Annotated in this window: 55 protein-coding genes and 4 pseudogenes (1 of these 59 running past the window's edge); 20 read left to right on the top strand and 39 right to left on the bottom strand. The window is 37.3% G+C overall.

What is annotated here, in order from left to right; translation table 11 throughout:
• From M3202_RS15470 to M3202_RS15460, 3 genes are all read right to left on the bottom strand, one after another.
• Positions 1-168, bottom strand: the 5' end (the start) of a protein-coding gene (locus M3202_RS15470) for a murein hydrolase activator EnvC family protein (protein ID WP_251224213.1). Its footprint begins 1,080 nt before the window's first position; 168 of the gene's 1,248 nt are visible here — the first part of the coding sequence; it begins with the start codon at positions 166-168; its stop codon lies beyond the left edge, outside the window.
• 219 nt (positions 169-387) lie between these two features.
• On the bottom strand, positions 388-738 hold the full coding sequence (locus M3202_RS15465; RefSeq protein WP_251224212.1) for an AbrB/MazE/SpoVT family DNA-binding domain-containing protein: 351 nt from the start codon (positions 736-738) through the stop codon (positions 388-390).
• Positions 739-952: 214 nt separating this feature from the next.
• Entirely contained in the window at positions 953-1,981 is a 1,029-nt protein-coding gene (locus M3202_RS15460; protein WP_251224211.1) for a flavin-containing monooxygenase, read from the bottom strand.
• A 433-nt stretch (positions 1,982-2,414) separates the two neighbouring features.
• Here M3202_RS15460 and M3202_RS15455 point away from each other — a divergent pair, with 433 nt between their 5' ends.
• From M3202_RS15455 to M3202_RS15445, 3 genes are all read left to right on the top strand, one after another.
• Positions 2,415-3,089 carry an S-layer homology domain-containing protein gene (locus tag M3202_RS15455; RefSeq protein WP_251224210.1) on the top strand — a complete coding sequence of 225 codons (675 nt, stop codon included), beginning with the start codon at positions 2,415-2,417 and terminating at the stop codon, positions 3,087-3,089.
• Positions 3,064-3,819, top strand: a complete 756-nt coding sequence (locus M3202_RS15450; RefSeq protein ID WP_251224209.1) for an N-acetylmuramoyl-L-alanine amidase — start codon at positions 3,064-3,066, stop codon at positions 3,817-3,819. Before M3202_RS15455 ends, M3202_RS15450 begins: the two co-directional genes overlap by 26 nt.
• A gap of 313 nt (positions 3,820-4,132) precedes the next feature.
• Positions 4,133-5,038, top strand: a complete 906-nt coding sequence (locus tag M3202_RS15445; protein WP_251224208.1) for a cation diffusion facilitator family transporter — start codon at positions 4,133-4,135, stop codon at positions 5,036-5,038.
• A gap of 154 nt (positions 5,039-5,192) precedes the next feature.
• Here the strand turns inward: M3202_RS15445 and M3202_RS15440 are convergent, their stop codons facing one another.
• A complete protein-coding gene (locus M3202_RS15440; RefSeq protein ID WP_251224207.1) occupies positions 5,193-7,343 on the bottom strand; it encodes a heavy metal translocating P-type ATPase in 2,151 nt (716 codons plus the stop codon).
• Positions 7,336-7,719 (bottom strand): ArsR/SmtB family transcription factor, encoded by a 384-nt coding sequence (locus tag M3202_RS15435; protein WP_251224206.1) that lies wholly within the window; start codon positions 7,717-7,719, stop codon positions 7,336-7,338. The genes M3202_RS15440 and M3202_RS15435 overlap by 8 nt, the downstream gene beginning before the upstream one ends.
• 241 nt (positions 7,720-7,960) lie before the next feature.
• Between M3202_RS15435 and M3202_RS15430 the strand changes: the two genes are divergently transcribed.
• The 4 genes from M3202_RS15430 to M3202_RS15415 all read left to right on the top strand — a co-directional run bounded on the left by M3202_RS15430 (position 7,961) and on the right by M3202_RS15415 (position 10,530).
• Entirely contained in the window at positions 7,961-9,073 is a 1,113-nt protein-coding gene (locus tag M3202_RS15430; protein WP_251224205.1) for a D-alanyl-D-alanine carboxypeptidase family protein, read from the top strand.
• A gap of 102 nt (positions 9,074-9,175) precedes the next feature.
• Positions 9,176-9,862 carry a DsbA family protein gene (locus M3202_RS15425; RefSeq protein ID WP_251224204.1) on the top strand — a complete coding sequence of 229 codons (687 nt, stop codon included), beginning with the start codon at positions 9,176-9,178 and terminating at the stop codon, positions 9,860-9,862.
• 1 nt (position 9,863) lies between these two features.
• Positions 9,864-10,283: a disulfide oxidoreductase gene (locus M3202_RS15420; protein WP_251224203.1), complete on the top strand. Its 420-nt coding sequence runs from the start codon at positions 9,864-9,866 to the stop codon at positions 10,281-10,283.
• 64 nt (positions 10,284-10,347) lie between these two features.
• Entirely contained in the window at positions 10,348-10,530 is a 183-nt protein-coding gene (locus M3202_RS15415; protein ID WP_251224202.1) for a hypothetical protein, read from the top strand.
• Between the two features lie 138 nt (positions 10,531-10,668).
• Here the strand turns inward: M3202_RS15415 and M3202_RS15410 are convergent.
• A pseudogene (locus tag M3202_RS15410) lies at positions 10,669-11,457 on the bottom strand (IS4 family transposase); the annotation flags it as partial.
• Positions 11,458-11,614: 157 nt separating this feature from the next.
• On the opposite strand from M3202_RS15410, the pseudogene M3202_RS15405 reads away from it, so the two are divergent.
• The 3 genes and pseudogenes from M3202_RS15405 to M3202_RS15395 all read left to right on the top strand — a co-directional run.
• A pseudogene (locus M3202_RS15405) lies at positions 11,615-12,238 on the top strand (cytochrome c oxidase assembly protein); the annotation flags it as partial.
• Positions 12,239-12,278: 40 nt separating this feature from the next.
• The gene (locus M3202_RS15400; protein WP_251224200.1) at positions 12,279-12,839 is read left to right on the top strand and encodes a copper resistance CopC family protein; all 561 of its coding nucleotides are present in this window, start codon (positions 12,279-12,281) and stop codon (positions 12,837-12,839) included.
• A 1-nt stretch (position 12,840) separates the two neighbouring features.
• Positions 12,841-13,935, top strand: a complete 1,095-nt coding sequence (locus M3202_RS15395) for a copper resistance D family protein (RefSeq protein ID WP_251224199.1) — start codon at positions 12,841-12,843, stop codon at positions 13,933-13,935.
• A gap of 226 nt (positions 13,936-14,161) precedes the next feature.
• Here the strand turns inward: M3202_RS15395 and M3202_RS15390 are convergent, their stop codons facing one another.
• From M3202_RS15390 to M3202_RS15370, 5 genes are all read right to left on the bottom strand, one after another.
• Complete coding sequence (locus M3202_RS15390) at positions 14,162-14,371, bottom strand: hypothetical protein (protein ID WP_251224198.1); 210 nt, start codon at positions 14,369-14,371, stop codon at positions 14,162-14,164.
• 37 nt (positions 14,372-14,408) lie between these two features.
• Positions 14,409-14,687: a hypothetical protein gene (locus M3202_RS15385; protein WP_251224197.1), complete on the bottom strand. Its 279-nt coding sequence runs from the start codon at positions 14,685-14,687 to the stop codon at positions 14,409-14,411.
• A gap of 180 nt (positions 14,688-14,867) precedes the next feature.
• Positions 14,868-15,005 (bottom strand): hypothetical protein, encoded by a 138-nt coding sequence (locus tag M3202_RS15380; protein WP_251224196.1) that lies wholly within the window; start codon positions 15,003-15,005, stop codon positions 14,868-14,870.
• A 50-nt stretch (positions 15,006-15,055) separates the two neighbouring features.
• The gene (locus M3202_RS15375) at positions 15,056-16,474 is read right to left on the bottom strand and encodes a sensor histidine kinase (RefSeq protein ID WP_251224195.1); all 1,419 of its coding nucleotides are present in this window, start codon (positions 16,472-16,474) and stop codon (positions 15,056-15,058) included.
• The gene (locus M3202_RS15370; protein WP_251224194.1) at positions 16,471-17,169 is read right to left on the bottom strand and encodes a response regulator transcription factor; all 699 of its coding nucleotides are present in this window, start codon (positions 17,167-17,169) and stop codon (positions 16,471-16,473) included. Before M3202_RS15370 ends, M3202_RS15375 begins: the two co-directional genes overlap by 4 nt.
• Positions 17,170-17,287: 118 nt before the next feature.
• On the opposite strand from M3202_RS15370, the gene M3202_RS15365 reads away from it, so the two are divergent.
• Entirely contained in the window at positions 17,288-17,509 is a 222-nt protein-coding gene (locus M3202_RS15365; protein ID WP_251224193.1) for a metal ABC transporter substrate-binding protein, read from the top strand.
• 664 nt (positions 17,510-18,173) lie between these two features.
• On the opposite strand, the gene M3202_RS15360 is transcribed toward M3202_RS15365, so the two are convergent.
• The 5 genes from M3202_RS15360 to lgt form a co-directional block, all read right to left on the bottom strand.
• Entirely contained in the window at positions 18,174-19,715 is a 1,542-nt protein-coding gene (locus tag M3202_RS15360) for a multicopper oxidase family protein (RefSeq protein WP_251224192.1), read from the bottom strand.
• Positions 19,716-20,025: 310 nt separating this feature from the next.
• Entirely contained in the window at positions 20,026-21,048 is a 1,023-nt protein-coding gene (locus tag M3202_RS15355; protein WP_251224191.1) for a C40 family peptidase, read from the bottom strand.
• A 694-nt stretch (positions 21,049-21,742) separates the two neighbouring features.
• Complete coding sequence (locus M3202_RS15350) at positions 21,743-24,154, bottom strand: heavy metal translocating P-type ATPase (RefSeq protein WP_251224190.1); 2,412 nt, start codon at positions 24,152-24,154, stop codon at positions 21,743-21,745.
• 108 nt (positions 24,155-24,262) lie between these two features.
• The gene (copZ, locus tag M3202_RS15345) at positions 24,263-24,472 is read right to left on the bottom strand and encodes a copper chaperone CopZ (RefSeq protein ID WP_251195735.1); all 210 of its coding nucleotides are present in this window, start codon (positions 24,470-24,472) and stop codon (positions 24,263-24,265) included.
• A 294-nt stretch (positions 24,473-24,766) separates the two neighbouring features.
• On the bottom strand, positions 24,767-25,612 hold the full coding sequence (gene lgt / locus M3202_RS15340) for a prolipoprotein diacylglyceryl transferase (protein WP_251224189.1): 846 nt from the start codon (positions 25,610-25,612) through the stop codon (positions 24,767-24,769).
• 157 nt (positions 25,613-25,769) lie between these two features.
• Between lgt and M3202_RS15335 the strand changes: the two genes are divergently transcribed.
• A complete protein-coding gene (locus M3202_RS15335; protein ID WP_251195739.1) occupies positions 25,770-26,603 on the top strand; it encodes a cupredoxin domain-containing protein in 834 nt (277 codons plus the stop codon).
• 45 nt (positions 26,604-26,648) lie between these two features.
• Here the strand turns inward: M3202_RS15335 and M3202_RS15330 are convergent, their stop codons facing one another.
• The 6 genes from M3202_RS15330 to M3202_RS15305 form a co-directional block, all read right to left on the bottom strand.
• Positions 26,649-27,065, bottom strand: coding sequence for a rhodanese-like domain-containing protein (locus tag M3202_RS15330; protein ID WP_251195740.1), 417 nt, complete (start codon positions 27,063-27,065; stop codon positions 26,649-26,651).
• A gap of 58 nt (positions 27,066-27,123) precedes the next feature.
• Complete coding sequence (gene asnB / locus M3202_RS15325; RefSeq protein ID WP_251224188.1) at positions 27,124-29,037, bottom strand: asparagine synthase (glutamine-hydrolyzing); 1,914 nt, start codon at positions 29,035-29,037, stop codon at positions 27,124-27,126.
• A gap of 629 nt (positions 29,038-29,666) precedes the next feature.
• A complete protein-coding gene (locus M3202_RS15320) occupies positions 29,667-29,999 on the bottom strand; it encodes a four-helix bundle copper-binding protein (RefSeq protein WP_251224187.1) in 333 nt (110 codons plus the stop codon).
• 205 nt (positions 30,000-30,204) lie between these two features.
• The gene (locus M3202_RS15315; protein ID WP_251224186.1) at positions 30,205-31,101 is read right to left on the bottom strand and encodes a F510_1955 family glycosylhydrolase; all 897 of its coding nucleotides are present in this window, start codon (positions 31,099-31,101) and stop codon (positions 30,205-30,207) included.
• 134 nt (positions 31,102-31,235) lie between these two features.
• Positions 31,236-31,874, bottom strand: coding sequence for a YdhK family protein (locus M3202_RS15310; RefSeq protein WP_285890527.1), 639 nt, complete (start codon positions 31,872-31,874; stop codon positions 31,236-31,238).
• A 100-nt stretch (positions 31,875-31,974) separates the two neighbouring features.
• Positions 31,975-32,343: an AbrB/MazE/SpoVT family DNA-binding domain-containing protein gene (locus M3202_RS15305; protein ID WP_251224185.1), complete on the bottom strand. Its 369-nt coding sequence runs from the start codon at positions 32,341-32,343 to the stop codon at positions 31,975-31,977.
• 510 nt (positions 32,344-32,853) lie between these two features.
• Here M3202_RS15305 and M3202_RS15300 point away from each other — a divergent pair.
• The 4 genes from M3202_RS15300 to arsC all read left to right on the top strand — a co-directional run bounded on the left by M3202_RS15300 (position 32,854) and on the right by arsC (position 35,495).
• The gene (locus M3202_RS15300; protein ID WP_285890526.1) at positions 32,854-33,183 is read left to right on the top strand and encodes an ArsR/SmtB family transcription factor; all 330 of its coding nucleotides are present in this window, start codon (positions 32,854-32,856) and stop codon (positions 33,181-33,183) included.
• A 54-nt stretch (positions 33,184-33,237) separates the two neighbouring features.
• A complete protein-coding gene (locus M3202_RS15295) occupies positions 33,238-33,642 on the top strand; it encodes an ArsI/CadI family heavy metal resistance metalloenzyme (RefSeq protein ID WP_251224184.1) in 405 nt (134 codons plus the stop codon).
• A gap of 116 nt (positions 33,643-33,758) precedes the next feature.
• Complete coding sequence (locus M3202_RS15290) at positions 33,759-35,057, top strand: arsenic transporter (protein WP_251224183.1); 1,299 nt, start codon at positions 33,759-33,761, stop codon at positions 35,055-35,057.
• Between the two features lie 21 nt (positions 35,058-35,078).
• On the top strand, positions 35,079-35,495 hold the full coding sequence (gene arsC, locus M3202_RS15285) for an arsenate reductase (thioredoxin) (RefSeq protein ID WP_251224182.1): 417 nt from the start codon (positions 35,079-35,081) through the stop codon (positions 35,493-35,495).
• 154 nt (positions 35,496-35,649) lie between these two features.
• On the opposite strand, the pseudogene chrA reads toward arsC, so the two are convergent.
• The 9 genes and pseudogenes from chrA to M3202_RS15240 all read right to left on the bottom strand — a co-directional run.
• Positions 35,650-36,267, bottom strand: a pseudogene (gene chrA, locus M3202_RS15280) (chromate efflux transporter); the annotation flags it as partial.
• A complete protein-coding gene (locus M3202_RS15275) occupies positions 36,264-36,752 on the bottom strand; it encodes an SAF domain-containing protein (protein ID WP_251224181.1) in 489 nt (162 codons plus the stop codon). The gene M3202_RS15275 and the pseudogene chrA, both read right to left, overlap by 4 nt.
• 307 nt (positions 36,753-37,059) lie before the next feature.
• Positions 37,060-38,244: a replication initiation protein gene (locus M3202_RS15270; protein WP_251224180.1), complete on the bottom strand. Its 1,185-nt coding sequence runs from the start codon at positions 38,242-38,244 to the stop codon at positions 37,060-37,062.
• Positions 38,245-39,251: 1,007 nt separating this feature from the next.
• Positions 39,252-40,466 carry a 3D domain-containing protein gene (locus M3202_RS15265; RefSeq protein WP_251224179.1) on the bottom strand — a complete coding sequence of 405 codons (1,215 nt, stop codon included), beginning with the start codon at positions 40,464-40,466 and terminating at the stop codon, positions 39,252-39,254.
• A complete protein-coding gene (locus M3202_RS22580) occupies positions 40,463-41,518 on the bottom strand; it encodes a GGDEF domain-containing protein (RefSeq protein ID WP_251224178.1) in 1,056 nt (351 codons plus the stop codon). The genes M3202_RS15265 and M3202_RS22580 overlap by 4 nt, the downstream gene beginning before the upstream one ends.
• A 162-nt stretch (positions 41,519-41,680) precedes the next feature.
• Positions 41,681-42,265 (bottom strand): hypothetical protein, encoded by a 585-nt coding sequence (locus M3202_RS15255; protein WP_251224177.1) that lies wholly within the window; start codon positions 42,263-42,265, stop codon positions 41,681-41,683.
• Positions 42,258-42,674 (bottom strand): hypothetical protein, encoded by a 417-nt coding sequence (locus M3202_RS15250; protein WP_251224176.1) that lies wholly within the window; start codon positions 42,672-42,674, stop codon positions 42,258-42,260. Before M3202_RS15250 ends, M3202_RS15255 begins: the two co-directional genes overlap by 8 nt.
• Before the next feature lie 497 nt (positions 42,675-43,171).
• On the bottom strand, positions 43,172-44,017 hold the full coding sequence (locus M3202_RS15245; RefSeq protein WP_251224175.1) for a hypothetical protein: 846 nt from the start codon (positions 44,015-44,017) through the stop codon (positions 43,172-43,174).
• Between the two features lie 20 nt (positions 44,018-44,037).
• Positions 44,038-44,517, bottom strand: coding sequence for a hypothetical protein (locus tag M3202_RS15240; RefSeq protein WP_251224174.1), 480 nt, complete (start codon positions 44,515-44,517; stop codon positions 44,038-44,040).
• A 198-nt stretch (positions 44,518-44,715) separates the two neighbouring features.
• On the opposite strand from M3202_RS15240, the gene M3202_RS15235 reads away from it, so the two are divergent.
• On the top strand, positions 44,716-44,907 hold the full coding sequence (locus M3202_RS15235; protein WP_251224173.1) for a hypothetical protein: 192 nt from the start codon (positions 44,716-44,718) through the stop codon (positions 44,905-44,907).
• Here M3202_RS15235 and M3202_RS15230 read toward each other — a convergent pair.
• The 3 genes from M3202_RS15230 to M3202_RS15220 all read right to left on the bottom strand — a co-directional run bounded on the left by M3202_RS15230 (position 44,899) and on the right by M3202_RS15220 (position 48,769).
• Positions 44,899-45,045 (bottom strand): hypothetical protein, encoded by a 147-nt coding sequence (locus tag M3202_RS15230; protein ID WP_251224172.1) that lies wholly within the window; start codon positions 45,043-45,045, stop codon positions 44,899-44,901. The two genes, M3202_RS15235 and M3202_RS15230, sit on opposite strands and share 9 nt — an antisense overlap.
• Positions 45,046-45,226: 181 nt before the next feature.
• Positions 45,227-48,184 carry a Tn3 family transposase gene (locus tag M3202_RS15225; protein ID WP_012961264.1) on the bottom strand — a complete coding sequence of 986 codons (2,958 nt, stop codon included), beginning with the start codon at positions 48,182-48,184 and terminating at the stop codon, positions 45,227-45,229.
• 30 nt (positions 48,185-48,214) lie between these two features.
• A complete protein-coding gene (locus M3202_RS15220) occupies positions 48,215-48,769 on the bottom strand; it encodes a recombinase family protein (RefSeq protein WP_003322302.1) in 555 nt (184 codons plus the stop codon).
• 471 nt (positions 48,770-49,240) lie between these two features.
• Between M3202_RS15220 and M3202_RS15215 the strand changes: the two genes are divergently transcribed.
• Both M3202_RS15215 and lspA read left to right on the top strand, forming a co-directional pair.
• Entirely contained in the window at positions 49,241-49,903 is a 663-nt protein-coding gene (locus M3202_RS15215) for a CadD family cadmium resistance transporter (protein ID WP_251224171.1), read from the top strand.
• 119 nt (positions 49,904-50,022) lie between these two features.
• A complete protein-coding gene (gene lspA / locus M3202_RS15210; protein ID WP_251224170.1) occupies positions 50,023-50,469 on the top strand; it encodes a signal peptidase II in 447 nt (148 codons plus the stop codon).
• 409 nt (positions 50,470-50,878) lie between these two features.
• Here lspA and M3202_RS15205 read toward each other — a convergent pair.
• The 5 genes and pseudogenes from M3202_RS15205 to M3202_RS15185 all read right to left on the bottom strand — a co-directional run.
• Positions 50,879-51,499: pseudogene (locus M3202_RS15205) on the bottom strand (oxidoreductase dimerization domain-containing protein); the annotation flags it as partial.
• Positions 51,500-51,772: 273 nt separating this feature from the next.
• Positions 51,773-52,390: a CadD family cadmium resistance transporter gene (locus tag M3202_RS15200; protein ID WP_012960945.1), complete on the bottom strand. Its 618-nt coding sequence runs from the start codon at positions 52,388-52,390 to the stop codon at positions 51,773-51,775.
• Between the two features lie 146 nt (positions 52,391-52,536).
• Entirely contained in the window at positions 52,537-53,955 is a 1,419-nt protein-coding gene (gene lpdA, locus M3202_RS15195) for a dihydrolipoyl dehydrogenase (protein WP_012960944.1), read from the bottom strand.
• 223 nt (positions 53,956-54,178) lie between these two features.
• On the bottom strand, positions 54,179-56,581 hold the full coding sequence (locus M3202_RS15190) for a heavy metal translocating P-type ATPase (protein ID WP_251224169.1): 2,403 nt from the start codon (positions 56,579-56,581) through the stop codon (positions 54,179-54,181).
• Positions 56,574-56,939: an ArsR/SmtB family transcription factor gene (locus M3202_RS15185; RefSeq protein WP_191567532.1), complete on the bottom strand. Its 366-nt coding sequence runs from the start codon at positions 56,937-56,939 to the stop codon at positions 56,574-56,576. The genes M3202_RS15190 and M3202_RS15185 overlap by 8 nt, the downstream gene beginning before the upstream one ends.
• Positions 56,940-57,267: 328 nt before the next feature.
• Here M3202_RS15185 and M3202_RS15180 point away from each other — a divergent pair, with 328 nt between their 5' ends.
• Complete coding sequence (locus M3202_RS15180; RefSeq protein ID WP_251224168.1) at positions 57,268-57,516, top strand: GerD family protein; 249 nt, start codon at positions 57,268-57,270, stop codon at positions 57,514-57,516.
• The last annotated feature ends 155 nt before the right edge of the window (positions 57,517-57,671 follow it).

The raw sequence follows: 57,671 nt of genomic DNA, 5'->3' as shown, positions 1-57,671 counted from the left end.
TTCTTCTGTTTGACGAGCTTGCTCTTGATTCGATTTTCTTTCTTCTTGGACATTAGAAATTTTTTCGTTAAGTCCCTCATTTGCAAAAACATGATCGTCAACAGAAGGCCATACAAGTGCACATGCAGTCATAAAGGAAAGAACTGCAAAAAATCTACCTTTCTTCATCCAAATATCCTCCTCATGATCATCAACCAAACGAATAATTACAACTATGATAGAAGCTGCAATCTAGATTCGAAGAAACTTGTAGAATTCTCGACTTATTTTAGCTCTTTTGTCGATTTTCTCACTCATTATATCATCGGTTAGAAAAAGATTAGGGTAATTCTTATTACAGTTTCATTTCAACTCTATTAGCGAGAATGAACATAAAAAAACTCCTAATTAAGGGAGTTTTGCCTTTCTTAACACGATGGCTTGGTTTGAAAGTAAAAAAATTTTAAAAGTATCCCCAGGTTTAATGTGTAAAAACCTTTTTAATTCTTTTGGAATTCGAATAGAGCCTTTTTCACTTACAATCATTTTGTTATCAACTGTTTCTCCACTATTTTTCTGAATGATCAGTTCATTTTGATTCGCTTTTACGCTCACTATAACTTCGTCTCCAAATAGGATCGATAATTCTTCTCGAATTGGCTTTGGGATCGTAATTGATTGACCACTTTTGAATGAACACGCTAACCCTGTATCCACCAATGACTCTTGCTGATTATTTGAATAAAACGGTTCTATCATTTGTTTCACCTCAATGAATACTTATTCATAATTAAAAATTAACAAAGAATTATGGAGAAACGATGGAGAAAAACCTTTTTATTTGTGTACTTTCATGAGACACTGTCAAATGAATTCTAAACAATACTTCAAGGATTTAATTTTTGAATAAATTCGGCCGAGTTTACTTCCTCCACAAAAAACCCGAATTAAGATATAATTCGGGAAATTTACTTTATTTAATATAATTGCTAATAATATACTCAGCATCCTCTCCTACACCATGAATTAGGGCAGAACCTCTTTTTGACTGCCAGCTTAAACCTAAAAAATAAAGTCCTTTTACGTTTGTTACGCCTTGATTTTGAATGGGAACCCCTTGCTGATCAGTCAATTCGTGAATTTGAATCCAATTATAGTTATTTCGATAACCTGTTGCCCAAATAATCACGTCAATCTCTTCTTGTTCGCCATTTGAAAAAAAAGCTGCTTTCCCGTCGACCCCTACTAATCTAGCTGTTATCTTCGCATTTTGTTTAACGAATTTGATATCTTTCCCTATAATTGGATCATTACGTCGTAACCATTTTCCTAGGCTGGAAGTTGCTTTAACTTTTGAAATACCAATACGTTCAAACCACCAAAATAAATTTTTACCATAAATGGTTTTAGGGAGAACTTTTAACCTTTTACTTTTGGCCAGTATGACTTCATGAGTCATACTAAGTTCAGCTGCGATTTGTACTCCCGTGTTACCAGCACCAACTATTAGTACTTTTTCTCCTTGGATCTTTGTGGGGTTTTGATAACTTGATGCGTGAAATTGTTGGATTTTTTTATCGATTTCAGTCATGAATGGAACAAAGGGATTATGAAAAGCCCCAGTGGCAATAATGACTTGTGTAGCTTGAAATCGTTCACCTATATCTGTGTATATGATAAATAATTCTTCTTTTTTTTGTAAGGAAGTTACTTTAATGTTATGTATGACACGTAATGTAAATTGTTTTTTATATTGGAACAAATAATCGGCAATCTCATCTTTATTAGGATATCCATTTGGGTCCCCCTTTAAGGGAAGACCGGGGAGTGAGCTGTAAAATCTCGGTGTGAACAAAACAAGCGAGTCATATCGTTCTCGCCAAGAATCACCTGCTTGATTTTGAGCGTCAAGAATCACATACTTTTTATTGGTTTTCTCTAAGTAGTAACCGGCCGCTAAACCGGCCTGCCCTCCACCAATCACAACCACATCGTATTTCATTGAATGCCTCCTTAGATTTTATCTTTAGTTAAGCGACATTATCATTCCTTTACAACAAAACGTTAGAGACACCGTTTTTAAACATAAACTAATAATCAAATAATGGTTTGATTATTAGTTTATTATTTAATTTAGATTAGGTCAATATTTTATTATATGGTTGCAATGTGGATGCCTAAATTACTCCTCCATCTATAACTCTCAAGACTGGTACTGGATCCTTTACAAGCACGAGAAGCATATAATAATCAGAGAATAGTTTGATTATGGGTACCAAGAGTATCCAACAAATTATAAAATAAGCCAAAATCACCATTAATTCGACTTCGGTATGTGTTACTATTTCCAATAGCACAGCATAAGTCATTAAAGTCAATCTGATTAACATCTGCTTTAATAGACTCATAAAACAAAGATAGAATGGAGTGATACAATGCGCAAGCTGGCCTTACTAACCATTATGTTTACGCTGATTTTTGTTCCATTCTTGCAGAATGGAACACCAATCGCCAGTGCCGAAGCGCCTTTCCCTGATATGCCAGCTTTTGGGGGTAGCGAAATTAATCGGCTTTATCAGGATCAAATTTTACAAGGGAATCCAGATGGCACGTTGCGACCGAATCAACAGGTTACACGAGCTGAAGCGATCACAATGATTGGACGAGCCCTGAAACTTGACGGAACACAACGGTCAACGAAGTTTAGTGATGTCCCGTCCAATCATTATGCTTCAGGTTATATTGCTGAAGGATCGGAACAAGGAATCATTGCAGGTACCACAACCACAACGTTCTCTCCTAGCTCTAATGTGACACGTGCGCAAATGGCTGTTTTCCTTTCACGTGCCTTTGATATTAAAACGACTCGACCAGATGTTGTTTATCGTGATGTGAATGCCAATACGTTTGGAGTGGACCAAATCAATGCCATTACAGCAGGGAGAATTTCAGCTGGTTATCCAAATGGCACATTTGGCCCGAACAATGGCACAACAAGAGCCGAGTTTGCCCTATTTTTGGCTAGAGCGCTTTATCCTGAATTCAAGCTACCAATATCAGCCGGATCAGGATTTACTAGATTCAGTGGCGACGCGTGCAGTCGTCTATAATGCAGCAGATGGATTAAATGTTCGCTCAACACCTAATACGAATAACCCGCCAGTTGGAAGACTTCAAAATGGTGATGTCGTTCAGTACTACGCGACAACAGGAAATTGGGCGATCTTTACGTATAATGGCAAGCCTGCTTATGTGTCATTATCGTATCTCCGCGGTCCATCTGATGGCTCTGGAGCTGTTAGCGGCAAAGTAATCGTCGTTGACCCTGGCCATGGCGGTCGCGATCCCGGCGCAGGGGCTCATGGTGTCAGAGAAAAAGATGTTGTCTTAAATGTTGGCTTGAAGCTGAAGAGAAAACTAGAAGCAGCCGGCGCTACCGTCGTGATGACACGATCATCCGATACCTTTATCGAATTAAGCCAACGAGTGGCGATTGCTAATAATCGTAATGCCGATGCGTTCGTTAGCATTCACGGCAATTCCGCTGGCAGTAGTTCAGCGAGTGGTACAGAAACATACTGGCATGTGAACTACTCTGGCGCTGAAAGTAAGCGTCTAGCAACAGCGATTCAATCAGAGATGATTAAAACGCTGAACACAAGAGATCGTGGAGTTAAAGAAGGGAACTTTCAAGTCATACGTAACACAAAAATGCCAAGTGTTCTCGTTGAACTCGGCTTCCTCACAAATCAAGCCGAAGCCAAGCGACTAGCAACCGATGCCTTTCAGGAATCTGCCGCAGACGCAATTTACCAAGGAACGGTGAACTTTTTCAAGTAATAATAGATAAGAAATTTTCAACTTTTCAAAGTAAAAGACAGCGCAATCCATTAATAAGGATTGCGCTTTTTTAGCCATCACGGATTATAAATGCTAAAAATGGAAAAAGTAATATTTGAAAAAATTTCATTAAAATTTCCTTTTTTAATTTTGGGGTTCTGTTAAATATTTGTACGGAGAGATGTTTTTGCACTTTCAAAATTTAAGAAGGGTTTTAACTCAGCTGTTCTCCTGGCCTTCCTGTCAACCAACACAAACTTGTAAAACTTAATTAAATTGATAAAAACAGTCTCCATGCAAAGGAAGTGGAATAATGTCTCACCATCACAATTATCAAGCCACAGGTCAAGCCAATAAGAAAAACTTAATACTAGCGATGGTCATAATTGGAAGTTGGATGTTTGTTCAGTTCATTGGCGGACTTTGGACCGGTAGCCTTGCTCTCCTAGCTGATGCAGTCCATATGCTTAATGATTTCTCTAATTTGTTAATAAGTTTAATTGCAATCATACTTGCAGCAAAAGCAGCAACAAATAAACGTACATTTGGAAATCATCGTTATGAAATACTTTCATCATTATTTAATAGTATCGCCCTATTAGTCATTGCCGTATTTATTATCCGTGAAGCTATTGCACGGCTAATGAACCCACAAGAAGTGATGGGCGGAGAAATGATGGTTTTTGCAATAATCGGACTCATAGCTAACCTAGCAGCAATGTACGTTCTCATGAGGGGGGACGTTAAAGAGAACCTTAATATGCGAGGCGCCTATCTACACGTACTCGGTGACACATTGGGGTCAGTAGCAGCAATCACCGCCGCTATCATCATTTACTTTTTCAACTGGTATATTGCAGATCCTATTCTTAGTATTGTCATAGCGTTAATGATCTCATTTTCCGCAGTTCGTTTGTTGAAGGATACCGTTCATGTGCTATTAGAGGGCACACCTGTTCATATTAATATTAAAGATATTGAAGAGTCGTTATTAAATATTGAAGGCGTAATCAACGTGCATGATTTGCATGTTTGGACAATCACTTCAGGAATTAACAGTCTCACGTGTCACCTCATTATTAAACCTTCCTATTCGAATTGCCACCATGAAATTTTGTTGGAGGCAAATCAGTTGATCAGAGATAAACTGCACATTGATCATAGTACAATTCAAATCGAAAAAGAAGACATGAGAAAAATAGAACATCCAGATGTATAACAAAGTTACTTGAATTTGAAATGCTCTAAACCATAATTTATTATTTTGCTTTATCAGTTTCCGAACCGGTGAAAATAACTGATACCATCTCTCATATTTATATCCCATCTCAAAAATAATGAGTTAGAGGTTATATCCCCTAACTCCTATCACTCTATTCTTGCTCTTTTACTCGACGTAATCGCATCCCATTTAAAGTAACAAGAAGTGTTGCTCCTAAGTCAGCAAGGATCGCAATCCAAAGCGTTAACCAGCCTGGTACAACAAGCAACAATGCTAATGCTTTAATCCCAAGAGAGAAGCTAATATTTTGTTTAATTATGGCTAGTGCTTTTCTGCTTAGCCTCATTGTGAATGGTAGCTTTCGTAAATCATCCCCCATTAAGGCTACATCAGCCGTCTCTAGTGCCGTATCCGTTCCTGCCCCGCCCATTGCAATTCCAACAGTTGAAGCAGCAAGAGCTGGCGCATCATTCACCCCATCTCCGACCATCGCGACATGACCATATTCCGCTCGTAATTGCTTGATAACATCGAGTTTATCTTGAGGCAGCAACTCAGAACGAACATCGGTTACTCCAACATGGCTTCCAATTGCCGCTGCTGTACTTTGATTATCACCAGTCAGCATAATTGTCTTTTTAATTCCTAACTCATGAAGTTTTTGAATGACGCTTTTACTTGATTCACGAACCTGATCTGCGACTGCTAAAATAGCAATGACCTTGTTCTCTGTTCCAATTCCCATTACTGTTTTTCCTTGCTCTTGTAGCGTAGTAATTTCTTCCTTCATTTGAGGCGATAAATCAAGATGCATGGTGTCTGTAAATAATGCCGGACTGCCAACATAATATGTCGTCCCATTGACATTCCCTTGGATTCCTTTTCCTGTAATTGAAGTAAAGTCATCAACCGAGACTTCTTTATACGTGATTTGTTCTTGTTCTGCCTTCTTTAATACCGCTGACGCAAGTGGGTGTTGGGAGAGGTCCTCTAGCGCTGTAATAATGGCAAACAAGTCTCGTTCTTCTATTTGCTTGTCATATACTTTATAATCCGTTACAACTGGTTCCCCTTTGGTTAATGTTCCTGTTTTATCAAAGGCAATCGCCTTCAAAGCACCTGTTTCTTCTAAATAGACACCACCTTTAACAAGGACGCCATGTTTGGCTGCATTTCCAATTGCAGTGACAATCGCAACCGGAGTTGAGATTACTAAAGCACATGGACAGCCGACAACGAGAACCGCCAGACCTTGATAAATCCACATCTCCCAGCTAGCCTGAAATAACAATGGCGGAACGACCGCAACCAAAGCCGCCAAAACCATGATTGCTGGAGTGTAATATTTGGCAAATTTATCGACAAAGGCTTGTGAAGGAGCACGTTCTCCTTGCGCTTCCTCGACGAGATGAATGATTTTGGCAATCGTCGTATCATCGACATGCTTGGTGACTTCGACTTCCAGTATGCCTTCTTCATTCAATGTTCCAGCGAACACCTCATCCTCTAACCCTTTTTCGACAGGAACGGATTCTCCAGTAATCGCTGCTTGGTTCACAGAAGAATAACCTTTGATGACCATTCCATCCATCGCTATTTTTTGTCCAGGCTTAACAATCATAATATCTCCAACTCGAATGTCATCGACTCGAATCATCATTTCCTGTCCGTCTCGTCGAATCCATGCTTCTTTTGGAGCAATATCCATTAAGGATCGGATCGATTGTCTTGCTTTATCCATTGAAAAGCGTTCCAATGCCTCACTAATGGCAAATAATATGACAACAATCGCACCTTCTGTCCATTCCCCGATGATCGCTGCCCCAATGACCGCAACCGTCATCAATGTTTTCATGTCAAATTGCAGCCGAAGTAAATTCATGAAGCCTACTTTAAAGAGTGAGTAGCCACCCACAATCATCGAAGCAGCAAGGGCGAGAATTGAAACTGTGTTCCCTTCTCCATTCATGACTTGCGAGGTAATCCCAACGGCTAATAAAAGCGTTGATAGGATCACATTGAAATATTTTTTTATAAACGGTTCTTTTTGATCATCATCTTTGTCATAATTTTCTTTATCTGATGTGACCTTCAAGCTTTCAAAGGCTCCTGCCTTTTCCAAATCTTGAATCGACGTTTCTCCATAAACAGTAATCTTCGAAGCGCCAAAGTTTACTTGTGCATCCACTACACCAGACAAGTTCTTAACATTTTTTTCGAATGTTCCTGCACAATTTGCGCATGTGAATCCCTTTACACGGTATACACTCTTTTCATGTACAGACTCTTTTCCGTCATTCATGAGCTCCGACCTCCTTACTATGAATAATCGCTGTGTGAACTAACTCCGTAATATGATCGTCGTCAATTGAATAAAAGACAAGTTTACCCTCTTTACGGCTTTTCGCAATCCCTTGATTACGCAGAAGTCGTAGATGGTGGGAGGCTGTTGCTGTGGTGGAACGAATAATATTAGCGACGTCACAGACACATAATTCGTCTTCTAATGAAAGAGCATAGGCAATTTTTAGCCTTGTTCCATCTGATAATGCCTTAAAGATATCAGCAACAGCTAATAAATTTTCTTCGTCAACACGTTTAGAGACACGGTTAACTTTTTCTTCGTCAAAGCAAAAAACCTCACATGTATCTTGAATTTGTTTCATTGTTCTATTCATCAAAAAAGGACCACCTTTCATTAAAATATTCGTTTGATTATTAGTATATGATTTGATTGTATCATTTGTTACTCACACATTCAAATGATTATTTAAATAATACCTTCTATTTTTATTGATTTTTATAAATTTCTTCAACTTCATCGTTTCTCCACAATCGATCACTATACTATTATTGATTCTTAATCAGGTTCTCCATATTACTTCATTCATACATCAACATTGGAAAGGAGATAGGATATTGAATAAAAAAGTTAAACTTACCTTTTTGTTCGCAGTTCTACTTATTTTTTCACCCTATACTACAGTACTGTCTCACTCTGGAGATGAGCCAATACTATCTAGTGAGGCAGCGATTCTCATAGATGCAAGCTCTGGTCAAATTCTTTATGAAAAAAATTCAAAGATAAGGATGTATCCTGCTAGTATTACAAAAATAGTTACCGGTATTATGGCGATCGAGCAAGGGAATTTAGATGATGTTGTTACAGTGAGTCAGGAGGCAACAGAAGTCCATGGTACAAGTGTCTATTTATTAGAAAATGAAAAGGTGAAGTTAAAACAGTTAGTTCAAGGTCTTTTGATTAATTCTGGGAATGATGCTGGAACAGCCATTGCCGAATATTTTTCTAATAGTGAACGTGATTTTGCAACTTGGATGAATGACTATGTCAAAACTGAAATCGGTGTTAACGACTCTAATTTTACAAACCCTCACGGACTATTCGATGAAAATCATTATACGACCGCGTATGACATGGCACAAATATCGCAATATGCAATGAAAAATAACCTGTTCAAGGACATTGTAGGGACAAAGGAATTAGAGTGGAACGGCGAGGGTTGGCAAACAACACTTTATAACCATCACCGTATGCTGTGGGACTATGAAGGGGTTACAGGAATCAAAAATGGTTTTACTCCTCAATCAGGCTTTACATTGGTCACTTCAGCGACACGGAATAACATCGACTTGATTGCTGTCACCTTAAAAGCCCCCTCCTCTCAACAAGCATATCAAGATACAGGAGCATTACTTGATTATGGATTTGATACATATTCAGTTGAAACGTTATCAAATGACACTTTGTTTGAAGATGAGGCAGGTACGGAATACAAACTAAATGACAACCTATCTTATTTGGTTCCAAAGAATACCGAAGTAACAAAAGAAATTCGAAATGGCTTGTTGGTAATCAAGCAACAGGATGGATCGATTCTTCTTAAGGAGGATCTTAACCAAGTAGTGAAGATAGATGAACAAAAAGAAGTCGCTCAATCATCTGTAAAAGATTTAAGTAAGTCAGATAATAACTGGATTCAGCAGATTTTACAGTTTTTTAATATCTTTTAACACGATCAAATGTGTGTGTAGAGAATGAATGGGTAACCTAGTTAGGCAACCAAATCCAAACTGTCAATCATGAGTCGAATATCAGAAAATGAGGTGTAAAGGATGTCTACAAATACGAACCGATCATCGAAAAAACTTGTATGGGTCACTTTAGCTGTTATTGTGTTAGGTGCTTTTGCTATTTTCATATTGAACCCAAAAAATGAGACGAGCCAAGATATTCAGTTTGACTCCCACCCCGTTACTGAAGGACAACCAACTTTAGGGGACGCAAATGCTCCTGTATCAATCGTTGAATTTGGTGATTACAAGTGTCCAGCGTGTAAAGCATGGGATGAATCGATTTTTCCTCAATTAACAGAGGATTATATTGAGACAGGTGAAGTCAACTATTCTTATATTAATACGCCGTTTCATGGGGAAGAGTCTGGTTTAGCAGCATTGGCAAGTGAGTCCGTTTGGAATCAGAGCCCTGACGACTTTTGGGTGTTTCATAAAGAAATCTTTCGTCAGCAACCTCCAAATCAAAATCACGATGATGCCTGGATAACTCCTGAAAAGTTAATTGACATTGCTAATGAGGTTGATGCCGATATTAATCTTGAGCAATTGGCAAGTGATCTAATGAATCAAACCTATATAGACGATGTGATTGCTGATCAAGAACAAGTTCAAGCATTTAACGTTTCATTAACTCCAAGTATTGTGATTAATGGGACCATGATTGAAGATCCATTTGATTACGAACGAATGAAAGAGTTAATTGAAGAAGCGCTGGAGACACAGTAGGATGGCAAAACGATCGACTCAGAAGGTATTTTTATATTTAGCCTGGCTCATTTCGTTAGTTGCAACACTAGGAAGTTTGTATTTTAGTGAGATTCGTCAATTTGTCCCATGCGAACTTTGCTGGTATCAACGTATAGCCATGTATCCAATAAGTGTTGTATTAGGGATTGCTGTTTATCACGGTGATCTAAAGATAAAAAGATATGTCCTCCCCCTTTCCATCATTGGGGGAAGCATTTCTCTTTATCACTATTTTGTTCAAAAGGTTCCTTCCTTTGCGCCAATTACTCCATGTGCAGAAGGTGTGCCTTGCAGTATGCAGTATATTAACTGGTTTGGCTTCATCACCATTCCTTTTCTTGCGTTAACAGCATTCGTTCTCATTACTATCTTGCTGATATTTGTGAGCGTAAAAAAGTAAATGGCATTAAATGAACTGTTCTAAATGATAGAATTTGCGGCAACTAGGAAGGAGATTTAAGAGTATGTCATCTGTATGGGGTTTCGCTCTATCTTTCATTACGATCTCGATCATCATTTATTATCTCTATTTAACAAGAACGAAAAGCATTGAAGAAACAAAAAAATGGAAGAAAGCCTCTTTTATTTCAGGGGCTATTCTATTTTTAATTGCTCATTCAACTTCACTAGCGTTGCATAAAATTTGACTGAATATTCAGTTTCTGTATTCGTTCTGCTTAGAGCCAAAAAGGTAAATACCCAGTTAAAGGTGGTTCCATCCATTTGGAATATTATTTACAATTAGACATTGGTGACGACGACTGATTCTTTATTAAGGAATGGCTTGAATCAAGCACTCGTAGAAGACGAAAGTAGTTCTCCGTGCGGCTTTGAGTTGTACCAATCAACACCATTTGATCGGACAGAACAGTCGAATTCTCAGCTAGTTTAAAATCGTAAACTTCTCGTATGACTGCGTTTTTACGGAGCCTAGATAGAAAAAAGTAACCATCATCAGTCATGCGATCAAAACGTTCATAGTCTAAATAGCCACGATCAAACACATACATGCATTCCTTGTCGTCTACCATGATTTCTAGTTGGCCACGATCATGTTCCTTTGCCATTGTGAGCACAGCCTTTTCAGGATAGGAAATCCCTTTTTCCATAAACACAAGGCGCAAATGCAGCTTTACACCCGCTTTTGTTTTGCGGAACTCTGCCCATTTATGATTGGTCAAATTGAGTGGCAATGTGCTTGAATCAATGATTTTTAACGGCATAATGAGTTTGGTGTAGTGTGTTTTGGCATGAATTTTTGCGACTAAATCCAGGAAAAGCCTTTGAAATAGATCTGGATTCATGCCATTCAAACGGCGTGAGAGCTGAGAGATACTGATCGAATCAAGGTTGACCCCTTTTTGAAGCTGGTCATCGAAAAGACAATCACTCAGTGCATGAAGACTTTCTACTTCTTCGAGCTGTGCGTAGAGTAATAATTTTAAAAATGATTCCGTCGTAAGTTTTTTCGTATAGAAATCTAATTTCAATGTTTTCACTTGTTCCTCAAATAATTGAAGATTTATTGGTGAAAACCATTGTCCAAATGAAGTTTTTCGTGTAATCTTGTCCATGAGTTGGTCCTTTATTAGTGGATTTGGACGGGTTACCACCTGACTTATCCATTATAAAGGACTTTTTCTTTGCACAAAATAAGATAATTGAACATTTTGAGTATTTATTATAGTGAAAATAAATTAATGCAATACTAGTGATTCAACTTTTGTATCGGAATTGGGGAATTCTCTCTTTTTTGTTCACATGCTTCAACAAACGGTGACCTATTTTATGGTGCCCCCACTTATTCTTCTAGGCCTGACAGATTCATTATTGAAACCTGTCTATAATCAGCGCATTCTTTCCTTTTTTCTTACATTTTTTACGAAGCCAGTAGTTGCGTTATCGTTATTTAATATTTTATTTTCGTTGTATTACTTACCGATGATCTTTGATACAATCATGGTCAGCTCGTTAAACCAAACACTTGCCATGATAATTCTACTCCCTCTTTCCTATGTCATGTGGTGGCCACTTGTATCGCCTGCAAAAAATAATAGTACCTTAAAACCTTTAATGAAAATTATCTATATCGTTGGTATGGGTGCTTTCATGACGCCTTTAGCGGCATTAATTATTTTTTCAAGCAACGTATTATATCGCACATACGAATCGTTGCCTCGCGTGTACGATATTGCCATACTTAACGACCAACAGGCTGGCGGAGTGGCAATGAAGGTCATTCAAATGATTATCTACTGTATTATGATTGCATATGCATTTTCTGAAGCTGTTAAATTGGACAAAAGACAGACTGAGGAGGCGACTGAGCAAGTTTCACCTGATAAATCATTTTAAGGTAATCATATTCAGTTAGATTAAGAAAGGGGTTTTATTGATGAAAAAAATTCTTTTTTTCTTTATTTTAATGATGGTTTTCTATACAAATTCGGCACTTGCCCATACGAGTCTAGACCAATCTTCACCATCTGATGGAGATGTCCTCACCCATTCTCCATCCGATATTTTCTTGGAATTTAATACGCGTATTGAGCAAGGAAGTAAATTTCAACTGTTTACAAGTAATAATGAGGAAGTTGTCATTGAAGATATCGCGATTGATGATAACATTTTGATTGGGATGATTCCAAGTGAACTTCAAAATGGGGTTTATATGGTGAACTGGAACATCATTGGTGCCGATGGTCATCCAATTGAGGGGACTTATTCATTTACGATTGACGGAAATGAAGAATCTTCAGAAATAATGGAACCAGAACAAGAAGTGTCACCACCTATAGAAGATTCTTCTGAAGAGTCTTCTGTGGAAGAAGAGAATAGCCTGGAAGAACCCATTCAGGAATCACAATCCACTTTTCCTGTAACATTGATGATTGTAGCACTTGGAGTTATTGCGATTGGTTCACTATTACTATTATTAAGAAAAGGAAAAAGATAATATGCTCTTCTATTATATCAGTGAAGTTGCTTTATATTTATGCTTTTCACTATTGATGGGAACATTTATCTTCGCCCTCGTTCCAAATCATAAAAAGCCTACTGTTTTTGTGCGAAAAAGGTGGTTGCAGCTTGCATTACTTGGGGTTGTTATCTTCTCTGCAATTCCCGCTTTACGAGTCGTGCTTTTTCTTAACGAAGGTGTAGGACTATCATTAACAATAAACAATGTTCTCACCAATTTTGAAGTCGGAAAAGCTTGGTCATTTATTTTAATTCTATCAATCTTTTATTATTTTTATCTTTCTGTGTTTCCAGTTCAACAAAAAGTGAGCTATGCCATTCTGGCTCTTGTTTTCCTTTTTAGCCTGATTTTGGCTATTGGCTGGTCTAGTCATGCGGCTTCTCTCACGGAATGGACAGGCTTTGTTTCACATACAGTCCATTTAACAGCTGTGAGCATTTGGATCGGGGTACTCTTTATCATCAGTTGGTTTTCGACAAGTACGAAGAATTGGCGTGCTTTCTTAAGTTGGTTCTCACCACTAGCATTAATTTGTTTTGCCTTTACACTCTTGAGTGGACTTATCCTTATGGATTTTGTTGTTGATATTAGAGATTACGCAAATGCATGGATGCTAGATTATGGTCAGGCCCTTCTCTTTAAACATTTATTGATTATTCCTTTGCTTATATTTGCCTGTATCAATGGCGTATGGATCGATCGAAAACTAAGAAAAGATGAAACATTTAATCCAAAGCCGTGGACAAAAGCTGAAAGTTCCCTGCTGCTCTTCATTTTTTCAGCAACGGCTGTTCTTGGGCAACAAGCGCCCCCACACGATATTCCATCAACGCTTCGGACAAATGGCGTTTCTGATTTATTTCAATATTTTTATGGCGGTCAAATAGAGATGTATAACCAGATCCAATTCAGTCTTACAAGCACAAGTTTGGTTTTATTCGTATTATCAATCTTTTTTTTACTGTTACTTCTCTATGCTTTCATGAAAAAGGCACCAGCAATTTTTGCCTTCCTCATGAGTCTGTTTTTTGTTTTATCGGCCTATGTGGGCTTGATGACAAGCATTCAATAAAAGTGGTTAACCATGAAAAATTTCACTATCATTTCCTATCGAACATCCGTGCTTATTACAGGATGTTCGTAGGAAATAAAATAAAACAATTGAAGATCATTATCAACCGGAATAATGAATGCTTAATACTGTGATTAAAAATAGAGACTATCAGAAAAGACAGTAGTATCGATTCAATACAACTCTATTATGTTCACTTTAAATAGATTAGTGAACGTTGAGGTAGCTAATCGTGTTTGATAAGGTGTTGAAACTGTTGTATTGTCTGCAATTGAGCTTGTTTTGTAGCCATCGGAGGCTGCTCCCAGCCCATCTGTTTCATAAATTCGCCGTACTCCCGTTCCAACGTCGCTTGTTGAATTGCCATTTCAAAATGAACATGTTTCACATTGGGGTTTTTCATCATTAAAGCAGACGTGAAGTTATAATTTGCCATGGATTTTGCTGTCATCCTTGCTTCGATTGCAATTAGCTTATCTTCCGAATGTGTTTCCATGTGTTGTTGATGAAAGGTTGAACGTTACTACGCTTTCGTCTAAAGGTGGTAAATGGATCCATTGGTGTTGGTTTGGATCCAGAAGGCTTAACATGACTTTTATGTGAGCTCGCATAATCCTAAACTGCTGAGCAATGACTTGTTGGAGAACCGGGTTTTTCACTTTATGATAATCATGCTCAAGTTTGTGTAAAACCCCTTCGTGTGTTGACAAATGCTCAGCCATTAACCCAACATCAATAGCCGGTAAAATCATAATACTCCCCCATACTCATGGTTTTCATACACCATGTATCATATGAGGGAAATGGTTATTTGCAGCTTGTTTGATCAGAAAAGGCCGTGAAATTTATCATGGCCTATCCCCGATTTGATTACGCAACCATTGAACGATAAGCTAATGCACAACGCTCACATGCTTCCGCACACTTTTTATTTAGTGAGTTGATATTTCACTATTTATAGGATTGATTCGCTCTTCATTCATTTCATCATTCGATTGATTCGTTATAAATACGTTGATGAGAATAAATAATATGACGATCAACAACCAAACCCACCATTTTTTCAACATCGAGAATTCCTCCTTCTTTGTTACGATAGATTCTCTTAAAAGCAACACAATCACAACGTTCTACTCTTTATTTCCAAGTTTCCAAATGAGATAGGCAAACGAATAGTAAATGTCGTACCCACGTGAACCGTACTCTCAATCTGAATATCGCCACCATGACGTTCAATGATTTGCTTTGTAATCGCTAGCCCTAACCCGCTGCCTCCTTGTTTCGAGGACCGAGATTTATCGACGCGATAAAAGCGATCCCAGATATGGGGAAGATCTTCAGTTGGGATTCCCTCTCCATTGTCCTTAATGCTAATGATGATTTCATGTTCCAATTTTTCAATTTTAAGCTCAATTTCCCCACCCGGTTCTGTATGTCGAATGCTATTCGTTAAAAGATTCAATAATGCTCGTTCAAATTGGTCAGGGTCAATGCTGGCCACAATTTCGCATGGTGAGGCCGAAACTAGCATATCGATCCTTTTTTCTTCTGACGAAAGCGTTACTTTATTCGTTACGCCCTTTACGAAATCAACAAGCTCTATTTCTTGAATGTTCATGGGAATCTTTCCTTCTTCCAGCTTCATGAGTTGAAAAAGGTCTTTAACTAGGCTCTCCATTCGATTGGCTTCTTGATAAATAATCGCCGATTGCTCTTTGACTAACGCTGATTCTACTTTCTGCTCTTTTAATAAAGCCGCATACCCTTTGATATAGGTCAAAGGAGTGCGAAGATCATGGGATACGTTTGATAAAAACTGTTGTCTGGTATCCTGATATTCCTTAAGCTGTCTTGCCATGGAAGAGATATCGTTCATCAAATCAGCTAGTTCATCCTTCCCTCTGCCGGAAAGTTGTACATCAAAGTCCCCTTTCGCAATGGCTCTTGTCAGATTTCGAGCTTGAACAAGGGGTGAGGTGATTTTTCTTGAGAAAAAAATGGCCAAGACTCCGGAAAGCAACAGTGTTATGATCCCCATTAATATCGTAATCACTAACAGGTTCTTTCTTGCTTCTTCAAAAATGCCTGTATCCTGGTCAATAAACAGATAGCCAGTCACGTCTCCGTTATCCATCAATGGAACAAAAGACCAAACATGAGCAATATGTTGAGCCATAGTGTCCACAAAGTCTGATCTTCCATTGGGAAAAGATGCAGATTCCATTACCCATTTGCGATAACGATCCAGCCGGTCCTCTGATAGTAGGTGCGTTGCTGCCCATACATTCAACTCTTCATCAAAAATGATAAATGAATTTTCCGCTTCCCTCTGTTCCATAACAATGACATGTTCAAGTGTTTCTGGCTGCATATGTGTCTCAATGACTTCGCGATGGGCGGTAAGGCGATACTCTACATCGTTTTGAAGCTGGTCTTTATAAAACGATTTTGAGAGATAGTAAAAGGAAGTGCCCATGGAAATAATGACGAGAACGGTTGCTAGAAACACAAGCAATGCCAGCTTCGTTGATAACTTCATTTGTTCCGATCCTCTTCAGGTGGGATTCGGTAGCCAACACCCCAGACCGTTTCAACGACCGTTTGCTCCACACCCGCTCGTTTCACTTTTTCACGAACGTTTTTGATATGGGTATCGACGTTCCGGTAATCGCGGTCATCTATATCATCCCATTCTAAGTACAGGAGCTGTTCTCTCGTATACACCCGTCCAGGCTGGGAAAACAAGCGTGAGAAAAGGCGATATTCCTTTTTCGTAAATGCAACGACTTTTTGTTTATACGTAACTGTTTGTTTTTTCTGATCGAGGGTAATACCGTACATGCTTTTCAGGCTCACTTCCTCTGATCGGGGTTGCGCCCGTCGAAGCACCGAGTGGACTCTTGCAACAAGTTCTTTTGGTTCAAACGGTTTTGTAACATAGTCATAGGCACCCAGATTCAGCCCTTCGACGATCTGATCCGTTTCTCCAAGTGCTGACAGAATAATGACTGGAACCGTGATTTCCTTTTGTTTTACTTGCTTTAGAACTTCGAATCCGTCCATCCCCGGCATCATAATATCAAGTAGTATTAGATTAAAGGCTTGCATCTCAAGTAACTGGATGGCTTCCTCTCCAGTAGAAGCCTTTTCCACTTTAAATTCAGCTGACTTGATACAAAGGGAAATTAATGTTTGCATTTTTATCTCATCGTCGACAATCAGTATCTTATTCACCGGATCTTTGCCCCTTTCACGGCTCTTATTCTGTAGGTCTAGTCCTTCCTTATATCATTTTTGCTCTTTTTAATCATACTAGCCAAAAAATATGAAGAAAGCATGAAGTTCTCTATAATTGAAGCACCATATCTGTTTAGAGTTCAAAGGAAATGAAGATGAACATGATGATGCACATGAAAGTGAATCGGAAGAGAAACATTCGAATGAACATGGAGATGAAACCGCTGACGAAAATGAAGATGAGGATGCCGACCCTCATGCATGGCTAGACCCTGTTTTTGCCCTCCAATACGCAGAGAATATTTATAATGCGGCATGTGCCCACGATCGCCAGTAGGAGTGGTCACCCCCCCAGTCGGGCCACAGGGCAGGTTCAACCCCCCAGACCGAATACGATAGGTAAAACAAATAGACTAAAAGGGCGGAAAAAATCGCTATGCACAGATGACGCAGAAAAATGACTTTTTTGCTGTTTATTCCTTGCAACATATTTTCATCTCCCTTTGAGTTAGTAGCGTAAGTTTCTGTTTAAAGTGCGTGTTCAAAAGAGGCCAACCAGAGCCAAGAAGATCGAGGCGGTGCAGCTCCGAGCATAGGAAGGCTCCCTCCTCATATCAACAATAGTTACATTTGTTATTATTGGTTTCTTTTGTGTTCGATCTGTGAAGAAATAATGAATGTTACATATATTAATCTTTTCGTAACTTAATCTTAATAATCTAAGAGAAGTTTTGAAATTTAGGGCTTTTGTTGAATTTTCAACAGCTTTAACTTGCTTTCCTTGAAACCCTTGTTAACTTCAATTCCAACCTCTCGAAACACCCATTCAATGTGAAGTATCATTAATTTTTGGACTTGTGTACCATCTCTCTGAATGATTCTATATACGTGAGCATGCTCCAATTTTGATTGAGAACGTTCTGTTTTCATTACTACTAGCTCTATACCAAATAAAAGGCCTCCTACATATGAGGAGACCTTTTTCATCGTGATTATCTTATTTACTCAGGCTTATTCGGAACATTTGGATCAGGTGTAAATGTCGGTTCAAATCCTTTATACCGAACTTCCGCCACCATTCCGCCATTCGCATGGTGAAACTCGTGACAATGGAACATCCAATTTCCAGGATTCTTGGCTTCAAAGACAATTTCATATGTTTCACCAGGTCTAACATTCAGCGTATCTTTTAAAACTGGCGAGCCTTGAATAGGATTCCCGTCTTTGGAAATGACGTTGAAGAACTCCCCGTGCAAGTGCATTGGGTGGTCGAAATCCGTATCATTTGCGATCCTAACCTTCACCACATCCCCTTCTTCAACCTCATAAATCTCGTGGTCTGGGAATTGCTTACCGTTAATCGTGAATGTCTCTCCGCCATCATCAGATCCAAGTAACATATCGTACTCTTTGGTAATTTCCCCTACGTTAAGCTCTTCTACTACCCCGTAAGTAGTTAAATCCAAAAATGAAGAAACGGAACTTACTGTTTGCAATTCTTCTCCTTCATACCCGTCGTAAATAAGCGGGATTAACGCGTTAAGTCTCTCCTGATTCTCTTCAGCAAACACTTGAATTCCCCATGCTCCCGGATTATCCATTTCAATTTCAACATCATACCGTTCAGCTGGGGCAATTCGAAAGGACGTATCATTTAAAACGTCTGGTTCATTTACAGCTTGACCGTCGTAGTGTGTAATTTTAAATGAATGTTCTGGTATTGAGACAACTTGTGTAAACAGCCCAGCATTCACAAAACGCAGCTTCACTTTATTTCTTTCTTCGACATCAATTGATTCAATTTGTGGAGACGCCTTTCCAGTAATCACCATCGTATCATACATTGCATTCATCATTTCCGCATGGGTCATACCATCCATGTCCATGTCGCCCATATCCATGTCTCCGTGTTCCATATCACCCATGTCCATGTCTCCATGTTCCATGTCTCCCATGTCCATTTCCGAAGAAGCAAATTCATCAATAACAACGACTTCATCTACATCATAGGATTCTTGGTTTGCTGGCTCAACAATAAAGACACCATAAAGACCTTTGTCAACCTGAGTCGCACCGTCTTGATGGGAGTGATACCAGTAGGTCCCTGGTACATCAGCTTGATATTCATACGTAAACTCTTCACCAGGCATAATCGCATTTTGGGTCACACCCGGGACGCCATCCATCTCATTTGGAACAGGGAACCCGTGCAAATGTAGTGCCGTCGGAACATCAAGGGAGTTAGTCACATGAACGACTACTTCATCGCCCTCTTGCACACGGATTTCTTCACCAGGTAGGGTACCATTATAGGTCCACGCATCGGTCATGACCTCGTCGTTAAACATCCAATGAGCTTCTGTGACATCAAGGTTGAATACTTTCTTGCCGTCTTCAGTTATCCCTTCATTTTCCTGATTCTTTTCCTCTTGCTGACTTTCCCCATGATCCATCCCTGAATGGTCGACTGATTCATCTGAACAACCAGCTATTATTATGGGCAAAGCAAGCGCCATCCCAATGATTCCGTATGATTTTTTCATTTTCTTTCCCCTTTCTCGTGTCTAATTAACAACTCAACTTAACTATAAACAAAAGATTTATAGAAATTATGAAGAAAACGACATCTACTCTACCATTCGAATAATGTTCACATTTTTCTTTTACTGAGAGTGAATGTATGCTTCAATCGCCCTTTCTTAACAATGACCACATTTATTTGTATCAATATAAAAAGAGCGTTCTCCCGCAAAGAAGTTCGCTCTTTCTTAAATCAAATTAACATGAACCAAGTCATGCTGAAACGTGTATCTATATGTTTCAATATTGTATATCCAATGTTTATTCTAAACCTTATTCATATAAGGCCCGATGGAGAAAAACTGCAAATTGTGCCCGAGTCGTTGAAGCCTCCGGGCGGAAAGTATTGTCATTAAATCCAGTAGTAATCCCACTAGCTGCTAGCTGTTGTATTGGTTCAAAGGATGGCTGAGACGAGACAACATCTGTAAAATCTGTAACCTCAGAAGCTTTGGGTAAATTAAATGCTTTTGAAAAAACAATAGCAATATGTTCACGTGTAAAGGGAGCATTTGGACGGAAGTTTCCATTAGTATCCCCATTAAAGAGCCCAGCATCAACAACCGCTTGAATAGCTTCATACGCATAGAAATTCTCATTTACATCATCAAAGTCACCAGAATATGTAGTCGGCACTAAGTCAAATGCGCGTGCAAGAATGATAGCTACTTGTGCACGAGTCACATCGTTATTTGGACGAAAGAAACTCTGATCATAGCCTGTAATCAAACCATTTATCCCTAACGTTTCAATCTCTTGCTTTGCCCAAAAGTTTGTAGGTATATCATGATACTGACCCGCAGGAAGTGTCTCATATTCAATTGCTAGTTGCTTAACTATCTTGTCGTCCTCTAGAATCCGTCTAGCACCCAAGTATCTTTCTGCCCAATAATAGGGATCATTAACCGACGAAATGGAGACTCCTCTAGTCGAAGAAACGTGTATGAATTGATCGTCACCTATGTAAATACCAGAATGGGACGGGCCAGGCTTGTATGTTTCAAAGAATACTAGATCGCCTACTTGTAAATCAGATTTGGAAACTGATTTTCCTGCACCAAATTGTCCACTTGCTGTTCTTGGAAGCTCAATCCCCACCTTTTTGTAGACATATCCAATAAATCCCGAACAATCAAATCCACTGGGAGTCGTACCGCCAAACCGATAAGGTACTCCTAGTTGTTCCTTTGCATGTGTAACAATATCAGCATGTTTTGAAGCATCTGCTTCATTTAAAGAAAATAGGGTTGTCACCATCAGAATGGCTAGAATAGCTGATAAAACCTTCTTTTTCACATCCTTACTCCTTTCTCCGACAAAATTCCATAAAATTCTATTCATTTCTTAGATAAGTCTAGCACATAACCCTGAAAATTCATTTTACGGGTATTTAACAGTTTAAAGACAAAATGTCATAAAAAATTCCGTTAGTCTTAGAGTAATATCAATATTTTATTAAAGCTTGAGGTTCGTTTAACCTATCTAATTCCGATTGGTCCAAAAAACGATTTTTATTGAGTGTCTTGAATCCCATTCATAGTAGGTATGATAGGATGATTAAAACTTTTGATGATTCGATCATTTTTTATCATAAAAAACCAAAAACAATGTGTAAAGTGAGGCTAAACACATTGTTTTTGGTTTTAAATTTATTGTTCTTGTTTTTTAGTCTGCAATCCTAAAGCGATAACTCATTGACATGTCCAAATAAACACCCGAAATTGATGAAATATTATGAGCTGGTAATATCGTTTTGAGAGATTGCAAAACTGTTATATAAATCTCGTTAATGGTAGACATAAATTAAGGAGAAGCTTGATCACCAAGCCCCTCCCATTTCATTCATTTGTGACTAATGTGTTCCTCGTGCATGTTTCCACTATCTAACGGATTACCACCTGTTATAAAACTATAGCCAATAATTACGAGAGATAGGTAAATAACTCCGGACAATATCCACAACTTTCTTCCCTTCATAATACGCCTCCCTTTAAATTTTTACCTTTTGTAATCTCAACGCATTTAAGACCACTGAGACAGAGCTAAAAGCCATAGCTGCACCTGCTACCCAAGGAGCAAGCAATCCTACCGCTGCTATTGGGATAGCAGCCGTGTTATAGAAAAATGCAAAGAAAAGATTTTGTTTAATGTTTCGCATTGTTTTTCGACTCATTTGAATGGCATCAACAACACTATTCAAGTCTCCTCGCATTAAAGTTATGTCTGCTGCTTCAATAGCGACATCGGTTCCTGTACCAATTGCCATTCCGATATCTGCCATGGCAAGTGCAGGGGCATCATTTATTCCATCCCCTACCATCGCTACTTTTTTTCCTTGTTGTTGGAGTTTTTCTATTTCGGCACTTTTCTGCTCAGGTATGACTTCTGCAATGACATGACCTATCCCGACTTGTTTCGCAATAGCGTTGGCCGTCCTTTTATTGTCTCCCGTCAACATCACGACTTCTAAGTCCAGTTCTAACATCCGCTTAACTGCTTCTTTCGAAGTCTCTTTAACGGTATCAGCTACAGCAACAACTCCCGCAAATTGCCCATCTATTGCAATTAACATTGCAGTCTTCCCTTCATTTTCCAATACTTCTATTTGTGAAAGAGCATTTTTAAAGTTAATCGAATGTTGGTCCATTAACTTTCTAGTTCCCACTAGAATTTCTTTGTTGTCAATGACTGCTCGAATGCCGTAGCCAGGTATCGCTTCGAATTGACTCGGTTCATTTAGAGAAACCCCTTTATTTCTTACACCGTTAACAATGGCTTGTGCCAAAGGGTGTTCGGAATTCTTTTCGGCTGAGCCTAGATAATACATGACATCTTTTTCAATAAAATTATTTGTCACACTTATATCAGTTAGCTCGGGCTCTCCTTTTGTAACGGTTCCAGTTTTATCTAAAACAACAGTTTGAATGGATTGTGTATTTTCTAAATGCTCTCCACCTTTAAATAATAATCCCATCTCTGCTGCTCGACCAGATCCTGCCATAATAGAGGTTGGTGTCGCAAGTCCAAGGGCACATGGGCAGGCGATAACCAAGATTGTAATTAGAGGAATAATGGCCGATCGTAAGTCTCCTGGGGTGATGATAAGGTACCATACTAAAAAAGTTAAAACAGCAACCAAAACAACGATTGGTACAAAAATGCCTGATACCTTATCGACCATTCTTTGAATATTTGCTTTCGATCCTTGTGCTTCCTCAACCACTTTCACAATTTGAGACAACGCAGTATCTTTACCTACCTTAGTTGCTTTGATTTTTATGGAGCCATTTTTATTAATGGTTGCCCCAATTACAGGGTCACCTACTGTTTTGTCAATTGGAATACTTTCTCCAGTAATCATGGACTCGTCTAAGGCAGAACGTCCTTCTAATATCTCCCCATCAATTGGTACCTTTTCCCCTGGCTTAATAACGACGGTATCCCCAACCACAACTTCTTCTACCGGAATTTCACTCTCTATTCCATCTCGAATTACACGGGCATTTTTCGCCTGTAAACCAAGAAGCTTTTGTAGGGCTTGACTTGTTCTTCCTTTTGCCCTAACTTCAAATAACTTTCCTAAAACAATCAATGTGATAATAATAGCAGCGGCTTCAAAATAAAGTTCTGGCATTCCTTGTCTGCCGGTACTCACCCACTCCCATCCTAAATAGATACTGTAGAAATACGCGGCACTTGTACCAAGAGCTACAAGAACATCCATATTGGCACTTTTATTTTTTATAGCGTGATATGCCCCTCTATAAAATTGTGCCCCAATGACAAATTGGACTGGTGTGGCTAGTGCCAATTGTACCCATGGGTTCATGAACATGTCCGGCATGTATAAGAATGAAGTAAATTCGAAATGGGTGACCATCGTCCATAAAAGCGGAAGAGTGAGAATCGTTGAAAACAGGAACTTCCCGTATTGCTTTTCAATTTCTTTTTCTTTATGGTCCATTTTTTCTTTTGCTTCTTGTTTAGCAATTAAGCTATAACCCAGTTTCTTTACGGCTTCTATCATATCGTAAGGCTTTACATTTTTTTCATCATATTGTACTGAGATCGTCTCCAGTGCAAAATTCACATTTGCGGAGAAAACCCCATCTAACTTATTTACTCTTTTTTCAATTTTTGTGGCACACGCAGCACAGGTCATGCCTGAAATGTCAAACTCAGCTTTCTCATGGATCACTTTGTACCCTAATTTCTCAATTTTGTCTTCGAATGCTTGAGTATTGGTTTGGGAAGGGTCATATTTAATTTTTGTGCTTTCAAGAGCAAAATTCACATTTGCTTCTTGAACCCCATCGATTTTGGATAAGCCTTTTTCAATTTTGTTAGCACATGCAGCGCAGGTCATACCCGCAACTTTTAAAGATATTTCTTCTTGACTCATTTTCTTCACTCCTAACATTTATACCATGTTGGGGTATATTATATTTTATAAAATAATCGTGCAAACGCACGATTATTTATTATATACCTTCAATTACATTCACTTCTTTTATTCCTCAATGTCATAGCCTTGTTCTTCAATAACATGTTTTATTTCATTTAAACTGACTTGTTTAGAGTCGTATTCAACAAGGACCTTACCTTTATCTAATAAAACTTTTACTGATTTTACGCCGCCTAATTGACCTACATTACCTTCTATCGAATTTACACAATGTCCACAAGACATCCCTTTTACAATTAGTGTTTTTTCTTCCACGACAAAACCTCCTTTAAATTTTTATTTGTAACGCAACTTTATATTACTATACTATGGTTGGGTATATCAAGTGAATGGTTTTAAGATTTAAATTTTTATTTCTAAAAGTGTACTATCTTTCTTCTATTTTTACTCTTTTTATGAATTTTACTCTTTTTATGAAGTTCTATTCTGATAATTAGAAAAAACAAAATATCAATTCAAAAACTTTTTGAAAAGCCCCAAAACAATCACTTCACCATACAGATTCTTTTGGGGCTGCCTTCACTGTCAAAAACCAAACTCCCTTCTTTTTTATTTTTTCTTCTTCTTTTTCCCTCTTCCCTTTTGGTTCTTTTGGGGCAGCTTGCTTCTATATTGAACATCAGGGTATTTCTTTTTCAAGAGAATAAGTAACCACACTCCGATTCCAACTAGAAAAATCGACATAAGCTGGGCAGCTCTTAGTGATTCTGTCACCATTAAGCTATCTGTACGCATTCCTTCAATAAAGAAACGTCCAATCGAATACCATATTACATAGGAAACGATGAGATAACCCCTTATTGGGTTTACTTTTCGCATCACCATTAACAGGATAAATCCAACTAAATTCCATAATGATTCGTAAAGAAATGTCGGATGATAATAGACGCCATTGATATACATTTGATTAATGATAAACTCAGGTAATTTTAGGCTTTCAAGAAATGTCCGTGTGACAGGTCCCCCATGCGCTTCCTGATTTATAAAGTTTCCCCATCTGCCTATCGATTGCCCAAGAATCAGGCTTGGAGCAGCAATATCAGCAACTTTCCAAAAAGAAACCTGTTTCCTTTTTGTATAAAAATATGTGGTTAGAAAGCCACCAATTAATGCTCCGTGAATAGCTATGCCACCTTCCCAAATAGCAATGATTTGAGAGGGATTTTGACTGAAGTAGTCCCAATTAAAAATCACGTAATAGAACCTTGCCGAAATAATTGCTATTGGCAATGCATATAGGAGCATATCAGAAAAAAAGCCCTTTGGCAGACCGTGCCTGCTGGCTTCCCTGTTCGCTAACCAAATACCTAGTAAAATACCCATCATAATGATCATTCCATACCAGTAGACGGTGAACGGCCCAACTTCGAATGCAATACGATTTAAAGGTTCCATAAGCCTTCTCCTTTCTTTCTAGCCGTCCATTAGTATAATAAATAAATTTGTACAATGTGTGTAGGCCGATAGGTTTTCTAAGAAAAAACTTGTACATATTCATACTCCCACATTAATAAAATTAAATTAAGAACCAGGGAGAGGAGAAATCTAACTCATGCAGTCAATCATGCTTGGTGTAGTTTTCATCGTATTATTAAGTTGGTTAATACTTTATACGTATTTGTTTAAGGAGAAACTTGGTAACATGGTAGGGATGGTTCTTGCAATGACACTAGGAATGGTCGTAGGGTTAAGTACGGGTGCATTATTAGCAATCTTGTACCCAACGTTCATTTTTGAAGTTACCATTATTAGTATGTTGATTGGGGGATTTATCGGTGTGATTTCAGGGTATCCCTTTTCTCTCGTTGCCATTTTAGATGGACTTATGTCTGGAATCATGGGGGGAATGATGGGGGCCATGCTCGGCGTGATGATTACACCTGAATATCAGAACCAATTGTTAAGTATAATGAGTCTCTTGACTGTTGGCATTTTCTTTTTTGTATATTTAATTCAAACATCAGAGCTAGTAAAAGCCTATCAAAGAAACTCATTCTTTTTTCAGCCGTTGCCTTACTTTTTGGTCGCTTGTTTCTTCATTTATAGTTTTCATGGCTATTCATTCGTATTAAATAATGAAATGATCGACCATTCATCTCACGCTCCCAAGAATGAGCTTATGATCCATGCAAGTGAATATGACTTTGGTCCTGAGCAAATTAAAATTCCACCGAATGAAGAAGTTACATTGACTCTGTTGAATACTGGATTGGAAGAACATGATTTTGAAATTAAAGGGTTAGATTATCATCTCCATGCAAAGCCTGGAACCTCAAATAGTCAACGTGTTGTTTTTGAAAAACCTGGCATTTACGAAGCGATATGTACCCTTCCTGGGCACAAAGAAGCTGGGATGGTTGCGACGATATTAGTCATTGACTCATGATAAAAAAGCCGGCATCCTATCACTTATGCTGGCTTTTCTTTGTTTTTATTTTGAATCGAGCGGTCCATCCCACACTGCCATTCCCCCACCAAAATTTGCAACATCTTCAAATCCTTGTTTCACTAAGAAATCTGCGCTTTCCACACCCATACGACCAGTATGACAGATTAAAATCACCTGCTTGTCCTTAGTGAGTTCATTCGTACGTTGCTGAAAATCTTCGTATGGAATGTTAATGGCACCTGGTATATGCCCTTCCGCATATAGCTCTTCCTCTCTCAAATCCACAAATTCTACTTCTTCATTACCGATTTCCATCAAAACTTTATCTTGATCAATTTCCTCCCATTCCTGAGTTGTCGTCTCCATTTGCCTCTGAATCGCCAGTGGATTTATAACGATGAGAATCGCCAATGCTAATACAAAGAAAAATAGGATCGTAACTAACTTATTTCCTTTCACGTTCCATGCCTCCTCTTTTAGCAAATCACTCATTTTGAACCATGAAAAAATAATAGCTTTATCGATGTTCAATTTTAGAGTGGAAATCATATATTTTTTCGATGTAGACTTGATGCCATAACATAAAGGTTAAGACTGTCCAAAGTGGGCGACTGTAATCGAAGGAGCTTTTCAACATCGATCTTTCATCCATCTTGATTTTTCGGTGGTTTTCTAATAACTTTATTACTTCTTCTTTCTCAAATAAATGTTCAGTCTGGCTACTCTGAATGAGGTCATGTGCCCAGTCATACATCTCATTTTGCAGCCAATAGCGAATGGGAACTGGGAACCCTAGCTTAGCTCGATTAACAATATGTTCAGGTACAAGATGACTTATCGCTTCTCTAAGAGCGACTTTTGTTTGGACCTTATTTATTTTTAATGAGGGATGCAAACCGGCAGCGACCTTGAACACTTCTTTGTCCAAGAACGGGACACGTAATTCTAATGAATGTGCCATTGTCATTCGATCTGCTTTTACAAGGATATCGCCTCTCAGCCATGTCTGGATATCAATATATTGCATTTTCGTTACCTCATCCAAATGCTGAATCCGGTCATAAAAAGGAACCGTAATGTTTCGATAGGTAAAATCCGGATGATAACTTTTTAATATCGTTCTTTTATCAACTTCTGAAAACATTTTAGCATTGCCAATATAACGGTCTTCAAGTGGCGTTATCCCACGTTCAATAAAACTTTTACCCTTTATTTTGTATGGGACTCTTTCCGTAATGAACTTCATCATTCTCTTTCCACTATCGGGAAGTTTAGAAAATGGGCGAAGCGATAGGGGCTCTTGATAGATTCGATAACCTCCAAATAGTTCATCAGCACCTTCGCCCGACAAGACAACCTTTACCTGTTTTGCCGCTTCTCTTGCAAGAAAATATAGTGGAATAGCAGCTGGATCCGCTACGGGATCATCCAAGTGCCAAATGATTTTTGGAAGTTCCTCCATAAATTCATCAACTGAAATTTGATAATAAGAATTGTTAACCTTTAATGCCTCCGCCGTTTGCTCAACAGGATCAATTTCATGATAACCGTCTTGTTCAAAGCCAACCGTAAATGTTTTGATGTTAGGATTGATTTCTTTTGCTAATGCAACGATGCAAGTCGAGTCTACTCCTCCTGATAAAAAAGCTCCCAATGGAACATCGCTGACCATATGATATTTAACGGATTCCTCTAATGTTGAGACGATCCGTTTTGCACTGGTTTCAAGATTTGTCTCGGCAGGTTTAAACTTAGGTTCCCAATATGTCTTGAACACCATTTTCTGTCGAGGTTTTTTTATAAAATAACAACCAGGCTCGATTTTATATGTTTTTTTTGTCATGGTCATCGGCTCAGGGACATATTGAAAGGTCAGGTAATGATGAAGTGCCTCCTCATTTAAAGACTTCATCTCTTGCATCAATGACAAACTTTTCTTTTCAGAAGCAAAATAGAGTTCATGCTCATTCTCCCCGTATGCATAATATAAAGGCTTAATCCCAAAAGGATCTCTCGCCCCATACAACACTTTCTCACGCTTGTCCCATATTAGAATGGCAAACATCCCTCGTAGTTCCAAAAAAGCACGTTCTTTTTTATCCTGAAATAGAGCCAAAATGGTTTCAGAATCGGAAGATGTATTAAAGGTATAACCCTTTTTCTTCAATCGATGGCGTAGCTCGTTATAATTGTAGATTTCTCCATTGAACACCATCCAATATCTATTATTTTCATATGATATTGGCTGCTTACCAAGTTTTAAATCAATAATACTCAATCTTCGAAATCCAAAGACGACGTGTTTATCAACAAAGTACCCTGAATCATCAGGACCACGGTGAACGATCGATTCCACCATCTCAACAATCGTCTCTTTCTTCCTTTTAACTTCGTCTTCTTTATTATTTATATACCCAACAAATCCACACATGTTCTCCACCTCAATTAATCTTTATTGTTGCACACTCCCCGTAGAGTATGGTTCATGATACAAGTGAGTTTTGTTGTTTGTGTGGAGAAAAGCATAAACATATAAAAAATGAAACGATTGAACTAAGCAATGAAAGTCCCTTTTTAATGCTAGCTCTCTTTTCAATTTTTACATTGCAGCATAGCTCTTCTTCATAAATGACTACATATCTCTTTATGATATGACACATGATAGTACCAACTATCGTCAAACAATAGAAAAGTAATGGTACTTTGATTCGTTATGGTAGTCATGATGATGATCCATGTATACGCCCTCCTGCTTGTTACCTACATGATGATATGATAGTGTGTTATTTGTTTTTGTAATTATATCTGTTCAAAGAAAAACACGATAATCGAACTATCCCTATTCACTCTAATCGTATCGCTTGATTCTCCTTTCTTAATCCTGATATGGAGAAGCTACCAGTAGGAAGTCGGTTACAGTTTTGCTGCATCGAATTGTTAATAAAATGTTTAGATTTCGATAAATTTAGACTTCGAATCATTTATTGTTCCTTCAATGTGTTTCACTCATAATGAAAAGACAGGATCTGATGAAACGACCCTGTCTCAAGTGAATAAGTATTAAGCAATCATTGAGCGACAAACTTCGGCACAACGCTCACACGCTTCAGCACATTTTTTGCAATGCTCATGATGTTCCGCATGCTTTCTGCACTCTTTTGCACAAGCTTCACAAATCTCAGCACATAATTGACAAATTTGGTTCATAAAAGCACTATTTCGCGTCATTGCGGATACAGCATATTCACAAATCTCAGCACACTCACGAGTTAATTTAATACAACCTTTAAGCGAATTTAAATCACTTTCGTTTAAACAGGAATCAAAACAATAGTTACATGCCTTTAAACATTCTAAACACTCTTCGATACATTGCTTTTGTGTTGCATTCATCTAAAATCACTCCTTTTATGGTTTACTATATCTATACCCAATGCTCTAATTATTAAACGTAACCCATGTATAGTATTTGGATCTTTTGTTTCGAATTCAGTCTGTATTGGGTGGATTGCGATTTGCTACTAAGAGATTAGTGGTAAAATAGCATTAAAACAGAAACCCCGAGCGATTTTTCACTCGAGGTTAATATCAATTTTTATTAACGATTCGGCTGACCTTCTTCAGCAAGCACCTCCCAAGATTCGCCAAAATCGCTTGTTTCATAAATGCTTTGTTGATGAGAACCGATCAGGAGTCTATTTTTATCGGTTGGATGGATGCTAATATATCCTATCGTTTCATCTTCTACTTCGAAATCTAGGGACTGCCAAGTTTCACCAAAGTTTTCACTATAGTAAAGTCCTTGTTTCTCACCAAAGAGATACGCGATTAATTCCTCTGACTCTGAATCAAGTGTCGTTAATGCGCTCGCACTGAGGTTTGCGTTACTTTGTGTCCACGTCTCTCCTCCGTCCGACGAGGTATAGAAACCATTCTCAGTTCCAGCAAGTAAATGATTAGGTGATTGAGGATGGGACGTGAACGAAAGAACGGAGGCGAGCGGTTCTGGCATGCCAGTTACATCAAGCATATCCCAGTTATATCCCCCATTTTCAGATCTGTACAAATTGGAATTGTACACGTCAATTCCATACATCATGTCCTTATTTGTTTCATTTATGTGGAGGATATGAAAGTCCACTTCTTCATAAAGGGCAATCGGTTCCCATGTCTCACCAGCATCTTCACTAAGGATAACGCCAAGTGGGTCATTATAGTCTGATTGTACACTTGGGTGACCACTTGAAATCATCTGCTCACCTTCAATAACTGTATAGCCCATAAAATCGTGCTGCTGTTCCGGCTCTCCCATTAGATTCCATCCCGTTTCATCTGCATGCACTAAACCGTGATGCGTCGCTACATAAAAGCCATCACCTGTTTGTGCGTATTCCAGTCCGTGGAGATGAGTGAACGAATCAATCCCATCTGAGTTACTTGAACATGCAGAAATAAACAACAATGACATTAAAACACCAAAAAGCTGTTTTTTCATTGATACGGCATCCTTTACTACTTCTATTAGTTGGTTTTTACTAATTGATTCTCCCTGTAATCATATAAAAACATTAAATTGAGCAATGATCCTCACCTTATTTTATTACCATCCTTTGATGAGATACTCAAACCTCACTCAACAGGTGAAAGTTCACTTTCTGTTACCCATTTATGATTTTTCACTTCTTCTCCATTTGTTGTTAGTGTGAAATCAACCATATACACAGTCGTCTCTTCGGCTGAGTCGATTTCAACTGTTGCCCCTTCCATTCCTTCCATATGAGATGCATCCGTTGTAACTTCTGTACCAGGTTCTAATGGCTCTTCACCGGCATCTACGATTTCTTCATGAATCACCCATTTATGATTTTCCACTCTTTCCCCGCCATCTGTCGGAGTATAAGAAATTGCATAGGCAATTGTATCATAGGCACCAACAATCGTTGCTTCGGCACCTTCCATCCCAGCCATATGGCCATCCGTTATAATCGCTTGACTTCCAATATCATAAGTTGGTTGTTCTGCTGCTTTTAATTCGTCTGGAACCTCACCTGAACTCGAGTGATCCATATCTGAATGGTCCATTCCTGAATGATCCATGTCTGAATCTTCCATGTCTGAACCCTCCATTTCCATGCTTTCTTCAGAATTTGAATCCATATCCATACCTTCATGCGGATTAGGTTCTTCATTCTCACTTGAACATGCCATTAGCGTAAATACTGTGGATAAAGAAACAATTCCCATCACTATATTTTTTCTTTTAATCATTTTTTGAATCCTCCTTTTGTTTATCTGTTTAACGAACTCAACTTAACCATATCCAAAAAGTTTATAGAAACGGTGAAGAAAACGCAAATCACATCACCGTTCAATAATTGTTCACATTTCTTGGATAAACCTTCTTTAATAGGATAGCTTGATTTTCCTTCATTATAAAAATGTGAAAAGAATCTCCTTTTTCCAAAGCAATAAACCTTCTTAATTCTATCGGGATCCGAACAGCCCCTCTTTCACTAACAATCATCCTATTATCCAATGTTTCACCTTTACACTTTTGAATAATTAATTCTTTTGACTTTTTTGTTAACCCAACCGTTACCTCATCACCAAAATTGAGACATAATCTTTCCCGAATTGTTTTTGGTAAGGTAATAGTTTGGCGATTTTTTAAAATACAAATCAGCCCAGTCTCGGAAGGTTGTTCTTGTTTCATTTGAGAAGTATTAGCTTCAAGCATAATCAACACCTCGGTCATGCATTTTATCTCTAGAATAAATTTAAAATGTTTAGAAACTGTGAAGAATTGAAAATTATCTAGAAGTTTTTAAGTTGCATGGAGAAGATGCTAGTAATTGGTTGTGTTTAAGTTGTAGTAAAAAGTATTCTGGCTGGAAACCGTCAGCTTCACTACAGTCCGGTGTATGATGAGCTCTATAGGCGAAAGAAAAAGCAAAATGACATAGCGCTAAGGCTAGAACAGGCAGACGTTTTGTGCTGCCGAAGCAAAAACTTGCTTACTTAGCTCATAAAGAAAAAGAAAAGAAAGTACCCCCTCCCAATAAAGTTAAAAAATGTCATTCACTCCATTTTGGAATTGGTCCATTATGTTGAATAAGAATTTCTCGCTAATGTATACGATAGTTGAAGAAGAAAGAAAGAAAAAGTAAATCAAATTAATTTGATTTACTATAGATGCTTGTGATACTGTTTAGTTAATCAATAATATTTGATTAAAGGGGTGAATGATTTGGATGCAGTATCACCTGTTGATGACCTTTCAATTAATACTTTAGAGAAGTATGAGCATACGTTTAAGGCCTTAGCAGATAAAAAACGATTGCATTTACTTCATCTGTTGAGTAGAAGAGGAAAAACTTGTGTCTGTCACCTTACGGAAGAGTTAGATATGAGCCAATCTAAGCTGTCATATCATCTAAAAATACTGATGGATGCTAACCTTATAGTGAGAGAAACTAAAGGTACATGGAGTTATTATGAGATTAACGAAGTGGAAATGGATCGGGTACTCTCGGATGAATTATGTTGTGTGTTCAAACCTGGATTCTCTAAGTGTTAGTAGCTTTTTGAACGCAATAAATCAAAAAAAATTGATTATATAGGAGAGGTATTTATGACGAGCGTGCACATTGGTTTAAACGTAAGAGACTTAGAGGAGAGTAAAACCTTTTATGAAAACATGCTAGGAGTTACGCCTGCGAAGGAAAAACACGATTATGTTAAGTTCCTAACGAGTGAGCCAAATTTGAACTTAACACTAACACCGACAGAACAAGTTGACGGAAATCAGATTAACCATTTAGGCGTACAATTGGAAAGTAGAGATGAAGTGATCAAACATAAAGAAAGGCTTGAAAAAGTTGGTTTTTTTACCCGAGAAGAAATGGATACAACATGTTGCTACGCTGTGCAAGATAAGTTTTGGGTAACGGATCCTGATGGGAACGAGTGGGAATATTTTTATACAAAGGATGATGTAGAAGATGTAGAAGAAAATGATGAGTGTTGCATAGGTTAATATTCAATGCAACTTTAAATGTAATAATGAAGGCGGCCACTGGCTGCCTTTAAGATGGCATATACCATACTCTTAGAGAAAAAAACATTGGTTAATCGTAAAGGAGAACTCATACGTTGATTTCAGTCTTTTTAGCATCTGCTATATTTATCATTACGCTCGTTTTAGTTATCTGGCAGCCTAGAAACCTTGATATTGGTTGGTCTGCTTGTGGTGGTGCCATCATTGCATTACTTCTTGGTGTTGTTTCTTTTGGCGATGTCATTGAAGTTACAGGCATTGTTTGGAATGCTACTTTAACGTTTATTGCCGTTATTATAATTTCTTTAATTTTGGATGAAATAGGCTTTTTCGAATGGTCGGCCCTCCATATGACTCGTGCGGCCAAAGGAAATGCTGTGCTCATGTTTGTATACGTCTGTATTTTAGGTTCAATCGTCGCTGCATTTTTCGCCAATGACGGTGCAGCTTTAATTTTAACGCCAATCGTTTTAGCCATGGTTCGCTCGTTGAAATTTAACGAAACGATGGTGTTCCCATTTATTATTGCGAGTGGATTTATTGCCGATTCTACCTCGCTACCGTTGATAGTGAGTAACTTAGTCAACATCGTTTCGGCGGACTTCTTCGGCATTGGATTTATTGAATATGCCACACGGATGATTGTTCCAAACTTCTTTTCATTAGTGGCCAGTATTCTTGTTTTGTACCTCTACTTTAGAAAGAGCATTCCAAAACGATACGACTATGAAAAACTGAAGAAGCCTGTTACAGCCATTAAAGATGAAAGAATGTTTAGGATCTCATGGATCGTTTTAGCTATTTTACTTGTTGGCTACCTCGTTAGCGAGTTCTTACATATTCCTGTATCCATTGTTGCCGGAATCATTGCCCTTACCTTCTTAGCGATTGCAAGCAAAAGTCCTGCTGTCGCAACACGATCGGTGTTAAAAGGTGCGCCATGGAACATTGTCTTTTTCTCGGTTGGGATGTATGTCGTTGTGTTTGGTCTTCAAAATGTAGGTTTAACGGATCTTCTAGCTTCAGGGCTTGAACATGTTGCTGAGCAAGGTGTTTTTGCAGCAACCATGGGCATGGGATTTTTAGCAGCTATTCTGTCTTCGATCATGAACAATATGCCAACGGTCATGATCAATGCCATAGCAATTGATGCAACCGCAGCAACGGGATTGATGAAAGAAGCAATGATTTATGCAAATGTCGTCGGTTCTGACCTTGGACCAAAAATTACCCCAATTGGTTCGTTAGCAACACTATTGTGGCTACACGTTCTTACTCAAAAAGGAGTCAAGATTTCTTGGTGGACGTACTTTAAGACAGGCATTGTCATTACGTTACCCGTCTTATTTATCACCTTACTCGGTCTCTACCTCTGGTTAATGATGATTAGTTAAAGAAAAGGAGAAAAACCCATCATGTCTAAAAAAACGATCTATTTTCTTTGTACAGGAAACTCATGCCGTAGCCAAATGGCCGAAGGATGGGCCAAGCATTATTTAGGTAAGGATTGGAATGTGTGTAGTGCAGGTGTCGAAGCTCATGGTTTAAACGCAAATGCAATAAAAGCCATGAACGAGGTCAATATTGATATTTCTAACCAGACATCGGATGTTATTGATACGGACTTATTGAATGACGTTGATATGATTGTGACCCTTTGCGGTGATGCGGCGGATCGTTGTCCGATGACACCGCCGCATATTCGCCGTGAACATTGGGGTTTTGATGATCCAGCGAAAGCTGAAGGATCAGACGAAGAAAAGTGGGCAGTATTCCAACGAGTACGTGATGAAATCGGCCAGCGCATTCAACAATTTGCGAAAACAACTTGATAAGAAGCCGTTTAGGGTCATTGAATGTAGGGGGCTACGACATAACCCTGTAAAAATGAATAAACCGCATGAAATCAAAAATAAAACCTTGATTCCATGCGGTTTTATTTTTGCGATTTGTACTAAAATCAATTAGTTTTCAACTTCTGTCCTCTTAAAAGATAGCTAAAAGCGATCCTCCTAATGCACCGGAAAGAACAATGATCCAAGGTGGAAGTTTTAAATAAACGAGCATAAAGAACAACAGTGCAGCTAAAGTAAAGTCCATAGGGGTAAGAATAGCACTCGTCCATATGGGTTGGTAAAATGCAGAGATGAGTATTCCTACAACGGCTGCATTAACTCCCATAAATGCACCTTTAATCTTACTGTTTTCTCTCAGTGAATACCAGAATGGTAACGTTCCTAATATAAGAAGAAATGCTGGCAGGAAGATCGCAACGGTTGCCATTAGTCCTCCTGCCCATCCACCAATATCAGCTCCTATATAGGAAGCAAACGTAAAAAGAGGACCTGGAACAGCTTGGGCTGCACCATAACCGGCAAGAAACGATTCTTCACTAATGAATCCTGTAGGGACAAATTCACGTTCTAAAAGAGGAAGTACCACATGTCCTCCTCCGAACACTAAGGATCCTGCACGATAAAAGCTGTCGAATATATTTATCCAAGTCATTGAACTAAAATGACTTAAAATAGGGAGCCCCACCAATAGTCCGAAAAATAACGTTAAGCAAATGCCCCCAAAACGTTTTGAAATCGGAAATGTCATAGATAGCTTTTCATCGTTTTGATGACCTTTAAATATACCACTTCTTCAGCACTGGATGGTGTAAAGGCATAGATGGATATTTGATCTTTTGCTCTAAGTGAACCAGGTTTAGCAAAAATCCATTCATTCGGAATCGGTCTTATCGCTTCACCCTCTTCTTTATTAGGAGTAATCCTATCAAAATCAACTTGCTCAGTCGATAATTGCGCATTTTTAATGAGCCTTTCAGCTGCGTCTTTTCCAAGAATATGATTGAGCTCTGACTCTTTAACAACCCCCTCTACCAACGCACTTTTTGGCCGAGTTTCAATTTCGAACATATCTTTTGTTAAGGTTTGGCCCCTTTGAATATCTGAATTTGCTTTCACGATGACAACCCTCTCTGAATCAATATGATCTTTTAAGTATAGATCCCACACAATCACAAACACGATTGCAATTGAAGATACAAATAATGCAGCAATTATTTTGAGTTTATTGTTCATTTTTTTTCCTTTCTTATAAGACCTCTCATATCATTTAAGAATTCTGATGGTCCTATTTTTTGAAATTCACAAAAAAAGACACCCAAAGTTAAAAATGAGCTTAAACACTCAATTTCAACCGGGGTGTCCCGTTATCTTAATTCAATTAAATACAATCCAGTTCACTCAACAAATCTCAGCTTATAGAGAAATTATAGTATACCCAATTTTAAAGGTCAATCTTAAATGCAAAATAATATTATAAATTGTGAAGGTGGCAACTACATAAGAGAACTATCACCAAATATGCTGCCTTGTTTGATTGATCCTATTTCTTTTTTAATCTATTCTCTTTAATCAGGTCGCGTAAGTATTGATTAAGATTCGTACCGTGTTCATTCCAAAATTCTAAAGCTTCTTCAATTTGAAAACCTTCCTTGACAATGTAATCAATCACCTTTTCTTCTACCAGGAAGCTCGGAACACTTTCTCTGCTATGACGATAAATCCCCTTAAGCCATTGCTGAACTTGTCCTACAGAAAATCTATCCACACTCTTAAAATCGGTAGACTTAAGTTTACCTTTCTCAACATAATTATTTTCAATAGCAGCAATCACGTAACCACTTATGTTATCAATTTCCAAATGATTTTTTGTCTCTAATATATAATTAATATTCTGGTTGATTTGTTCTTCACTATATTCTTTAACAATTTCACGAGCTTTATCAGGCCTGACACCAAAGCGAATTAACAAGTTGCTGCTATTCGAATCTAATTTTTCGTTTCCAATCACTTCTTTAAGAAGCTTCTGGTTCTTTTTTATGTAGAAAATGATCCCAACAACTTTCCGTCCCTCTTTACGCTCTTCAAAATCAAACGTCAAGTCGGTATTTTCTGTTAGTTCAGATTGTGCTTTTAAGATTATCCGACTCTTTAAATGTGCATATTTTTCATATTTATCAGGAGGAATATTTAAATGAAATTTGAGTTCCGAAATGGAAAACGCTCTCTTTTTCAATTTCTCATATTGTTTTAATAGTTCATATATCCTTATGTAATATTCACTTCTTAACTGTAAAACATTACGTAACTTAAACGGTGTATAATTTTGCTTCAGTTCCAGTAAAAAAGGGCGAAGCTTCTCTGAAAACTCTAATTCTACATACCCTTGACCTTTAAAGTATTCAGAAGATGAAAGCCAGTGCATATTTAGTTTCGATCGTTCTGTTTCAATCGTGATTGTTTTGTTCTGTAACTTTTCAACCACACTCTCAACTTTGCTATAAAAGTTTTTTTCCTTAATCCCAATGATATCGGCTAGATCTTTGACTTTAATCCGGTGAACACGAAAGTTATCATCTTCTGGTTGCACTAATGAGGCTAAGGTTAAGATAATTCTTTTTTCTTGCAGCGTAAGGTTCTGGGGAGCTTCAATCAATGAGTTTGATTGAGTAACTAAGTATTCTGGTGAAATTTTTGACTCAAATAATGAGAGTTGTTCTGCTTTCATTTCTCACTCACCTCGACCTCTAAAAAACGGTATTTTCTTCACTATAGTTCAAGATATAACAAAAATCTACTCCCCTATGTGTGACCGATAAGGGAATCATTAATCTAGCAGCCTTTATTAGGTTTTTGGCATTTTCTTTAACAATTACACACAAACTAGTGTGGTAGTAACTATCACACTTAAGGGAGTATCAAGTCAAACCTCGATCCTTTCCCCGAGATCAAACGCTGAACTTTAGTAGAAGCACAGGATTTACATGGAGTCGCGGTCATGATAGCCTTGTTAGGCGCTGCCAGCTGTCCTATTAAAGCTTCAAAGTGTCACACTTTTGGGAGTAAGATCATGAAGTATCACACTTAGAGGATTGCTACCAGCATTAACTATCACATTTTGGGGAGGATGAAGATCAAACTATCACACATATAGGAGTTTATAATTAAAATTAATTGTTCTAAACTATCTCGCATAGCCATAAAATCTAATAATGAATAAATTATACCCCTCAATGTGTGATAGTTAAATGACAGAAAACGGAATATCGGACATAATAATCACAAAATGCTCCCTTATCTGTGATAGTTTTAGATAAAACTCCCTTAAGTGTGATCTTTTAATAGGGCATTGACTCCTCATAGTGTGATCTTTCTTATCTATAAGTAGCCGATACCCTCAATCTGTGACCTTTACTCCCTAATGTGTGATAGTTACTCCCCTAAGTGTGATCCTTAAACTCCTTTTTCTGTGATAGTTAAGTCCACAATTTGTGATACTTTACCCCTTCTTGTGTGATATCTCACTCCTGTATCCGTGATAATTAGCTCCTTAAAGTGTGATCTTTCACTCCACTAATAGTGATCTTTTAAAGGTAAACCTCCTGCTATGACACTATCATGGTAGCATGAAAACAACAAAACAGATTATCACTTTAAACAATATAAAACATCTTTAAATCAATTTGTAAAACAAACATTGTTGTCATTCTCTTAATTATTAATTAAAACAATAATTTATGAATCAAGTAGAGTCACTTGTACTTGTCTTCTCCCCCAACGAAGTGCTTCTTCTTCCGTATGCATATACAAATCAATCTTTTTCCCCTTTATTGCAGATCCAATATCACTTGCTACAGCTTTTCCATATCCTTCTACATAAACAGTAGCACCTAATGGAATTACTTCAGGATCTACTGCAATTACCTTAATATTAGGACGGTGCCGAAGGTCAATCCCCATTTTTGTAATTCCAGTACAGCCTAAACAATCAGGAGTATATGCAGTGGCTGTTACAAGCATCGTTTCTTTCCCTTCTCTATCGATTATCAAAGGGGGTACTCGATCTATTGATGGTAGATGATCTTGTATTGATGGATTCTGTCGTTCTACTTGCTTTTTCGTCCCCACTGCAATTAATTGATTACTTGGTTCTCTTGTTACTTCTTCAGAAACTAATATCCTTGATGTTTCTTTCCCGTCTTGCTCAATCACATGAAATGTTTTCTCTATTATTCCTTGCTGCCCTTCCTGAATGATTTGTTCTTGACCAACCATCAAATCGTCGCTTTCTTGTTTAATAACACTGTAGTTAATGTATTCCGTTTGAACTTCTTTATCACTTAAAAACTCAATAATCTCAATCGTGTTCTCTGTTGTAAGGCGAGTGTCTAAAGAAGGGCGGACAAATTCATCTTCTCCTACGATAATGTTGTGTTTTTGCAATATGTCCCTTACCGTCCCAGGAGTCGTCCATCGTTTAATCTGAGTTCCATTTTGTTGAATCGACACCTGGAAGGCTGTTTGAAAGATTATATTTGATCCTTCCTGAATCGGATCAGAAGCAGCAGGATAGAGATAATCATGTAGTGTGGGAACAATACCTAATTCTTCTCTGATCACTTCCTCGACAGTACTACGATCCGTTTGAAGCAGAATCTTTTCACCATTGTAATTGATTGTAACGGGGACTCGCTGTTTGATTGAAATTAACATGCCATGTGTTAATTTTGTATGTTGATCTGGATATACCGTCATTGAAGGAGACATCTCAATTTCTAACTCACTTAGCAATTCTTCGATCACAGTTGCTTTTGTTTGAATAGTCGCGGACTTCCCCTTAAAATCCAGTACGATATGTTTGATCGACTGGCTGGGTATGAGAAAAATCAGAATCATTACAATAGATATTCCAACAGCCATGCATGCTAGAATTGACACAACTTTTCTCATGATGATCCCTCCATTAAAGTCTCAATTCTGTCTGATCCATAACCCACGACTTTATTTTTTCCAGTTGTTTTAGCCATGTACATTGCTTGATCTGAGTAATCAATAATATTGTTCTTTATTTCACTTGTACCATACGTTGAATAACCAATTGAAAGAGTTGCCACTGTTTCATCACTAACTCGTTGACGGATCTGTTCAGCTAACTGTGAAACGATTGCCTCCCCATTTGGTAAGAAAACCACAATTTCCTCTCCTCCATAACGGGCAACACATCCTTGTTGACCAATTACTTCTTTAAAGATTTTTGCCACTGTGATAAGAATCTCGTCGCCTTTTTCATGTCCCTGTGTTTCATTTAGTTTTTTAAAGTCATCAATATCTGAAAAAATGACTGCAGATGTACCATTGTTTTTCGAGGTAACTTCATTAACAAAAAAACGTCGGTTATATAATCCAGTTAAAGGGTCAAGTAATGAACCGTATTGTGCAAGTATCATTTTTGCAATGATCCGGTCAAAATAAAAAAAGAACATGCAAACAATCGTACATATTAAGAAGGCAGTGTGTAATAGAAAAAACAATTGAAATGGATATACGATAACTAATAAACCCAGTATGCAGGATATTCCCAGGAATGTTACGGCAAAGGTAAAGAATAAGTACTGATTAAGAACTTTTTTATAATGAATAGAGATTAAAATTGAAAAAAGCATAAGTGAAAGATAAGCTAGAAAGTTAGTTGAAAACCCGGTTACATATTCCATGACGATAATGGCAAATCCCACTAGAGATGGGGTTACAAAGATAGACCAAAATATACGGTCTCGTTCCTGAATATATAACGAACATACTCCCCCAAAAAGGAATGGGATTGACAGGACCGTCATTGTTGAATTCATTGAAACCATACCATAGACATAAATGATCGTAGACAGAAGAACTGAAATTAAAGAACACAGATGTGTTGGACTTTTCCATTTGATATAAAGATGTAGTGTCATAAATAATAAAAGAGTACAAATTGCTGCCCCTAACGCCCATAAATAACTCACATTTCATCCTCCTAAAACAAAAAAACCCGCTCTGTCATGAGTAATCTCATGTACATCGAGCGGGCTTTCCCGTTAATCGTATATTCGAAATTATTTTGTAAGCCAGTACTCCTGTATTATAAACCAACAAATCTTAAATTTGTACAGTTTTTCTTAAAATACTCATTCATCCGCTAAATAAATTCGGATAATACGATCGACAGCTTTGGGCATACCACCTTTACGATATTCTTCAATAAAATCACAAAATAAAATTTCAATCACCGTTTCTACCGTGAAACCATGGTTAGCATATTGTTCTTCTAAATCATCGAGCATCCATTCGATTCTCAATATATCGTCTCTTTTTAATTCTAATGTGATCTCATTATAGGAGAGTGAACCTTGTAAAAGCTCACTATTTAATGCATTATATCGGACAAACTCAATCGGCTTATAGTTTCGAGATCGAAGGTTACGAAAGATATTGAATACATCATTCTTTTTGGCCAATTCAAGTAAAAATTCATCAAGTAAGATATCAATGATCATAGCAGGCTGAAAAGGCTCTTCAATAATTCGTTCGACATCCTTACAAAATGCAATTGCTCTTTTTAATGTTTTCTTTGGCACGCGTATCTTTAGATTGCCCATCCGTTTTTTTTCCAGTAAGGAGATACAAAATCCTAAGAATGAAGGCCGTTCTCTTGTGTACTCCTTTAATTCTTGTCCGATAAGATCGATTTCACTATAAGATTGTCTATCCATGTTCGATCTCCTTTTGAAGTAGCATGAACACTAAAATACGATATGCGGTTTCTTTGTAGCTCACATCCATTTCGTTTTTCATTATGAATATTTTATCCATATAATAGTCAGCTAACTTCACATGGACACATTTTTCTGAACTAATGTAAGTTTCATGAGGAAAAGTTACAAAGCACCTTAATCCTTCTTCGACAAGAGAACTTGCATAATGTGTGGCATACATATTTTTCTCTCTAGCTTGCCGATTGAGAATTTTCCTTAAATCATGGGACAGGGGCACTTTAATGTCTGTCTTTTTATCGCTCCTTATCCTCCGCTGTTTAGTGGAATTCCGAACGTTTGGATTTTCAGGAATAAATTTTGGACGATAAACCTTTGTTCCATTAAATATTGGATTTAGCTTATCCATCTTATCCCCCCTCTTTTTTTAGACTCTTCCCCTCCCTTAACCTAGGGTCATAGGGCCATTTGGTTGTATGGTCAAATATATGCAAGAGGGCAGGGGAAAAGACGTATAAATGATAATAAAAATGGACAAAAAGATAAGAACGAAAGTTTTTTCAAACTAGGAGGGAAATGTGTGGAAAAGGCACAGTCACTTTCTTCAGCTGATGTGAAGAAATTAAAGCTTGCTATTCAAATTAAAAAGAAAAAAGGAAAGAAAACGACAATCATTAGCATAAAATAAAGTCGTTAGGTCTTCCGCATTTAACCTAAGATTTCACATTGTAAAATCATAAGAAAAGAGACGTTGCATATGAGAAACGTCTCTTTTTCTATAATTTTACTACTCTACAATATTAATAATGGTTTTGCTTAATATAAGTAGATCCAGGTATCCTGCAGGTGTTCTTCTTATTCAACTCAACTGAATTGACTTTTAATTATTTAGATTACGATGATTCTTTAATTAAGTCGCTCAATATAAGAATTTGATTTTATAACCATTTCAGTTTTCATCTGATTATTAAATTCATTTTTCCGCAGTTTACCATAAACTAGGACTTTATGGTGTTGAAGTTCCAAATCGGAATAAGTGAATTCCTTGAAATACTTGTCAAAAACAACAAGACTAAATGTGACATCATTAATCGTTGTGAAATTGAGGTAAATTACCTTATCTCTTCTTGTTATGGATTCGATAGTTCCGTAGACAAAGTAATTTATTTTAAGTGCTTGTTCACCCCATAGAAATTTATGCGCCTTTTCTTGATCGAGTATAATCGATGACAATGGCTCCTTCCGTCCACCCCCAATGTTAAACAATATCGTAGCTAATAGATCAGGCTCCGTTTCTTGGAGCAACCTAGCTACTGATTTCACTGAGCTTAATGATTGGGGAGTATCCTTTTTATCCTTGACTTTCGGTTTATTTTGTTCATCAATCTCTTTGGTTGTCTCCGTGTTTCTTTCAACTTGACGAGGTACATAATCTGGGTCAATACCTTTTAAACTTAATCGAATCACACTCTCAGGTAATCCACCCTGTTTTAAAAGTGATTCCTGATATTCAGAGACTTTTAGAACCGTACCGAACATATCTAGAGACTGATAGAAACCGCACCCTAACTTGTGCTTAGAACCTTCTTTTCCAGTTGTTTTAAAATGAGCAACGGATGTTTTCGATCGTTTGACAAAGATAACCGGCGCTTGACAATCTGAATCAATACAGAATAAACGACTACCATGCTTTTCGACTTGATATTCTTCTGAGTAGCAAATGTCCCCTGATACAGTGCGGGCGATCCTCAATCTGAATCCCACCTCCTACGTTATTCTTCCAGAGTGCCTGTTGTAATCATCCTAAGTTGTTCAATCAAAACGGTATGCTCCTGCTTTATTTCTTGAAATTCATTACTAAAAAGTTCTTTGTTGGCTTCCTTATCTTGAAAAGCGGCATCAACACTGTTAACAAGTAAAAGGTGCTGTCTATTGATTAGACCAATTAGTTCGCGATGAAAATTATAAATTGGAGGACTAAGATTATAAATTTGATTATCTAAGCTTTGAACAAGTTCATTTGATTGCGGCACCAATTCACTTACCTGCTTACCAAAACCTGTTTGATCAATTTTTTGTGTATAAAGACTATCAAGGTGTTTATGGTATTGATTTAGTAATTTATTTGAGTCATCTACTACATTCATAAACGTGACTATATAGTCTTCATATGGAGATGGTTGTACTTCCTGTTCTGTACATCCAGGAATAAAGAAGAAAATGGCCAAAAGAGTGGGAACCATCAGTTTCATTTCTAGCTATCACCTCCTTTATAAGCAAAAAACCCGACAAATCAACAGATTTATATTGTTTATCAGTTGATTTGTCGGGTTTTCCCGCTAGCATATTAGATTACTGGTAGAATAACAGCCAAGAATAGAAAAGTCAATTATTTTGTGAATAGTGGTCATTGTTTTTGCCCATAATCGCTATTAAGGTGGTGGTGAATGATGGGTGATTTAATTAATTTCAATTCTTATCCCAAAAAGATTAAGCTTGGCAATAGACAAAAAAGAATAGATGAAAAAACAACTCGAATAAAAGAAGAGCATAGAAGGCTGCAAGAAAAATTTAAAAACAAAGGAAAAAAAAGTAGCGGGATACTGGATAAAAACCAGTATCAGCTACTTTTTTTAGGCTAAACGATTTGATTGTTTTTCGTTACGAATCAGCTTTATTTTATTCTTTAGTGCCTCATATTCTCGCTGTGTCTTTTCTTTTCGCTCTTCGTTAATTTGCCGCTGTGATTTAAATTTGATTATTTGGTATTGTCTAGGCATTATCCTTTGCCTCCTCTACACTCATTCCAGTGTTTTGAGTAAGTAGAAACAACGCGTGAATGAGTCGATAGATTTCTCTTGATGGGGTATAACCAACATTTTGTCATAAAACCCACGTTAAGACAATAAATGGAAAACATAAGCTGATATCACCAACGCTAAGGAGATATCAGCATAATTTTTATATCTTTAAAGGTCGTAATTCATTTGATTTGGGTACCTTTTTCGAATCAAATAAATATTCTCCAAGTAAATTTATATGTTCCCAACCCAATGGGGAAATGTGAGGTAATAACTCCTCTTTTAATAAGCCCTTTTCTTTTAATATCTTTGTAGCCTCTGTGAGATAAACGGTATTCCAAACTGTAGTAGCATTTATAAGAATATTTAAGGCACTAGCTCGTTGAAGTTGATCTTGCAATCCTCTTTCCCGTAACTCTCCACGTTTACCAAAAAATAAGGCTCTTGCCAATCCATTCATAGCTTCACCCTTATTTAATCCTCTTTGGATACGCCGGCGTAATGTTTCATTAGAAATATAGTCTAATATAAAGATTGTCTTTTCAATTCTACCCATCTCTCGCAATGCTGTTGCCATTTTATTTTGGCGAGAATAAGATCCTAACTTTCCTAAAATAAGTGAAGCCGATACTCTACCTTCCCGTATGGAATGTGCTAATCGTAAGACATCATCATAGTTATCTTGAATAATCTTAATGTTGATTTTTCCTCGTAGAATGCTGTCAATCTTTGAATAAACATTGGATTTATCCATGACATAAAGTTTAGAGTCAGATAGATCTCGCATTCTAGGAGCAAAGCGAAAACCTAATATATGGCTTAATCCAAAAACCTGATCGGTGTAACCAGCCGTATCCGTATAATGCTCTTCAATGGATAATTCTGATTCATGATGAAGCAATCCATCGATGACATGTACAGCATCCCTAGCGTTTGTGTTAATAACCTTTGTATAAAAAGAAGAAAATTGATCGCTGGTGAATCTATAGATAGTAGTTCCTTTCCCTGTTCCGTAGTGTGGGTTAGCATCAGCATGAAGAGAAGAGACGCCAACTTGTACACGCATGCCATCCGAAGATGAGGTACTCCCATTTCCCCAATATTTTGATAAAGAAAGATGATGTTGAAAATTTACTAAAGTAGCTTGAGCTTTACTCAAAGAATCCTCATGTAATCGCCATTGGGCTGCATTAGCTAACTGATGATAGGTGATTCCTGGTGTTGCTTCAGCCATTTTGGTAAGACCGATATTGGTTCCCATAGCCATAATCGTAGCCATTACAATAGACTTTTCTTCTCCCTTAGGTGGACGATTACTAGACGCATGAGCAAGGTGTTCATCGAATCCTGTCCAATTTGAAACTTCAATCAATAAATCAGTAAGTTTTACCCGTGGTAACATGTTATATAAAGTTTGGCTAAGAGATTTGGCATCTTCCGGTGTATCTTTCTCTAAACGGTCAAGTCGTATCCTTGACTTGTCAATACTTATTCCCTCAAGAGAATCTATGTTTTCCAATATATAATCTAATCTTTCATTTAAAGCAGTATTTCTCTCAATTATATATTCTTGAGCTGACATACCAACAGCTAATCTATTGCCTGTATTCTTAGTTTCATCCCAATTATCTTTAGTGACTAAGTATTCTTCAAAATCCTTATGTAACCTGCTTCCAGCAACCCATATATCTCCTGAACGGATATGGTTTTTTAATTCGGTTAATGCTGCTAATTCATAATACTTTCGATTAATATTTCCATCTTCATCATAGACATGTTTCTGCCATCTCTTTGGCACAAAATCCAATGGCGCGCCTTCGGGAATATGGCGTTTCTTATTATTGTTAATTTCACGCAAGACATTTAGAGCGCGCAATAAAGGCTCAGAAGCCTGAGTCGTACGGAACTCCAATTTACTGAGAAGTACCGGTGTATACTTTCTAAGGTAACTAAACCGGGTGACCAACAAATCTAAGTAATCGTAGTCCATAGGACGAGCTAAACGTTTTGCTTCTTCTATAGAATCAACAATCCTTTCCCAAGGCATTATTTTCTCTAATACTTCAAATGGATCTAGCTCTTCATTTCGTGCTTTTACTAAAGCTTCACCAATATCCGCAAAGTGCAGTACTTTTTCATTGATAGATTTTCCATTTTGCTTTTGCAGTTCTTCTTGTGCTTTTCTACCCTTTGACTGTAAGATCATAATTTGGCGGTCATGAATTTCGATAGCTTGATCGATTAGATCTTGACTAAGAGTTAAAAGGTGAGCTACAAGAATAGCGTACCTTTTATTCTCATTAAACCTCCGAAAGGAATGAGGTTCATATCGGGCGCCTAGCCTAGCAAGCTGAAGCAGCCTATTCGAGTGAATATTTTCGGACTCTGTTGAAAGATTTAATAAACGAACATATTCTAATCTCTCAATTACTTTTAAAAAAGCATCTGGTGATGACTGACCTGGTATTTCCCTTAGCCATCCAAGCTTAGTTTTGGATTTATCGGAAGGGGTATCAATTAATTTCTCCAATTGTTGTTTTTGCCATGGAGATAACGGTTTATAGAGTGAATTATATACTTTCTCCTCTGCCCTTCGCCTTGTTTCCCATACTAATCTTTCAATCGTTGTCATAGCAGGCAGAATGATTTTTCGCTTTCGCATTTCTTCTAAAGTCATCCTTATTAGGAACAGTGCATTTGAATTTTCAATTGCATGGGGGAGTAATGCCTGTGAAATAATCCGATATGACTGTGCTGAAAAATTAGAAAAACCATAATACTTTCGTATTTCCTCCATATGTTCATGTTTCGTTTGCTCTCGTTCAGAATATAGCTTAAATTCACTTGCATCTACTTGTAACTGATTAGCAACATAGTTTATCACCTTATCAGGAACATTCTTGATATCTGAAAGAGACCAACCAGGGTAACGAAAAAGACAAATTTGAATAGCGAATCCCAATCGATTATGATCTCTTCTTCTACGTCTTATTACCTCAATATCATCTTGTGTAAGGGTATAGTAATACGCTAATTCCCAATTACTTAAAGTAGACGGGATTAACAAAAAATCCTTTCTTTGATCAGGTGTAAGTAGTTCTCTTGCTCTTAGATACACAGGAAAATCCCCCTAATCCAACCCGAAGGTTTAATTTTTTTCTAAAGCTCGATACAACACTGATTTACTAACACCCGTCATATCCGTAATTTCTTTGATGCTATATTGTTTAGATGAATGTAGTTTTAAAGCACGTTCCACCAACTTGGGGTCTTTGGAAGGTCTCCCCCCATTTCGGCCTCTCATTCTTGCAGATTGTAATCCTGATTTTGTACGCTCACTGATAATATCTCGTTCTAGTTCAGCAATACTCGCCATTGTTCGGAAGAAAAAACGTCCCATAGCTGTTGATGTATCAATATTATCCTGTATGGAAATAAAATTGACCTCTTTTTCTTCAAAGGTTTCAACCAATTCAATTAGATGTTTTGTAGACCTTGAGATACGATCCAACTTATAAACGACCACAGAATCACCTTTACTTATAGCCTTTAGGAGTTGTTCTAATTCTGGACGTTCTTTTCTCGTTCCAGTTATTTTCTCTTTGTAAATAACAGCTGCGCCTGCTTTTTCTAAAACATCAATTTGAAGATCTAAAATTTGATCTTGAGTAGAAACACGAGCATATCCAAAAACTTTTCCCATTAAATTCCCTCCCCAAGAATAATTGTTCCCTAATTCGGATTATAAGTCAATTTTAGGGAAGATGAATACGGGAAGGGTTTAGGGATTAGAAAACGCCAAAAATCATGTGTACTATAGATAGGTAAAGTTTTTCCCTTAAACGGTCGTTTATGAAATAATAAGACTAATACGTACAATAGATTTGTTTCTTTTGTTTTTCAATTTACTCTCACTTTTTATTTCATTCAAACCAACATTTTAATGTTGACATTTTACGTTAATAATTTTATTCTAAAAGCACAATATATTCAAATAAATATTTGAATAATAAATTCCAATGTTTTTACATAAAATACTATCTATTAATTTTAGGATCATGCTAGGTGAATTCCAAATCATTACATGAGGGGAAAATAATAGAATGGGTAACAAACTAAAATAACTAAATAGCTTTTAATCCTATTAGGGAGTAATTTAGAAAGGATTTTTTTTATGAATTTAATATTAACAATTCTCTATGCTTTAGGATCATTTATAGTAACCAATATCGATGATATTTTTGTTTTGATGTTGCTGTTCTCTCAGGCAAGTTCACAAGCTAAAGCAAGTAATGGCTCAGCCGTTAACATGCAGCCGATGGGAAATCGTATTTACCCTAGAGATATAGTCATTGGCCAATATCTTGGTTTTGCGCTTTTAGTTTTAATTAGTCTCTTAGCAACATTTGGAGTAACACTTATTCCTGAGGAATGGGTGGGTTTGCTTGGATTAATCCCGATCTATTTAGGAGTTAAACTGTTTATTAAGGGTGAGGAAGAAGATGAAGGTGCTATTCTTTCTAGTTTAAATAAATTTAATAAGTTCTATTTAAGTGTTGCCTTTATCACATTTGCCAATGGTGGAGATAACATTGGAATTTATGTTCCGTTCTTTTCTACTTTAAATAACAATCAACTGGTCATTACAGTTGTTACTTTCTTTATAATGGTTGCGGTCTGGTGCTTAATCGGCTATCGTCTAGCAAGATTCAGATATGTTTCTGAAACACTTGAGAAATACGGCAGATGGGTTATTCCAATTGTGTTTATAGGATTAGGTATATTTATTATGTTAGAAAATGAAACATTTTCTAACATGTGGTCTATCTTCAGATAATAAGGTAGTTAAACTCCAAATTATCAGCAAGGTTTCGATGATTGTATTGTTAAATCCCCTTTCCTTTAAGTATCGCAGCGTACAAATCTTTATAAAAACAAAACAATGAGGTGACGACTTTGTATTGGATTATTATACTCACACTTAGTATTGATCAGCTTATTAAATATTTAGTTAGAAATTTTATGGACTATGGGCAATCGATCCCAATTATCAATGGTTTTTTCCAATTGACATCTCATCGAAATACAGGTGCTGCTTGGGGAATATTTTCAGGACAAAAAATATTCTTAATTAGCATTGCGTTGATTGTTATAGTTATTGGTCTTATTTATTCCCGTAAAGTAACTGATAAGCTAACACGTATAGCCTTTGGCTTTTTTATAGGAGGTGCAATGGGAAACGTTGTAGACCGTTTAATTTTTGGGGAAGTAACAGATATGTACGAGGTTACATTTATTAATTATCCAATTTTTAATACTGCGGATGTTTTTTTAGTTTGTGGAGTTATTTTATTCCTTATTAGCACTTATAAAGAGTCAAAATTAGAGAGTAATCAATCTTAAGGATGTTCGAGTTCGGGATTCAGCTCTATCTTGCTTCCAATATTATAGATGACTTTATTAGTTTTAATTTATGCTACTGATAGATTTAAAATCCAGCCATCAAAAAGGTTTTCTTCATAAGAAAGCCTTTTTTGAGATAATTCTTATTTAATAAAAATGAGTTCGGTTAGAAACAGAGCTGCTGCAACCCCAATTATAGTAGATAAACCTAATAAAACAGCCGATAGCTTTCTTTTTGCTTTTCAAGCTTGTAAATACAATGGAAGATATAGTTTAACCATCGGGTATCGTATATAGAGGGACGGCAATTAATACTATAAAACCTAATCTGCTGTTATTACATAAAAATAAAAATAATTCGACCTGCACTTTTGATTGTGCAGGCCCTGTTATGCTCTAACTGTTCGGATTACTTTTTATTCAGCATATGAATAGCATGTCCCATAACTCCTTCAGCAGCTTCCATCAGAGGTTCAGGTAAGGTTGGGTGTGCATGAATTGTGAGGCTGAGATCTTCTGCCGTTGCCCCTGACTCAATGGCAAAAACTGCTTCAGCAATAAGAGATGATACTTCTGGTCCTACCATTTGTACACCTAACACCCGATTAGTTCCCTTATCCGTCACAACTTGTACAAAACCATCGGCATCCGAAACAGATAAAGCTCTGCCGTTGGCTTGGAATGGAAAACGACTAGAAACCGTTTCATATCCTTCTTTCTTTGCTTCCTTCTCCGTTAAGCCTGTATAGGCTACTTCTGGATCGCTGAAAATAACAAAAGGCATTGCCTGAAAATCAATCACACTCTTTAACCCACTTATCACCTCTGCAGCAATCTTACCTTCGTAACTCGCTTTATGAGCAAGAAGATAACCACCGGCACAGTCCCCAATCGCATAGACATGTTCAACGTTTGTTTGACATTTATCATTTATCTTAATAAAACCGCGTTGGTCTAATTCAACTCCGATATTTTCCAATCCAATTTTCCTTGTGTTCGGTTTTCTTCCAATGGAAACTAAGCAATAATCTCTAATCTTATCAAGACCTAAATCAAAAAAAGTCATAAAAAATAAGGAGTGATACATACTAGTTATGACTAATATGTATCACTCCTTTACTCCTTATTCAACAATCGTGCCCATTACGGAAGACCGACTGTTTACCTTGTACATTTTTTTAGCAATCGCTATGAAACTTATTTTATGTTGTTTGAGTGCCTCCCCATTGTTAACCAGCCTGTCGGCCTACCGATTATAACAACATTCATAAAAAGTTCTCCTTTATTGTTTGGATTTGTCACTTCAAAGAAGAAATGAAATCAAAGCATCGAATGTGTCATTTTCAAACATTATATAAACCCCTAACCCTATGAATACAATTGGTACAATCCAACGTTCATATTTCTCAATTTTTTGCGATACTAAATCTAAGGAAGCTAAACGATAGCTGACATAGCATAAAACTCCAACCATAATTAAAAAGACAATAATAGCAACAAAGATTTCAATCATATTTAACGTCGTGAAGTACGGTACATAAATGGAAAAATCATCCGCACTAGAAGCCAATACAATGAAAGTAACCGTCACAAATAATTGATTAAATTTACCTGAGGAGAATAAGGATAAAATCTTACTTTCATCTTCATCACCTTCTCCTTTAATCCATATTTTTACACCTAAGTAAAGTGGTAAAAGCCCTAGTAGTCCTATAACCCATTGCTGAGGAATTAAATTTGCAACCCCTAGAGCAACAAAAAGACTTACTCCTATAATAATCGCAGTTCCTATATATTGTCCTATCCAAATATGTTTTACCTCACCTTTTTTTATTTGCGAAAACAAGAGGATTAAGATAACGAGATAATCAATTCCTGTCGCCACATAAACCGTAGCAGCTGTAAGCATTGTTACAATCATTTTTCCATCTCCAATGTTTTGGGATGTGGACTTTTCTTCATATTAAAAACCCCTTAATTTACACTCTTATATAGATGTATTAAAAAAATTGTTGGGAGGCGTGATTTTATTATTCTAGACAACTCTAATGCTCAAACTTGTTCTAATTATATTTTATTTAACATATGAATAGCATGTCCCATAACACCTTCAGCAGCTTCCATTAAGGGCTCAGGTAAAGTTGGATGTGCATGTATCGTAAGGCTGAGATCTTCTGCTGTTGCTCCACACTCAATCGCAAAAACTGCTTCAGCAATCAGGGATGATACATCTGGTCCGACCATTTGTACACCTAACACTCGATTGGATTTTTTGTCGGCTACAACTTTTACGAAACCATCACCGTCCGAAACAGATAAGGCTCTACCGTTAGCTTGGAATGGAAATCGACTAGAAACCGTTTCATATCCTTTTTCCTTTGCTTCCTTCTCCGTTAAACCTGTATAGGCTACTTCAGGATCGCTGAAAATTACAAAAGGCATTGCCTGAAAATCAATCACACTTTTTAGCCCACTTATTACTTCGGCAGCTATTTTACCCTCGTAACTAGCTTTATGAGCAAGGAGGTAACCACCAGCACAGTCTCCAATCGCATATACATGTTCAACATTTGTTTGACATTTATCATTTATCTTAATAAACCCGTGTCGGTCAAGTTCTACCCCAATATTTTCCAACCCCATTTTCCCTGTATTCGGTTTTCTTCCAATGGAAACTAAGCAATAGTCACCCTTGATTATCTCTTCTTTTCCATTAATTTGAACCTCAATGTTTACTTCATCGCCTGTATTTTCTCCGCCTTGGACTAAAGCATTCGTTTTGACCGTGATTCCATGTTCCTTTAAATGACGTTTGACTACGCTTGTCAGCATAGGGTCCGTACCTGGAATAATTGTATCTGATCCTTCAAGGATGGTCACTTTAGCTCCGAATTTGGCATAAGCAGTTCCTAACTCTAAACCGATATAACCGCCACCTACTACAACTAAATGTTTCGGTACTTCCTGAAGTGTCAATGCCTCAGTCGAAGAGATGATTCTTTTTCTATCAAATGGCATACTTTTTAACTCAGTAGGTAATGATCCTATTGCAAGAATTAAGTCTTTGTATGAAAAGACTTGTTCTTGGTTACCAATATTTATTTTGACAACAAAGGGTTCAGTCAGATATGCTTCCCCACTAATGACTTCGACACCATTTCCTTTCAGCAAAGTCTGAACACCATTCGTTAGTTTATTCACTATACCGTCCTTCCATTTCACTACTTCTGGCATCTCTACATTAACTTCACCTGAAACCTTTATCCCTATTGTATTAGCATGTTTTATGTGTTTTACTCGTTCAGAAGCACTGATAAGAGCCTTTGAAGGTATACATCCACGATTAAGGCAAACCCCTCCTAACTCTGCTTTATCCACCAACACCACTTTTTTCCCTAACTGAGCAGCACGTATAGCAGCTACATAACCTCCTGAACCTGCACCAATAACTAACAAATCTACTTCTCTTTTTCCTTCAACAGTCATATCAGTTTCCTCCTTTGATTTGATAAAGAATAGAATTAATTTTAATTCCAATGAAAGTTCTTTTTATCCATATGGATACCTATATGTAATATGAAGCTGTTATTTACTTATACCCAATCTTCCCATATTTATTTAGGATGGATATTAAGAAGTAATACTATTTGAAATTATTTTAGAAAAAGGCTTTCCAAACTGTCTAGAAAGCCTTTTTAGCCCTTTTCCTTTATTCTTCTTTCACTCTCATTAGGCGCAAACCATTTAGCGCTACTAGAATGGTCGCCCCCATATCTGAAAGGATGGCAATCCAAAGTGTTAACCAACCTGGGATAACCAATAGTAAGGCAATAAATTTAATAGCAATGGCGAAAGTAATGTTAGCTTTGATGATATTAAGAGCTTTTCGGCTAAGTTTTACAGTGAATGGAAGTTTTCTTAAATCGTCTCCCATTAGAGCGACGTCTGCCGTTTCTAAGGCTGTGTCTGTACCGGCTCCACCCATTGCGATACCGACTGTTGAGGCTGCCAATGCAGGTGCATCATTGACACCATCTCCTACCATGGCGACATTCCCAAAGTCGGCCCTTAATTGTTTTATATATTCTAATTTGTCCTGAGGCATCAGATCGGCTCGGATATCAGATACTCCAACATGACTTCCTATTGCATTCGCCGTACCTTTGTTATCACCTGTAAGCATAATTGTTTTTTTGATTCCAAGTTGATGTAACTTTTGAATAATTTCCTTACTTGATTCACGAACTTCATCAGCAACTGCAATAACTGCAAGTATTTCTTTTTCGGTTCCAATAATCATGGCTGTCTTACCTTGATTTTGAAGAGTAGTAACATTTTGCTCTAAGTCTTTATCGAAATCAGTAGTCAATAATTCCTTAAAGAGTTTCGGGCTACCGATATAATAAGTCGTCCCGTTTACATTACCCTTTATACCCTTTCCTGTGATAGAAGAGAAATCCTCTACCTGTACGTCAGAATAAGTAATGTTTTCTTCTTCTGCTTTTTTCATGATGGCTGAAGCAAGAGGATGCTGAGAACGATACTCCAATGCAGTAATAATGGATAGTAATTCTTTTTCATTTATCTGTTTTTTCAACACATTATAATCAGTTACAGCTGGGACCCCTTTTGTTAAGGTACCTGTTTTATCAAATGCAATAGCCTTTAAGGCACCCATTTCTTCTAAATACACTCCGCCTTTGACAAGGACACCTTTTTTCGCAGCATTCCCAATCGCTGAAACAATAGAAATAGGAGTTGATATAACCAACGCACAAGGACAACCAACAACAAGAACAGCTAATCCTTGATAAATCCATGTTTCCCAACTTAGATCAAAGAATAATGGTGGGACTATAGCAACTAATGCTGCAATGATCATAATGATCGGTGTGTAATATTTTGCGAATTTATCAACAAATGCTTGCGAAGGAGCGCGTTCTCCTTGTGCTTCCTCTACAAGATGAATAATTTTAGAAATCGTTGTATCTTCTACAAGTTTCGTTATTTTTACTTCAAGTAATCCTTCTTCATTTAAGGTACCTGCAAATACTTCATCATCCACCGTTTTCTCAACAGGGACTGATTCACCTGTAATAGCTGCTTGGTTAACGGCAGAGTATCCACTTACAACTACACCATCCATCGCAATCTTTTGACCTGGTTTTACAATCATGATATCCCCAACAGCAATATCATCAACATGAATCATTATTTCTTGTCCATTACGTCTAACAAGTGCCTCTTTAGGAGCGATATCCATTAATGAACGAATCGATTGTCTTGCTCTATCCATGGAAAATCGTTCAAGTTCTTCACTGATAGCAAAGAGAATGACAACAATAGCAACTTCTCCCCATTCACCAATAATGGCTCCACCTATAACAGCTACTGTCATAAGGGTTTTCATGTCAAAGTCAAAATGAATCAAGTTTTGTAAACCGACTTTAAAGAGTGATAATCCTCCGATTAACATAGATGCTACAAATAATAATGTAGTAACAATGTTCTCATCCCCATTAACAGATGAGGAAAGGTAACCAAAGACAAGAAATAAGGCTGAATAGAGTAAAGTACTATGCTTTTTATAAAACGGCACTTTATCTTCTTTCGTATCTTCTTTTACCTCTTGTGAAGCTTGGCGAGCAGATTTTTCAGGAGTCACTTTAAGATTCTCAAATGCACCTGCTTTTTCTAGTTCTTCAATCGTTGCATTACCATATACAGCAATTTTAGATGCGCCAAAATTTACTTTTGCATCCTCAACTCCAGCAAGCTGTTTTACATTATTCTCAAATTTTCCTGCACAGTTTGCGCATGTAAATCCTTCAACACGGTATACGTTTTTGTCCTCGTTAACCTCTAGTTTAGCTTCTCGCCTTGGTTTTTCAGGAGCCACTTTAAGATTCTCGAATGCACCTGCTTTTTCTAGCTCTTCAATCGTTGCATCACCGTAAACAGATATCTTAGATGCTCCAAAATTCACTTTTGCATCCTGTACTCCTGGAAGTTTTTTAACATTATTTTCAAACTTCCCTGCACAATTTGCACATGTAAACCCCTGAACGCGATAAACATTTTTTTCAGCCTCTAATGCTTTTGCTTCAGACAATTTTCATAACCTCCTTCTGATGTGCAAATGCAACCTGTATTAGTTGCTTTACATGCTCATCATCTAATGAATAGTAGACTAACTTACCTTCTTTTCGATATCTAGCTAACCCAATATTTTTTAGTAACCTCAAATGATGAGATGTAGTGGCGGTTGTAGCACCAACAATATTCGCTACATCACAAACACACAATTCATCTTCTAGAGAAAGAGCATACGCAATTTTAATCCTAGTATCATCTGATAAAGCTTTAAAAATTTTGGCTACTTCCAAAGGATTTTGTTGGATTAGTTCATTTTTAACTCTTATGACTTTTTCTTGATCTATACACGTAACTTCGCATGCATCATTTTGCAAATTTTCCACCTCACATCAATCAAATACACATTTGAATATAATTATAATTTATCAAAAACAAATAGTCAAATATATGTTTGAATATAATTTACATAAAATCAAGTTTTCTTTAGTTTGCAGTAATTAATTATTCTTATACCTTAATTTAATTTCTTTTTTATGTTAGATACACTAATAGGAATATCATTAGGATGCAGTTTTAAAACTTGAAGAGTTTATCACTTAAAAAGCCCGAATTTTCTCTAACAAAGAGAAAATTCGGGCTTTACTTTTTCGACTCCCCTATCAGAATAGCTTTATTCAAAAAAGAAATATGTTAGCAGACATGATGGCAACACCGGAAATGCAAGATGCAATGGTACGCACGATGAGTTCTCCTGAAATGCAGGATCAAATGGTGGAAATGATGAAGCAGCCAGAAATGCAAAATACAATGATCGAGATCATGAATGATCCGGAAATGCAGAATACAATGATAGGTGTAATGAAAAGACCAGAGATGCAAGATGCAATGGTCGAGATCATGCAAACCCCTGAAATGAAGAAATTAATAAAAACTGTCCTTAATGAAGATTAAAGCAAACCAAGGCTGACTTAAGCTAATACTGTTTTTGACACCCTTAAATTACCGAAAGTTGACGGTATTGCCTGTCCAGAATTAGTCGATTATAATGTCCGTATATAATTCGAAACATTTCGACATTTATAATTCTGGGGAAAGGAAAAAGACAT

Source organism: Halalkalibacter oceani (assembly GCF_023715605.1).
GTDB lineage: Bacteria > Bacillota > Bacilli > Bacillales > Bacillaceae_D > Halalkalibacter > Halalkalibacter oceani.
Note: the sequence above shows the minus strand (reverse complement) of the source record. Positions and strands in the feature narration are given on the sequence as shown.

Bases quoted from the DNA above. Each gene is read 5' to 3' on its own strand.
- M3202_RS15295 (WP_251224184.1), top strand. From the start codon at position 33,238: ATGACGAGCGTGCACATTGGTTTAAACGTAAGAGACTTAGAGGAGAGT.
- M3202_RS15440 (WP_251224207.1), bottom strand. From the start codon at position 7,343: ATGAATGACGGAAAAGAGTCTGTACATGAAAAGAGTGTATACCGTGTA.
- lpdA (WP_012960944.1), bottom strand. From the start codon at position 53,955: ATGACTGTTGAAGGAAAAAGAGAAGTAGATTTGTTAGTTATTGGTGCA.
- M3202_RS15445 (WP_251224208.1), top strand. From the start codon at position 4,133: ATGTCTCACCATCACAATTATCAAGCCACAGGTCAAGCCAATAAGAAA.
- M3202_RS15315 (WP_251224186.1), bottom strand. From the start codon at position 31,101: ATGAAAAAACAGCTTTTTGGTGTTTTAATGTCATTGTTGTTTATTTCT.
- M3202_RS15180 (WP_251224168.1), top strand. From the start codon at position 57,268: ATGGCAACACCGGAAATGCAAGATGCAATGGTACGCACGATGAGTTCT.
- M3202_RS15230 (WP_251224172.1), bottom strand. From the start codon at position 45,045: ATGCCTAGACAATACCAAATAATCAAATTTAAATCACAGCGGCAAATT.
- asnB (WP_251224188.1), bottom strand. From the start codon at position 29,037: ATGTGTGGATTTGTTGGGTATATAAATAATAAAGAAGACGAAGTTAAA.
- M3202_RS15455 (WP_251224210.1), top strand. From the start codon at position 2,415: ATGCGCAAGCTGGCCTTACTAACCATTATGTTTACGCTGATTTTTGTT.
- M3202_RS15375 (WP_251224195.1), bottom strand. From the start codon at position 16,474: ATGAAGTTATCAACGAAGCTGGCATTGCTTGTGTTTCTAGCAACCGTT.
- M3202_RS15425 (WP_251224204.1), top strand. From the start codon at position 9,176: ATGTCTACAAATACGAACCGATCATCGAAAAAACTTGTATGGGTCACT.
- M3202_RS15465 (WP_251224212.1), bottom strand. From the start codon at position 738: ATGATAGAACCGTTTTATTCAAATAATCAGCAAGAGTCATTGGTGGAT.
- M3202_RS15460 (WP_251224211.1), bottom strand. From the start codon at position 1,981: ATGAAATACGATGTGGTTGTGATTGGTGGAGGGCAGGCCGGTTTAGCG.
- M3202_RS15305 (WP_251224185.1), bottom strand. From the start codon at position 32,343: ATGCTTGAAGCTAATACTTCTCAAATGAAACAAGAACAACCTTCCGAG.
- M3202_RS15335 (WP_251195739.1), top strand. From the start codon at position 25,770: ATGCAGTCAATCATGCTTGGTGTAGTTTTCATCGTATTATTAAGTTGG.
- M3202_RS15250 (WP_251224176.1), bottom strand. From the start codon at position 42,674: ATGGATAAGCTAAATCCAATATTTAATGGAACAAAGGTTTATCGTCCA.
- arsC (WP_251224182.1), top strand. From the start codon at position 35,079: ATGTCTAAAAAAACGATCTATTTTCTTTGTACAGGAAACTCATGCCGT.
- M3202_RS15255 (WP_251224177.1), bottom strand. From the start codon at position 42,265: ATGGATAGACAATCTTATAGTGAAATCGATCTTATCGGACAAGAATTA.
- M3202_RS15320 (WP_251224187.1), bottom strand. From the start codon at position 29,999: ATGAATGCAACACAAAAGCAATGTATCGAAGAGTGTTTAGAATGTTTA.
- M3202_RS15265 (WP_251224179.1), bottom strand. From the start codon at position 40,466: ATGAGAAAAGTTGTGTCAATTCTAGCATGCATGGCTGTTGGAATATCT.
- M3202_RS15380 (WP_251224196.1), bottom strand. From the start codon at position 15,005: ATGTTGAAAAAATGGTGGGTTTGGTTGTTGATCGTCATATTATTTATT.
- M3202_RS15385 (WP_251224197.1), bottom strand. From the start codon at position 14,687: ATGATTTTACCGGCTATTGATGTTGGGTTAATGGCTGAGCATTTGTCA.
- M3202_RS15270 (WP_251224180.1), bottom strand. From the start codon at position 38,244: ATGAAAGCAGAACAACTCTCATTATTTGAGTCAAAAATTTCACCAGAA.
- M3202_RS15240 (WP_251224174.1), bottom strand. From the start codon at position 44,517: ATGAAACTGATGGTTCCCACTCTTTTGGCCATTTTCTTCTTTATTCCT.
- M3202_RS15220 (WP_003322302.1), bottom strand. From the start codon at position 48,769: ATGGGAAAAGTTTTTGGATATGCTCGTGTTTCTACTCAAGATCAAATT.
- M3202_RS15415 (WP_251224202.1), top strand. From the start codon at position 10,348: ATGTCATCTGTATGGGGTTTCGCTCTATCTTTCATTACGATCTCGATC.
- M3202_RS15400 (WP_251224200.1), top strand. From the start codon at position 12,279: ATGAAAAAAATTCTTTTTTTCTTTATTTTAATGATGGTTTTCTATACA.
- M3202_RS15350 (WP_251224190.1), bottom strand. From the start codon at position 24,154: ATGAGTCAAGAAGAAATATCTTTAAAAGTTGCGGGTATGACCTGCGCT.
- lgt (WP_251224189.1), bottom strand. From the start codon at position 25,612: ATGGAACCTTTAAATCGTATTGCATTCGAAGTTGGGCCGTTCACCGTC.
- M3202_RS15420 (WP_251224203.1), top strand. From the start codon at position 9,864: ATGGCAAAACGATCGACTCAGAAGGTATTTTTATATTTAGCCTGGCTC.
- M3202_RS15395 (WP_251224199.1), top strand. From the start codon at position 12,841: ATGCTCTTCTATTATATCAGTGAAGTTGCTTTATATTTATGCTTTTCA.
- M3202_RS15310 (WP_285890527.1), bottom strand. From the start codon at position 31,874: ATGATTAAAAGAAAAAATATAGTGATGGGAATTGTTTCTTTATCCACA.
- M3202_RS15275 (WP_251224181.1), bottom strand. From the start codon at position 36,752: ATGAACAATAAACTCAAAATAATTGCTGCATTATTTGTATCTTCAATT.
- M3202_RS15200 (WP_012960945.1), bottom strand. From the start codon at position 52,390: ATGATTGTAACAATGCTTACAGCTGCTACGGTTTATGTGGCGACAGGA.
- M3202_RS15235 (WP_251224173.1), top strand. From the start codon at position 44,716: ATGGGTGATTTAATTAATTTCAATTCTTATCCCAAAAAGATTAAGCTT.
- M3202_RS15215 (WP_251224171.1), top strand. From the start codon at position 49,241: ATGAATTTAATATTAACAATTCTCTATGCTTTAGGATCATTTATAGTA.
- M3202_RS15360 (WP_251224192.1), bottom strand. From the start codon at position 19,715: ATGAAAAAATCATACGGAATCATTGGGATGGCGCTTGCTTTGCCCATA.
- M3202_RS15435 (WP_251224206.1), bottom strand. From the start codon at position 7,719: ATGAATAGAACAATGAAACAAATTCAAGATACATGTGAGGTTTTTTGC.
- M3202_RS15390 (WP_251224198.1), bottom strand. From the start codon at position 14,371: ATGGCAAATTATAACTTCACGTCTGCTTTAATGATGAAAAACCCCAAT.